The organism is Shimia haliotis, assembly GCF_900114415.1.
Taxonomy (GTDB): Bacteria; Pseudomonadota; Alphaproteobacteria; order Rhodobacterales; family Rhodobacteraceae; genus Shimia; species Shimia haliotis.
Window position 1 is genome coordinate 511392 of record NZ_FOSZ01000002.1, and the last position, 57671, is coordinate 569062.

At 58.7% G+C, this 57671-nt stretch carries 49 protein-coding genes and 2 riboswitches (2 of these 51 cut by a window edge); of the genes, 12 read left to right on the plus strand and 37 right to left on the minus strand.

Going from position 1 to position 57671, the window contains the following annotated elements; all coding sequences use genetic code 11:
- Both BM069_RS07900 and BM069_RS07905 read left to right on the plus strand, forming a co-directional pair.
- On the plus strand, positions 1–143 hold the 3' end of the coding sequence (locus BM069_RS07900; protein WP_093322579.1) for an ABC transporter ATP-binding protein. 544 nt of this gene lie to the left of the window's left edge; 143 of the gene's 687 nt are visible here — the last part of the coding sequence; its start codon lies off the left edge, out of view; the stop codon is at positions 141–143.
- A complete protein-coding gene (locus BM069_RS07905; RefSeq protein ID WP_093322581.1) occupies positions 140–2665 on the plus strand; it encodes an ABC transporter permease in 2526 nt (841 codons plus the stop codon). The genes BM069_RS07900 and BM069_RS07905 overlap by 4 nt, the downstream gene beginning before the upstream one ends.
- A 130-nt stretch (positions 2666–2795) precedes the next feature.
- On the opposite strand, the gene gcvP is transcribed toward BM069_RS07905, so the two are convergent.
- From gcvP to BM069_RS07925, 4 genes are all read right to left on the minus strand, one after another.
- On the minus strand, positions 2796–5645 hold the full coding sequence (gcvP, locus tag BM069_RS07910; RefSeq protein WP_093322584.1) for an aminomethyl-transferring glycine dehydrogenase: 2850 nt from the start codon (positions 5643–5645) through the stop codon (positions 2796–2798).
- A gap of 215 nt (positions 5646–5860) precedes the next feature.
- Positions 5861–6220 carry a glycine cleavage system protein GcvH gene (gene gcvH / locus BM069_RS07915; protein ID WP_093322587.1) on the minus strand — a complete coding sequence of 120 codons (360 nt, stop codon included), beginning with the start codon at positions 6218–6220 and terminating at the stop codon, positions 5861–5863.
- A gap of 18 nt (positions 6221–6238) precedes the next feature.
- On the minus strand, positions 6239–7363 hold the full coding sequence (gene gcvT, locus BM069_RS07920; RefSeq protein WP_093322589.1) for a glycine cleavage system aminomethyltransferase GcvT: 1125 nt from the start codon (positions 7361–7363) through the stop codon (positions 6239–6241).
- Positions 7364–7456: 93 nt separating this feature from the next.
- Positions 7457–7538, minus strand: a riboswitch (glycine riboswitch).
- A riboswitch (glycine riboswitch) is annotated at positions 7539–7626 on the minus strand.
- 64 nt (positions 7627–7690) lie between these two features.
- Positions 7691–8137, minus strand: coding sequence for an RrF2 family transcriptional regulator (locus BM069_RS07925; RefSeq protein WP_093322591.1), 447 nt, complete (start codon positions 8135–8137; stop codon positions 7691–7693).
- A 64-nt stretch (positions 8138–8201) separates the two neighbouring features.
- On the opposite strand from BM069_RS07925, the gene BM069_RS07930 reads away from it, so the two are divergent.
- Entirely contained in the window at positions 8202–8801 is a 600-nt protein-coding gene (locus tag BM069_RS07930) for a gamma-glutamylcyclotransferase family protein (RefSeq protein WP_244503565.1), read from the plus strand.
- Between the two features lie 32 nt (positions 8802–8833).
- Here BM069_RS07930 and BM069_RS07935 read toward each other — a convergent pair whose 3' ends face one another.
- Complete coding sequence (locus BM069_RS07935) at positions 8834–9259, minus strand: DUF1801 domain-containing protein (RefSeq protein ID WP_093322594.1); 426 nt, start codon at positions 9257–9259, stop codon at positions 8834–8836.
- 109 nt (positions 9260–9368) lie between these two features.
- Between BM069_RS07935 and BM069_RS07940 the strand changes: the two genes are divergently transcribed.
- Positions 9369–10301, plus strand: a complete 933-nt coding sequence (locus BM069_RS07940) for an MBL fold metallo-hydrolase (protein ID WP_093322596.1) — start codon at positions 9369–9371, stop codon at positions 10299–10301.
- Positions 10302–10332: 31 nt separating this feature from the next.
- On the opposite strand, the gene BM069_RS07945 is transcribed toward BM069_RS07940, so the two are convergent.
- Both BM069_RS07945 and BM069_RS07950 read right to left on the minus strand, forming a co-directional pair.
- On the minus strand, positions 10333–11727 hold the full coding sequence (locus BM069_RS07945) for a magnesium transporter (protein WP_093322599.1): 1395 nt from the start codon (positions 11725–11727) through the stop codon (positions 10333–10335).
- Between the two features lie 145 nt (positions 11728–11872).
- Positions 11873–13531 (minus strand): NAD+ synthase, encoded by a 1659-nt coding sequence (locus BM069_RS07950; RefSeq protein WP_093322602.1) that lies wholly within the window; start codon positions 13529–13531, stop codon positions 11873–11875.
- A 211-nt stretch (positions 13532–13742) separates the two neighbouring features.
- On the opposite strand from BM069_RS07950, the gene BM069_RS07955 reads away from it, so the two are divergent.
- Positions 13743–15134, plus strand: coding sequence for an MORN repeat-containing protein (locus BM069_RS07955; RefSeq protein ID WP_093322604.1), 1392 nt, complete (start codon positions 13743–13745; stop codon positions 15132–15134).
- 147 nt (positions 15135–15281) lie between these two features.
- Positions 15282–15869, plus strand: coding sequence for an NAD(P)H-dependent oxidoreductase (locus tag BM069_RS07960; RefSeq protein WP_093322607.1), 588 nt, complete (start codon positions 15282–15284; stop codon positions 15867–15869).
- Here the strand turns inward: BM069_RS07960 and BM069_RS07965 are convergent.
- Positions 15846–16505 (minus strand): SDR family oxidoreductase, encoded by a 660-nt coding sequence (locus tag BM069_RS07965; protein ID WP_093322609.1) that lies wholly within the window; start codon positions 16503–16505, stop codon positions 15846–15848. The two genes, BM069_RS07960 and BM069_RS07965, sit on opposite strands and share 24 nt — an antisense overlap.
- 359 nt (positions 16506–16864) lie before the next feature.
- On the opposite strand from BM069_RS07965, the gene BM069_RS07970 reads away from it, so the two are divergent.
- From BM069_RS07970 to BM069_RS07980, 3 genes are all read left to right on the plus strand, one after another.
- Positions 16865–18442 carry a 2-isopropylmalate synthase gene (locus tag BM069_RS07970; protein ID WP_093322612.1) on the plus strand — a complete coding sequence of 526 codons (1578 nt, stop codon included), beginning with the start codon at positions 16865–16867 and terminating at the stop codon, positions 18440–18442.
- A 124-nt stretch (positions 18443–18566) separates the two neighbouring features.
- A complete protein-coding gene (locus BM069_RS07975; protein ID WP_093322615.1) occupies positions 18567–19118 on the plus strand; it encodes a sigma-70 family RNA polymerase sigma factor in 552 nt (183 codons plus the stop codon).
- Between the two features lie 76 nt (positions 19119–19194).
- A complete protein-coding gene (locus tag BM069_RS07980; RefSeq protein WP_093322619.1) occupies positions 19195–19905 on the plus strand; it encodes a glutathione S-transferase family protein in 711 nt (236 codons plus the stop codon).
- Positions 19906–19908: 3 nt separating this feature from the next.
- Here the strand turns inward: BM069_RS07980 and BM069_RS07985 are convergent, their stop codons facing one another.
- From BM069_RS07985 to BM069_RS08035, 11 genes are all read right to left on the minus strand, one after another.
- A complete protein-coding gene (locus BM069_RS07985; RefSeq protein WP_093322622.1) occupies positions 19909–20622 on the minus strand; it encodes a ZIP family metal transporter in 714 nt (237 codons plus the stop codon).
- A 163-nt stretch (positions 20623–20785) separates the two neighbouring features.
- Positions 20786–22717: a beta-galactosidase gene (locus BM069_RS07990; RefSeq protein ID WP_093322624.1), complete on the minus strand. Its 1932-nt coding sequence runs from the start codon at positions 22715–22717 to the stop codon at positions 20786–20788.
- Entirely contained in the window at positions 22714–23571 is an 858-nt protein-coding gene (locus BM069_RS07995; RefSeq protein ID WP_093322627.1) for an SMP-30/gluconolactonase/LRE family protein, read from the minus strand. Before BM069_RS07995 ends, BM069_RS07990 begins: the two co-directional genes overlap by 4 nt.
- Positions 23568–24173 carry a 2-dehydro-3-deoxy-6-phosphogalactonate aldolase gene (locus BM069_RS08000; protein WP_093322629.1) on the minus strand — a complete coding sequence of 202 codons (606 nt, stop codon included), beginning with the start codon at positions 24171–24173 and terminating at the stop codon, positions 23568–23570. The genes BM069_RS07995 and BM069_RS08000 overlap by 4 nt, the downstream gene beginning before the upstream one ends.
- 4 nt (positions 24174–24177) lie before the next feature.
- Entirely contained in the window at positions 24178–25068 is an 891-nt protein-coding gene (locus tag BM069_RS08005) for a 2-dehydro-3-deoxygalactonokinase (protein ID WP_093322631.1), read from the minus strand.
- A 3-nt stretch (positions 25069–25071) separates the two neighbouring features.
- Positions 25072–25833, minus strand: coding sequence for an SDR family NAD(P)-dependent oxidoreductase (locus BM069_RS08010; protein ID WP_093322634.1), 762 nt, complete (start codon positions 25831–25833; stop codon positions 25072–25074).
- Entirely contained in the window at positions 25833–27542 is a 1710-nt protein-coding gene (locus BM069_RS08015; protein ID WP_093322636.1) for an IlvD/Edd family dehydratase, read from the minus strand. Before BM069_RS08015 ends, BM069_RS08010 begins: the two co-directional genes overlap by 1 nt.
- Positions 27539–29593, minus strand: a complete 2055-nt coding sequence (locus BM069_RS08020; RefSeq protein WP_093322639.1) for an alpha-galactosidase — start codon at positions 29591–29593, stop codon at positions 27539–27541. The genes BM069_RS08015 and BM069_RS08020 overlap by 4 nt, the downstream gene beginning before the upstream one ends.
- A gap of 8 nt (positions 29594–29601) precedes the next feature.
- The gene (locus BM069_RS08025; RefSeq protein WP_093322641.1) at positions 29602–30450 is read right to left on the minus strand and encodes a carbohydrate ABC transporter permease; all 849 of its coding nucleotides are present in this window, start codon (positions 30448–30450) and stop codon (positions 29602–29604) included.
- Position 30451: 1 nt separating this feature from the next.
- Positions 30452–31378, minus strand: coding sequence for a carbohydrate ABC transporter permease (locus tag BM069_RS08030; RefSeq protein WP_093322644.1), 927 nt, complete (start codon positions 31376–31378; stop codon positions 30452–30454).
- 94 nt (positions 31379–31472) lie between these two features.
- The gene (locus tag BM069_RS08035) at positions 31473–32729 is read right to left on the minus strand and encodes an ABC transporter substrate-binding protein (protein ID WP_093322647.1); all 1257 of its coding nucleotides are present in this window, start codon (positions 32727–32729) and stop codon (positions 31473–31475) included.
- Between the two features lie 147 nt (positions 32730–32876).
- Between BM069_RS08035 and BM069_RS08040 the strand changes: the two genes are divergently transcribed.
- Together BM069_RS08040 and BM069_RS08045 are read left to right on the plus strand one after the other, a co-directional pair.
- Positions 32877–33668: an IclR family transcriptional regulator gene (locus BM069_RS08040; RefSeq protein WP_093322651.1), complete on the plus strand. Its 792-nt coding sequence runs from the start codon at positions 32877–32879 to the stop codon at positions 33666–33668.
- The gene (locus tag BM069_RS08045; protein ID WP_093322653.1) at positions 33665–34723 is read left to right on the plus strand and encodes an ABC transporter ATP-binding protein; all 1059 of its coding nucleotides are present in this window, start codon (positions 33665–33667) and stop codon (positions 34721–34723) included. The genes BM069_RS08040 and BM069_RS08045 overlap by 4 nt, the downstream gene beginning before the upstream one ends.
- A 149-nt stretch (positions 34724–34872) precedes the next feature.
- Here BM069_RS08045 and BM069_RS08050 read toward each other — a convergent pair whose 3' ends face one another.
- From BM069_RS08050 to BM069_RS08060, 3 genes are all read right to left on the minus strand, one after another.
- Positions 34873–36141: a hypothetical protein gene (locus BM069_RS08050; RefSeq protein WP_093322656.1), complete on the minus strand. Its 1269-nt coding sequence runs from the start codon at positions 36139–36141 to the stop codon at positions 34873–34875.
- Positions 36142–36272: 131 nt separating this feature from the next.
- Positions 36273–38717, minus strand: coding sequence for a GcvT family protein (locus BM069_RS08055; RefSeq protein ID WP_093322660.1), 2445 nt, complete (start codon positions 38715–38717; stop codon positions 36273–36275).
- Between the two features lie 146 nt (positions 38718–38863).
- Positions 38864–40384, minus strand: a complete 1521-nt coding sequence (locus BM069_RS08060; RefSeq protein ID WP_093322663.1) for a trimethylamine methyltransferase family protein — start codon at positions 40382–40384, stop codon at positions 38864–38866.
- 92 nt (positions 40385–40476) lie between these two features.
- On the opposite strand from BM069_RS08060, the gene BM069_RS08065 reads away from it, so the two are divergent.
- Entirely contained in the window at positions 40477–41406 is a 930-nt protein-coding gene (locus BM069_RS08065; RefSeq protein ID WP_093322665.1) for a LysR substrate-binding domain-containing protein, read from the plus strand.
- Between the two features lie 123 nt (positions 41407–41529).
- Here BM069_RS08065 and BM069_RS08070 read toward each other — a convergent pair whose 3' ends face one another.
- The 15 genes from BM069_RS08070 to BM069_RS08140 all read right to left on the minus strand — a co-directional run.
- Positions 41530–43242 carry an ABC transporter ATP-binding protein gene (locus BM069_RS08070; protein ID WP_093322668.1) on the minus strand — a complete coding sequence of 571 codons (1713 nt, stop codon included), beginning with the start codon at positions 43240–43242 and terminating at the stop codon, positions 41530–41532.
- Positions 43239–44186 (minus strand): ABC transporter permease, encoded by a 948-nt coding sequence (locus BM069_RS08075; RefSeq protein WP_093322670.1) that lies wholly within the window; start codon positions 44184–44186, stop codon positions 43239–43241. The genes BM069_RS08070 and BM069_RS08075 overlap by 4 nt, the downstream gene beginning before the upstream one ends.
- Positions 44186–45166, minus strand: a complete 981-nt coding sequence (locus tag BM069_RS08080; RefSeq protein WP_093322673.1) for an ABC transporter permease — start codon at positions 45164–45166, stop codon at positions 44186–44188. The genes BM069_RS08075 and BM069_RS08080 overlap by 1 nt, the downstream gene beginning before the upstream one ends.
- 109 nt (positions 45167–45275) lie before the next feature.
- Positions 45276–46841 (minus strand): ABC transporter substrate-binding protein, encoded by a 1566-nt coding sequence (locus tag BM069_RS08085; RefSeq protein WP_093322676.1) that lies wholly within the window; start codon positions 46839–46841, stop codon positions 45276–45278.
- Between the two features lie 160 nt (positions 46842–47001).
- The gene (locus BM069_RS08090) at positions 47002–48537 is read right to left on the minus strand and encodes an ABC transporter substrate-binding protein (RefSeq protein WP_093322679.1); all 1536 of its coding nucleotides are present in this window, start codon (positions 48535–48537) and stop codon (positions 47002–47004) included.
- A gap of 228 nt (positions 48538–48765) precedes the next feature.
- Entirely contained in the window at positions 48766–49320 is a 555-nt protein-coding gene (gene comE, locus BM069_RS08095) for a sulfopyruvate decarboxylase subunit beta (protein ID WP_093322681.1), read from the minus strand.
- Positions 49317–49823 carry a sulfopyruvate decarboxylase subunit alpha gene (gene comD, locus BM069_RS08100; protein WP_093322683.1) on the minus strand — a complete coding sequence of 169 codons (507 nt, stop codon included), beginning with the start codon at positions 49821–49823 and terminating at the stop codon, positions 49317–49319. Before comD ends, comE begins: the two co-directional genes overlap by 4 nt.
- 19 nt (positions 49824–49842) lie before the next feature.
- Positions 49843–50760 (minus strand): hydroxyacid dehydrogenase, encoded by a 918-nt coding sequence (locus BM069_RS08105; RefSeq protein WP_093322685.1) that lies wholly within the window; start codon positions 50758–50760, stop codon positions 49843–49845.
- Positions 50761–50790: 30 nt separating this feature from the next.
- Positions 50791–52239, minus strand: coding sequence for an NAD-dependent succinate-semialdehyde dehydrogenase (locus BM069_RS08110; RefSeq protein WP_093322688.1), 1449 nt, complete (start codon positions 52237–52239; stop codon positions 50791–50793).
- Positions 52236–53234 carry an aldose epimerase family protein gene (locus BM069_RS08115; RefSeq protein ID WP_093322691.1) on the minus strand — a complete coding sequence of 333 codons (999 nt, stop codon included), beginning with the start codon at positions 53232–53234 and terminating at the stop codon, positions 52236–52238. The genes BM069_RS08110 and BM069_RS08115 overlap by 4 nt, the downstream gene beginning before the upstream one ends.
- A complete protein-coding gene (locus BM069_RS08120; protein WP_093322693.1) occupies positions 53231–54316 on the minus strand; it encodes a Gfo/Idh/MocA family protein in 1086 nt (361 codons plus the stop codon). Before BM069_RS08120 ends, BM069_RS08115 begins: the two co-directional genes overlap by 4 nt.
- Before the next feature lies 1 nt (position 54317).
- Positions 54318–55700: an L-fucose/L-arabinose isomerase family protein gene (locus tag BM069_RS08125; RefSeq protein ID WP_093322867.1), complete on the minus strand. Its 1383-nt coding sequence runs from the start codon at positions 55698–55700 to the stop codon at positions 54318–54320.
- Between the two features lie 10 nt (positions 55701–55710).
- Positions 55711–56739: a tagatose 1,6-diphosphate aldolase gene (locus tag BM069_RS08130; RefSeq protein WP_093322696.1), complete on the minus strand. Its 1029-nt coding sequence runs from the start codon at positions 56737–56739 to the stop codon at positions 55711–55713.
- Positions 56736–57623, minus strand: coding sequence for a PfkB family carbohydrate kinase (locus BM069_RS08135; RefSeq protein WP_093322699.1), 888 nt, complete (start codon positions 57621–57623; stop codon positions 56736–56738). The genes BM069_RS08130 and BM069_RS08135 overlap by 4 nt, the downstream gene beginning before the upstream one ends.
- Positions 57620–57671: the final stretch of a cytochrome-c peroxidase gene (locus BM069_RS08140; protein WP_093322702.1), read on the minus strand. The gene runs 1235 nt beyond the window's last position; only the last 52 of its 1287 coding nucleotides appear in the window; its start codon lies off the right edge, out of view; its stop codon occupies positions 57620–57622. Before BM069_RS08140 ends, BM069_RS08135 begins: the two co-directional genes overlap by 4 nt.

Consider the following 57671-nt stretch of genomic DNA (forward strand, 5'->3'; position numbering starts at 1 on the left):
TGGATCTGCTGTTTGATCTGCACGCCAAACGCGGCACAACGCTGGTGCTTGTCACCCACTCAGGCGAACTTGCCAGCCGTTGCAACCGCACCGTGCGCTTGCGCGACGGGCTGATCGCGCCACAGGCCGAGGCCGCTCAATGAGCCTCGCCACCGCCGCCCGCCTTGCCCGCCGTGAAATCCGTGGCGGGCTGCGCGGTTTCACCGTATTTCTTGCCTGTCTCGCGCTGGGCGTTGCCACAATCGCCGCCATCGGTTCCGTGCGCGCCGCCATCGAAACCGGTCTCGCCAACGAAGGCGCGGCCATCCTCGGCGGCGACGCCGAAATGAGCTTCACCTACCGCCGCGCCTCTGATGCAGAACTGGCGTGGATGGCTTCGAACGCCACACGAGCATCGGAAATCATCGACTTCCGCTCAATGGCCGTGGTCCCGCGCGGCGACGACGCAGAGCGCGCCCTGACGCAGGTCAAAGCCGTCGACACCGCCTACCCCCTGATCGGCTCTGTTGCGCTTGATCCCGACATTTCCCTTGCCGATGCCCTTGGAGGCCAAAACGGCTTGCCCGGCGCGGTGATGGGAGGCCTGCTGGTGGATCGCCTCGGCCTTTCTATTGGCGACACCTTCAAACTTGGCGCACAGGAATTTGTGCTGTCTGCACGCCTGTTGCGCGAACCTGACAGTTCCGGTGGCTTTGGACTCGCGCCCCGAACCATCGTCACCATCGACGGGCTGGCTGACTCCGGCCTGATCGCACCAGGCACACTTTTTGAAAGCCGCTACCGCCTGTCCCTGCCCGAAAACACCGACCTCGCTACGATCTCCAAAGATGCAGTCGACAATTTCGAAACGTCGGGCCTGCGCTGGCGCGACAGCCGCAACGGCGCCCCGGGTCTCAGCCAGTTTGTAGATCGTTTCGGCGCGTTCCTGATCCTCGTCGGGCTTGCCGGGCTGGCCGTTGGCGGCGTCGGCGTCTCCACCGCCATCCGCGCCTTCCTTGCCCGCAAGACCGAAACCATCGCCACCCTGCGCAGCCTCGGCGCCACCCGCAACACGATCTTCGCGACCTACTTCCTGCAAATCGGCGTGGTCGCCCTTGTCGGCATCGCCCTCGGCCTTCTGATCGGCGCCCTCGCCCCGATCCTGCTCGCCCCGCTGATCCTTTCGGTCCTTCCCTTTCCCGCAGACTTTACGATCTATCCGCTTCCCCTGCTTGAAGCCGCGCTCTACGGCGCGCTCACCGCTGCCATTTTCACCCTTTGGCCGCTGGCCCGCCTTGAGGATGTCCGCCCCACGTCCCTCTTCCGCGACGCCATGGAAGCCCGCGCGCCCCTGCCAGCACCACGATACCTTTTTGCGGTGGTAACACTCTTTGCCGCCCTGCTGATTGCGGCCTCTCTGCTCTCCGGCTCCACCCGCCTGACCCTCTGGTTCGCCGCCGGAGTGGTCGCCGCCATGGTTTTCCTCAGCCTCGCCGCCACCGCCCTGCGCGCACTCGTGCGCGTCCTCGCCCAGCACCTGCGCACGCAACCGGCGCTGGCGTGGGCCCTCGCCGCCATCGGCCGCGCCCGCGAAGCCGCCACACCTGTTGTTCTGTCCCTTGGCCTTGGCCTCTCGGTTCTGGCAACAGTTGGACAGGTTGACGGCAACCTTAGAAACGCCATCGCCCGCGACCTGCCGGATGTGGCCCCCTCCTTCTTCTTCGTCGACATCCAGCGCGACCAGATGCCTGACTTCTCTGCCCGTCTTGCCGCCAACAGCGAAGTCACCAAAGTCGAGAGCGCCCCCATGCTCCGCGGTGTGATCACCCGCATCAACGACAAGCCCGCGCGCGACGTCGCTGGTGATCACTGGGTTATCGAAGGCGATCGCGGCGTCACCTACTCCGCCGCCATTCCGGAAAACACCAAGATCACCGCCGGCACCTGGTGGTCTGAGGATTACACCGGAGACCCACAAATCAGCTTTGCTGCCGAAGAAGCCGAAGAAATGGGCGTGGCCTTGGGCGACACCATGACCGTCAACGTGCTAGGTCGCGACATCACCGCCACCGTCACCAGCTTCCGCGAAGTGGATTTCTCCACCGCAGGCATGGGTTTCATCATCGCCATGAACCCATCAGCCCTCGCCGGCGCACCGCATAGCTTCATCGCCACGGTTTATGCGTCCGCCCAATCCGAAGCAGGCATCCTCAAGGAACTCTCCACCGCCTTTCCCAACATCACCGCAATCCATATCCGCGAGGCGGTGGGCCGCGTTTCCGACCTCGTGGCGCAACTCGCCAATGCCACCACCTACGGCGCGGCCGCGATCTTGCTCACGGGCCTCTTGGTGATCATCGGCGCCGCCGCCGCAGGTCAACAAGGCCGCACCTATGAGGCCGCCGTCCTGAAGACCCTCGGCGCCACCCGCGCGCAAATCTTGCGCAGCTTTGCGCTACGTGCCGCCCTGCTCGGCGCGGCAGCAGGCATCGTGGCGCTCGCGGTAGGCCTCACGGGCGGTTGGGCCGTGATGACTTTCGTCATGGAAAGCGAATTCGAAGTGATCTGGCCCAACGCGTTTCTGGTTGTGACCACCGGCCTTGCCGCCAACCTGATTGCCGGTCTGATATTCTCTCTGCCGTCGCTGGCAACCCGCCCCGCCCGCATCCTGCGCGCGCGCGACTGAACAAGTTCTACCCGCGCTTTCGCGCTTGAACATGGCACCCACACGAAAAAGCCGGGCGCAAACCCGGCTTCTTCCTATTGCAAAAATACCTTGGGGTAGCGACAGCTTGCTGTCGCAGGGGCAACGCCCCTTATTCCGCGGCCTCGACATAATCATCCATCGGAGGGCAGATGCAGACCAAATTACGGTCGCCATAGGCATTGTCCACGCGCCCGACAGGTGGCCAGTATTTGTCCACTTTGAACGAGCCTGGGGGGAAACATCCCTGCTCACGCGTGTAGGGGCGATCCCACTCTTTGACCAAATCCTGCATGGTGTGCGGTGCGTTCTTCAGCGGGTTATTCTCCGCGTCCATTTCGCCCTCTTCAACCGCGCGAATTTCCTCACGGATCGCCAGCATCGCGTCAACAAACCGATCCAATTCCGCTTTGTTCTCGCTCTCTGTAGGCTCAATCATCAGCGTACCAGCCACCGGCCAACTCATTGTTGGCGCATGGAACCCGCAATCCATCAGGCGTTTGGCGATGTCATCCACCGTAATGCCCGCGCTTTCGGCAAAGGGCCGAGTGTCGATGATGCACTCATGCGCAACCCGGCCTGAGGGTCCTTTATAAAGCACGTCAAACGCGCCTTCGAGCCGCTTGGCGATATAGTTGGCGTTCAAAATCGCCACCCGCGTCGCCTGCGTCAGGCCTTCACCGCCCATCAGAAGCACATAGGCCCAGCTGATCGGCAACAGGCTTGGCGATCCAAACGGCGCCGCCGAAACAGGCCCTTCCTGACCGCCGGTTTCCGGATGCCCGGGCAGATGCGGCACCAAATGCGCTTTCACACCGATCGGCCCCATACCGGGGCCACCGCCGCCGTGCGGAATGCAGAAGGTCTTGTGCAGGTTCAGGTGGCTCACGTCACCACCCACATCACCCGGACGCGCCAGTCCAACCATCGCATTGAGGTTGGCCCCGTCGATATAAACCTGTCCGCCGTGCTCATGAGTGATTGCACAAACATCGTGCACCGTGTCCTCAAACACCCCATGTGTGGACGGATAGGTGATCATGCAGCCCGCGAGGTTCTTGCTGTGCTTCTCTGCCTTGGCACGGAAATCGTCCAGATCAATGTCGCCGTTCTCCGCCGACTTCACCGGAACCACTTTCCAGCCAACCATCTGGGCTGACGCGGGATTGGTACCATGCGCGCTCATCGGGATCAGACAGATGTTGCGATGCCCTTCGCCTCGGCCACGGTGATAGGCCGCAATCGTCAGAAGACCCGCATATTCACCCTGCGCACCCGAGTTCGGCTGCATGGAAATCGCGTCATAGCCCGTGATCTGACAGAGCTTGTCGTTCAGATCCGTGATCAGCTCCTCATAGCCCAGCGCCTGATCTTTTGGCGCAAACGGATGCATCAGCGAGAACTCGCGCCAGCTCACAGGCATCATCTCGACGGCGGCATTGAGTTTCATCGTGCAGGAGCCCAGCGGGATCATCGCACGATCCAGCGCCAGATCACGATCCGCCAGACGCCGCATGTAGCGCATCATCTCTGTTTCGGCACGGTTCATATGGAAAATCGGATGATCCAGATACCCGCTCTCGCGCGCAATCGCATCTGGGATTTTGTATTCGGGATCAAACTCATCGTCCTTGCGATCAATACCGAAAGCCCGCCAGACACGTTCGATTGTGGCCGGACGACAGGTTTCATCCAACGAGATGCCCACTTTGGTCTTACCCACACGGCGCAGGTTGACGCCTTCCTGAACAGCCGCCTGCAAAACGCCGCGCTGAAGCAAGCCGACGTCCACAGTGATCGTGTCAAAATACACATCGGGCTCAACCGTAAAGCCCGCCTCTTCAAGCCCTTTGGCCAACCGCACGGTCTTGCGGTGAATCCGCTGCGCAATCGCCTTCAGGCCCTTTGGCCCGTGGAACACGCCATACATCGACGCCATCACCGCCAACAGCGCCTGCGCGGTGCAGACGTTGGAATTCGCCTTCTCGCGACGAATGTGCTGCTCGCGGGTTTGCAGCGACAAGCGGTAGGCACGGTCGCCATGGCTGTCGATCGACACACCAATGATCCGTCCCGGCATCGCGCGTTTATAAGCATCTTTGCTCGCCATATAGGCCGCGTGCGGGCCGCCATAGCCAACCGGCACACCAAAGCGCTGCGTGCTGCCCACAGCAATATCCGCTCCCATCGCGCCCGGCTCCTTCAGCAAGGTCAGCGCCAAGGGATCCGCCACCACAACACCAATCGCTTTGGTGGCGTGCAACGCTGAGATTTCAGCGGTGAAATCGCGCACATGACCATAGGTGCCGGGATACTGGAAAATCGCGCCAAAGACCTTGTCGGCCTCCAGATCGTCAGGATTGCCCACGATCACTTCGATGTCCAAAGGCGCTGCCCGGGTCTGCATCACCGCAATGTTTTGCGGGTGGCAGTTTTCATCGACAAAAAACGCCTTGGCCTTGGATTTACTGACGCGCTGCGCCATGGTCATCGCCTCGGCACAGGCTGTGGATTCATCCAGCAGAGATGCGTTGGCGATATCCAACCCGGTCAGGTCGCTCATCATGGTCTGGAAGTTCAAAAGCGCCTCAAGACGACCCTGAGAAATCTCCGGCTGATACGGGGTATAGGCCGTGTACCACGCCGGATTTTCCAGAATATTGCGCTGGATCGCTGGCGGTGTGACGGTGCCGTAATACCCCTGCCCGATCAGGCTGGTCAGCACTTTGTTCTTGGCCGCGGTCTCGCGCATGTGGCGCATCAACTCGCGCTCAGAGAAGGGGCGACCAAAATCAAGCGGTTCTTTCTGGCGGATGCGTTCAGGCACCGTATCGTCAATCAGCGCGTCAAGGCTCGCAACGCCCAGCGTGTCGAGCATTTCCGCCATTTCGTCTGGCGAAGGGCCGATGTGACGGCGGTTGGCAAAATCGTATGGCAGGTAGTCGGTTGGCGTGAAGGGCATAGAAAATCTCCTCAGCGGTCTGCGGCAACAGGCACAGAAATGTCGGTTCATGGCTCGATTGGATGCAGAGGACTGCGCCCGAGCCTAGGAGGGGGCGTATGCGCCCTCCTTTGGTGAGGGTCGGGCGAAGTCCGGCCTTCAGGCCGAACCAAACCCATCTCAAAATCAGTCAGGAAGTATAGGCCGAGCCGCCGCCCGAGCGCATCAATCGACGCTTACCCAATGAAATCCTTGTATTCGTTTTCGTCCATATAGTCGTCCATCTGACTCAGATCGGACGGCTTGATCTTAAAGAACCATGCGCCTTCCATCGGATCATCGTTCACCTTACCCGGCTCATCCACAAGCGGACCGTTGACCTCGGCAATTTCCCCATCCAGCGGCGCCAGAATGTCAGAGGCGGCTTTCACGGACTCGATCACACAGACCTCTTCGTCCTTTGTGACTTCGGTGCCTTCTTCCGGCAGTTCCACAAAAACCACATCACCCAACTGTTCGCTGGCGTGCTCGGTGATGCCAACCACCACGAGGTCACCTTCGACACGCAGCCATTCGTGCTCTTCGGTAAATTTCATTGCTTGCTCTCCTGTTGCTCAACGTTTGAAATTGGCAGGCACCAGAGGCATCTTCGCCACTGTCACGGGCATACGTTTGCCCCGCACCTCACCAAAAAGTTCCGTGCCGACCGCAGCTTGCGCCGCGCCGACGTATCCCATGGCCACCGGCCCCTCAAAGGTCGGACCAAAACCACCGGATGTCACTTCACCGATCGCCTCGCCGCCTTCAGCAGAGGCAAAAATTGGTGTGCCCGCCCGCATCGGCGCACGGCCCTGCGGCACAAGCCCAACGCGTTTGCGCGCCACGCCTTCGGCCAAATCTCCAAAAATCCGGTCGGCACCGGGGAACCCCCCTGCACGATCCCCATCCGCTCGCCGCACTTTCTGGATCGCCCAGATCAGTCCGGCCTCAATGGGCGACGTGGTCGCGTCGATGTCATTGCCATACAAGCACAGCCCTGCCTCAAGGCGCAGACTGTCGCGCGCGCCAAGGCCGATGGGCTCAACTTCGTCCATGTCCAACAATGCCTTGGTCACGGCCTCGGCCTGCGTCGCGGGGATGGAAATCTCATATCCGTCCTCACCTGTGTAGCCCGACCGGCTCACCCAGCACTCCGCGCCAGCCAACTCAATCGTGGCCACGTCCATAAAGGTCATCTCCGCGACGGCGTCATTCATGCGCGCCAAAGCTGTTTCGGCCGCCGGCCCCTGCAACGCAATCAGTGCACGGTCAGTGATGACCTCGACACTGACAGCAGGCTCCAAGGCAGATTTCATCCGTGCAATATCGGCGTCCTTGCAGGCCGCATTGACGACGACAAACAAATGATCGCCGCGATTGGCAAACATCAGATCATCCTCGATCCCACCGCCTTCGTTGGTGAAAAGCCCATATCGCTGGCGGCCTTCGCCCAGCCCGAGCACATCCATCGGCACCAAGGTTTCAAACGCGCGCGCCACAGCGTCGTAGCTGTCCCCGCGCAGAATCACCTGCCCCATGTGGCTCACATCAAAAAGACCGGCCTGCGCGCGGCAATGCAGATGCTCTTTCATCACACCCAGCGCATATTGCACTGGCATGTCATATCCCGCGAACGGCACCATTTTGGCGCCCAGCGCGACGTGCAGATCATAAAGCGGTGTGCGGTTCAGCTCACCCATGGACAGCGCCCCTATCATTTCCGGCATTGTCTATGGCAGCCCACAGAACACTCCGGCATCCTCGCTCCGCACGAGGCTCCTCCCCATGCGCGTGATGCCCCCTCTGTCCTTCAGCCTGAGATCGTTATCCCTTCGGCGGACGCCCATTCTGACGCCTCTCTCCAGAGTGTGTTTTGACAGTAAATCGGTCCCTGAGGCCTGAGAGTTTCCGGGGCGGTTGCTCCTTCGGCACCGGAAACATCCGGTTCTCCCGATTCACCTATGGCGAAGAACGTAGAGTGCTGCCGCTCATCTGACAAGCTGAAATTATCGCGCCTTCACGGATGGTTATGCCGTTTGGCACTTCGGTGTCAAAAGCGCGGTCAGAGCATCGTTGCCGCAAACCAACGTGTCCAGACTGACCCGATCAAGCCTCTGATAAAACACCTCAACAGCTTCCGTAAGCGCACCGCGCAGCCGGCAAGCCTCCACCAGCGGGCAGGAATTGTCGACGTCTGCAAAACACTCAGCCAAGGGCACCGGCGCTTCCATGGCGCGAAAAATACTGCCGATTTCGATTTGATCCGCCGACCGCGCCAACTCAAGCCCGCCGTTACGACCGCGCTGGGTTTTGACGACGCCCATCTGCGCCAATTGGTTGATCACCTGAGCAAGGTGGTTTTCCGACGCGTTGCACCGTTTTGCAATCTCATGCTTGGTCACAAGCCGCCCATGATTGACGGCGCAGAACATCAGCACCCTGATCGCGATATTTGTCCGTTTTGTAATGCGCACGACGGTTGACCACCTAAAAAATTGTTGACGTCTTTTGCCCTTTGGCCGCCGCCTTGGCATTGACATGGATCAACGCAATGCGCGACATGCACGCATGAGCGCGCCCTATTTTTTCGGCTATGGCAGCCTGGTAAACACAAAAACCCACGCATACAGCAACGCCCAACCGGCCCGCCTCGCCGGCTACAAGCGCGTCTGGGTCGCCACCGATTTGCGCCCCTTCGCATTTCTTTCGGCCGAACCGGACGCCGCCACATCCATCCAAGGTCTCATCGCTCACGTGCCAAACGACGACTGGGCCGCACTGGATCAACGGGAATTTGCCTACGCCCGCTTGCCCGCCACCTCGGCTGTCACGCATCCCCTGCCCGACCCTCTATCCATTGCGGTCTATTCTGTCGCGCCCGAACGGCGCGCGTCCCGCTCCGAGCCGCCCAAAATCCTGCTCAGTTATCTGGACGTCGTGATCCAGGGCTATCGCAGCGTGTTTGGAGAAACCGGTGTTGCCGACTTCTTTGCCACCACCCACAAGTGGGGCCCGGTCCTCAATGATCGCGCGTCACCGGCCTATCCGCGCCACCAGCGCCTCAGCGCGCAGGACACGGCGCTTGTTGATCAATTCCTCGCAGCGCAAAACATACCGGTCGTACCCTACGCGCCGTAACGCTTGCAGGGCCACGCACTTGAGCCCCGCAATCAGGCCCGAACGGGCCAGATCGCATTTAGATCCTGTACCCCCGTGACAATCAACTCTTCCAAAACGCTGATGTTCACATCGGACAACTTGTTGATATACAGACAACTCTTTCCTGCCTTGTGCTTGCCTAACCGCGCCAGCAAACTCCCGTAGCTCTGATATCCGGGGAGGATGTAAATCGACAGATTGACCTTGCGCGGGCTGAATCCACAGGCTAGAAAATCGCCCTCCCGTCCGCTGTCATAGCGGTAGTGATACTGCCCGAACCCAACAATCGACGGCCCCCACATAACCGGCGAAAAGCCGGTGCATTTTCGAAAAATCTCCAAGAGAGCAAAGCCGTCTTCACGCCGCCGGTCATGCGTGATCTGCGCCAGAAAATCCTCTGGTCGCACATCTGTCGGAACTGTCTTGTTGGCGTTCATTTCGTCACCTCAAATCAATTTATCGCGATTTTCGATCCAATCCTAAAAAATCGCCGTATACTTCGTGATATATCAAATATCGATTTTATTAGAACGCAGGAGAGGACCCATGCTTAAGACCCCCGCTATTTCCCGCCGCCATTTGCTCGCCGGTGCAGCTGCACTGCCTGTTGCCGCTGCCACAGGCACTCAAGCGACCGCCGCCGCCGACATGATGGGCGTTGCGCAGACCCGTTTCAACCGTATGAAACTCGGCAGCTTTGAGGTGACGACACTTCTCGTCGGAACCCGCACCGTCGAAGGGCCGCAAAATATCTTTGGCATGAATGTTTCGGCTGACGAGTTCGCCTCCGCCTCTGCGGCCAACCGGCTCCCAACCGACGCTGCACAATTTTTCTTTACGCCGACCGTCGTGAACACAGGATCGGAGTTGATCCTGTTTGACACCGGTCTCAGCCCCGAAGCAATCTCTTCCGCGCTTCAGGCTGCAGGATATTCCACCGATCAAGTCGACACCGTTGTGATCACCCACATGCACGGCGACCACGTTGGCGGCACGGCTGGAGAAAACGGCGTCACCTTTGCCAACGCCAAACATGTCACGGGCGCGGCCGAGATGAATTTCTGGGCTGGCACCGACAAAAACAAAGCCTTTGAGGGCAAAATCCGCCCGCACATGGACCGTTTCGACATGATCGACGACGGCGCCTCCGTGGCTTCCGGTGTGACCGCGATGGCAGCCTTCGGCCATACTCCGGGCCACATGGGCTATCTGCTTGAAAGCGACGGCCAACAGATGCTGCTTGGGGCAGATTTCACCAACCACTACGTGTGGTCTCTGGCCTATCCCGATTGGGAAGTGAAATTCGACATGGACAAATCCGCCGCAGCGGCCACCCGCCGCAAGGTGCTTGGCATGCTCGCCGCCGACAATGTGCCCTTTGTGGGATACCACATGCCCTTCCCCGCAGTTGGCTATGTCGAAACCCACGGCGACGGCTTCCACTACAGCCCCGCCAGCTACCAATTCATGATGGGCTAACCCCTCTCCGGCCCATCAACCGGTCAGCGCCCTACAAATAAAGGGCGCTGGCCACCAAAAAGAAGATCAACACACCAAAGACATCATTGGTTGTGGTGATAAAAATGCCCGTCGCCACCGCAGGGTCCAACCCCAACGCGCGCAACAAGAACGGGATCAATGCCCCCAAAGTGCCAGCAATTGTCGTCACCAATGTCAGCGCCAGAAACGCGGTCAGCGCCAACATATGCGGCTCCGACAACGGCAGAGCCAAACTCAAAATCATCACCAAAATCGCCGTGATGGCACCGATGCTCAGACCATTTGCGACCGCGCCCAGACATTCCCGCATCATCCGCGCGCCGAAATCACCGCGCCAATTTGTGCCCGAGGTCAGGGTTTGCACAGACACCGTGGACGCCTGAATACCTGCATTGCCCGCCGTGGCCATCACCACCGGAATAAAACTCGCCAGCACCGCCGCCTGAGCTAGGGCCTCCTCGTAAGAGCCAATCACAACTGCTGCAAAACTTGCGCCGCACAAACCGCCGACCAACCATGGCAGTCGCCGCTTCAGGATTGTCAGCGGCCCATCAAACTGGGTTGTTGCGGGTGAAACCGAGCCCATCACCAGCATGTCTTCCTCGACTTCGTCACGCAAAATATCGCCCAGTTCGCGCGGGGAAATGCCCCCGACCAGTTTGCCCAACGCATCCACGACCCCAATCGCATGGACCCCTTTTTCGCGCGCCAACTTCAAGACATCCTCGCGGTCAGTGTCCGCACTCACGATTTCCAGATCCGCATTTACCATCTCGGACAACGACACGTCGTCAGGTGCTTGCAAAACATCTCGAAACCGCAGAAACCCCAAGGGCTTACGCGCCTCGTCCACGACAAACATCATGTCGATTTTGCCAATCTCTTGGCTGCGTGCGCGGATGTCCTGTGTCAACTGACCCACGGTCCAATTCACTGGCGCCATCAAAACACCCAGCCGCATCACCGTGGCCGCGCTATCATCCCGCGCTTGCAATACAGTCGCGATGCGCTCTGCATCCGGCAAACCGGCGAACACCTTGGCGGCAAAGGCCCGCGGCAACTCCAAAAGAGTGTCCACCGCCTCATCCACGTCCATCATGCCAATAATGTTTGAGAACGTCGCTTCGCTTTGAGGACTGTAAAGAACCGCGTGCAGATCACTATCGAGTTCGCTCAGAACCTTCAGGCCAAGGCTGTCAGGCAACCAGTCAAACACCAACCGCGCCCGCGCAGGCCGCAATTGCAACAGACAGGCCAAAGTGTCCGCGGGCGCCCAATCCGCCGTCGCGGCCAGAACCGCGGCGCGATCTCCTGCCATGACCAACTCGTCAATCCGACGCAGCGTTGCTTTGTTGGCAACCCGTCCCGCCTCTTCGCGCTCATCCTGCCAGATAAAGGTGCCCATATCGCGCTCCGCCGTGTCCGCGCGGGTATTTCTTGCCCTGCGCTCTGGTGCCTAAATTGCCAAGTCCCGCCATGAACTGCACGGAAATTGCCGTTTCGTCCTGTCACGATCTGCCGCTATAGCCGACTGCGCGGCACCAGCCCCCTCAGCTTTCGTCGCGGAAGCGGTTCACAATCGGATAACGGCGGTCCATCCAGAAAGCCTTTTTGCTCAACCGCGCACCGGGTGCCGACTGGAAACGTTTGTATTCACTGATATAAACCAGATGCTCGACCCGCTTGACTGTGTCGCGATCAAAACCGGCAGCGACACACTCCGCCACCGATTTCTCCTGATCCACCAGCATCAAAAGAATAGCATCCAGCACATCATAAGGCGGCAGGCTGTCCTCGTCCTTCTGGTCTGGACGAAGCTCCGCAGACGGCGGCTTGTCGATGATATTGACCGGAATGACCTCTCCCTCCGGTCCCGCCATCCAATCCCGATGGACCGCATTGCGCCAGCGCGAAGTCTCAAACACGCGGGTTTTGTACATGTCCTTGATCGGATTATATCCGCCCGCCATGTCGCCATAAATCGTGGCATAGCCCACCGCGACCTCGGATTTGTTGCCCGTGGTCAGAAGCATCTCGCCAAACTTGTTAGAGAGCGCCATAAGCAACAGCCCCCGCAGGCGGCTCTGGATGTTCTCTTCCGTCAGCCCGGGCTCGGTGCCTTCAAACAACGGCGCCAGCGTGTTGGTGATCGCCTGTCGCCCTTCGGCAATTGGCACAAAATCATATCGTACACCCAACCGCTCCGCGATGTCCTTCGCGTCGCCCAAGGACTCCTCGGAGGTATACTCGGACGGCAACATCACACAGCGCACATTGTCGGCGCCTAGCGCATCCACTGCAATCGTCGCGACCAACGCACTGTCGATGCCGCCCGACAGACCCAAAAGAACCTTCTTGAAGCCGGTTTTGCCCATATAGTCGCGCAACGCTTCGACACAGACGCGGTAGTCCTGCTCCTCGCCCGCCGGCAAAAGAGCTTTCGGCCCGTCCTTACAACGCCACCCCGCGGGGGTGCGCTCAAATTCCACGTGGGCAACAACCTCGTCAAACACAGGCAACTGCATCGCCAGCTCCCCACCGGGATTCAGCACAAAAGAACCGCCGTCAAAAACCTGATCGTCCTGACCGCCCACCATATTGAGGTACACAAGCGGCAATTCGGTTTCGATCACGCGGGCGACCATATGGTTCATGCGTCGGTCAAACTTGTCGCGGTAATAGGGGCTGCCATTGGGCACCACGAGGATTTCCGCGCCGGTCTCCTCCAGCGTTTCCGCCACATCCTCAAACCACGCATCCTCGCAAATCGGGCTGCCCACGCGCACGCCGTTCACGTCATATGGTCCACCCATAGGACCATGATCAAACAGGCGCTCTTCATCAAAAACCGTGTAATTCGGCAGGTGGTGCTTCAGCTGGCGATGCACAATCTTGCCGCCCTTCAACACGAAATAGGCGTTGTATAGCTTGCCGCCCTCGACCCAAGGTCCGCCTACCGTCACCACAGGCCCATCAGCGCAATCCACCGCCAACTGTTCGATCTCGTCCAGTGCTGCCGCCTGCAAAGCAGGCTTCATGATCAGGTCTTGCGCATTGTAGCCAACGATAAACATCTCCGGAAAGGCCACCATATCCGAGCCAGCCGCCTTGGCCTCCGCCCAAACGCTGCGCACCTTGTCGGCGTTACCGCGCAGATCCCCCATCACCGGATTGGCCTGCGCCATGGTCAAGCGGAACGTGTCTGACATCGCCCTGCCTCCTGCTGAATTTCGTCGGCCAAAGATGTAGCAGACCCAGCGCCAAGGAAAAGCGCATTCACATGCCCAACCCTACCCAAAGGCCAAAACACGGCCTGCCCGCAAAATGCGTTGCCCCACGCAACCCATTGATCTAAAATTCGAACCAAAGCCGATGAACGGCCACGAATACCCCTCTCGCGGGCAATATGGGACAAAATTTATGAGCAGAACTCAGGCACTTACTCTAGCCATCCTGCTGGCGGCCGCTCCGGCCTTCGCACAGGACAGCCAGGTTCTGACAAAACAATACGACGACGGCGGCGTGTACGAAGGCACCTTCAAGGGCGGCCTGCAACACGGCACGGGCACATATCGTCTACCAAACGGCTATGAATACACCGGCGCTTGGGTCGACGGCGAGATCGTTGGCAAAGGCATGGCCCGCTTCCCCAACGGGTCTGTGTACGAAGGTGACTTCGCGAAAGGCAAACCACACGGCGCAGGCAAAATCACGTTCACCGACGGCGGCACCTACGAAGGCGTCTGGGCGGAAGGCAAAATCACCGGACAGGGCGTCGCGATTTATGCCAACGGAGTGCGCTACGAAGGCGATTTCATGAACGCCGTACATCACGGGCACGGCACAATGCTGTCGCCAAACGGCTACCAGTACGAAGGCGGCTGGGTTGATGGCGTCAAAGAAGGTCTGGGCAAAATCACCTATCCCGATGGCACCATCTATGACGGGCAGATCGCCGCGGGCGAACGCGAGGGCACCGGATCGCTGACCATGCCTGATGGTCTTGTCTACGAAGGCACATGGGTTGCCGGTCAGATCGACGGCAACGGCACTCTGACCCAACCCAACGGCGACGTCTATGTGGGCGAACTCGTCGGAGGTCAGAGACAGGGCCAAGGCCACGTCACCTATGCCAACGGCGACACCTACGCCGGCACGTTTGAAACCGACCAACGTCACGGACAAGGCACCTTCAACGGCGCGGACGGCTACACCTATGTCGGCAGCTGGGTGAACGGCCGCATCGAGGGCGAAGGTCAGGTCACATACCCTGACGGCTCTGTTTATGTGGGCGCGTTCCGCAACAACCTTGCCGACGGTCTGGGCAAGATCACATACCCTGACGGCTCAACCTACGACGGCGGCTGGAAAGCCGGTGTAATCGAAGGCGCCGGCAAGGCCACCTATGCCAATGGTCTGGTCTATGAAGGCGAATTCAAATCCGCCAAAAACCACGGTCAAGGCACGATCACCTATGCGGACGGCTACCGCTACGAAGGCGGTTGGCAGGACGGTCAGCGCCACGGCATGGGCATCGCCACCTACGCCGACGGCACCGTCTACAAAGGCAACTTCGTGAACGGTCAGCGCGAAGGCATCGGAGAAATCCTGATGCCGGACGGCTTCAAGTACGCAGGTGACTGGAAAGGCGGAGAAATCGACGGCATCGGCGTCGCGACCTACGCCAATGGCGACATCTACGAGGGCACTTTCAAGGCCGGCAAACGCCAAGGCGAAGGCACCATGAAATACGCCAGCGGGGAAGAAGCGACAGGCAACTGGGAAAACGGCTCACTCGCAACCGACGGCTGACGCGGATCGAATTACGACATTGGGCAAAATTGGACTTTCAAGTCGAAATTTTGCCCACCTCCCTGAATATCAACAACTATTCTCGCTTGCCCTCACCCTAACTTGAGGCCCTAAACCTATCCGGCACCCACAACTCCGGAGCCGCGAATGCACGTCCTCACTGTTCTTGACCACCCCAACCCCAAGTCCTTCAGCGCTGCCGCTGCCGGCGCCTTCATGCGCGGCGCAACCGACGCGGGCCACACGACAGAACTTGCCGACTTGAATACCGAGAGTTTCTCCCCCCTTTGGTCCATGGCGGACATCGGTGACGACACCCCGCCTGACGTTGCCCGCGAACAGGACCGCATCGCCCGCGCCGATGCCATCTGTCTGGTATTCCCGCTCTTCTGGTGGGGCATGCCGTCGATGACAAAGGGCTGGGTCGACCGCACCTTTCGCTGGGGCTGGGCCCATGACCAGCTCGACAATCCGGAGCAATCCCTGCTGCGACCTCGCACCGGCGTCCTGCTTGTTCCTGCTGGCGCCCGCTCCGATGAAATCCAAACCGAAGGCTACCTTGACGCGCTCGAAACCGCATGGACCAAAGGCACCTTTGGTTTCTTCGGCTTCTCACCCCGCAAACTCGAACTGCTCTATGGCTCCACCGGCTCAGACGCCCGCCGCGCTGCGCTGCTGGAGCAAGCCTTCCAATGCGGCCTCACCCTGCCTTCACCAGACAACCCGCGCGCCTGAGTAATCATAAAACCCACCCGTCTGCTCGGGTTCCAAGCCATCGAGCACGTCCAATAACTTTGCCGCACTCTCCTGCGCCGTCAGTTTCTCCCGCCCCGCAAAACCTGCGGTAAACGATGTCTCCACGGTGCCCGGGTGCAACGCCACACAGACCGCCCGCTTGTGCGTCCGCGCCAACTCAATCGCGCCGGTATGCACAATCTGGTTCAGCGCCGCCTTGCTCGCCCGATACGAATACCAGCCCCCTGCCCGATTGTCTCCAATCGACCCCACCCGCGCCGACAGCGCAGCAAACACGCCCCGCCCAGATCGCGCCAACAACCGCGGCGCATGGCGCAAAACCAAGGCCGGCCCAATTGCGTTCACGGCGAATTGCCCCGCCAACTCCTCCGCCGAAACCTCCCGCAACGCCTTTTCCGGCCGCACCCGCGTGCTGACCAACGCCCCCGTCGCCACAAAAATCAGATTAAACACCCCCTCAAGCGCCGCGATCTGCGCCTCCGCCACATCCGGTCGCGTGACGTCAAACCCGTCCCGCCCCCGAGAAAGCCCGACAACCTCAGCCCCCCGTGCGCGCAACTCCGCCGCCACCGCCGCACCAATCCCGCCACTCTCCCCAACCACCAACGCCCGCATCTCATCCTCCTAACACTCTCAAACCATACGACCCCGCGCCCCTCTCCGGATGACACATGTCTTTTTTGGTCGCCAAATACCTCTGGGGAGCGGCGGCTTGCTGACGCCGCGGCAGAGCCCCAAAACCTCCGCCAAAATTTCCACTTTTCATTTGACCTTCGGCATGTATAAATCCGCCCCATGACACGTCCGGCCCATATCGCACCTATTTCCGCGCGCTCCAGCGCCGCGATTTCGGCTGGCCTCCTGCGTCTTCTAGCCCGCCTCTGAGCGTGCCGTTTTGGCGCGACCGCTCAGAGGATGCCGCTTCGCGCCCCAAAACAGCCCGAAATTCAAGAAGACCCTGAAAAGAGATCCACATGACCGATACAGCCCAACAAGACCGCGTTGTCATTTTTGACACGACCCTCCGCGACGGCGAGCAAAGCCCCGGCGCCACCATGACTCATGACGAAAAGCTGGAAATCGCCAGCATGCTCGATGACATGGGTGTCGACATCATCGAGGCCGGATTTCCAATTGCCTCCGAGGGCGATTTCAACGCGGTGTCCGAAATTGCCAAAAACTCGGTGAATTCCCGCATCTGCGGCCTCGCGCGGGCCAACATCACCGACATCGACCGCTGCTGGGAGGCTGTCAAACACGCCGGCAAACCCCGCATTCACACCTTTATCGGCACATCCCCCCTGCACCGCGCCATCCCGAACCTCACGATGGACGAGATGGCCGACAAGATCCACGAAACCGTGACCCACGCCCGCAATCTCTGCGACAACGTGCAATGGTCGCCGATGGACGCCACCCGCACCGAATGGGATTACCTCTGCCGCGTGATCGAGATCGCCATCAAGGCCGGCGCCAGCACGATCAACATCCCCGACACCGTCGGCTACACCGCCCCGATGGAAAGCGCCGAACTGATCAAAAAGCTGATCGAAACGGTGCCTGGCGCGGATGAGGTGATCTTTGCCACCCACTGCCACAACGACCTTGGCATGGCGACCGCCAACTCTCTGGCCGCCGTCGCTGGCGGCGCACGTCAGATCGAATGCACCATCAACGGTCTGGGCGAACGCGCTGGCAACACCGCGCTCGAAGAGGTCGTCATGGCGCTGAAGGTGCGTAACGACATCATGCCGTGGACCACGGGCATCGACACCAAAAAGCTGATGAACATCTCCCGCCGTGTCGCCACCGTGTCGGGCTTTCCAGTGCAGTTCAACAAGGCCATCGTCGGCAAGAACGCCTTTGCGCATGAGTCCGGTATCCACCAAGACGGCATGCTCAAGAACAAAGAAACCTTCGAGATCATGCGCCCCGAGGACGTAGGCCTCGCAGGCACCTCCCTGCCGCTTGGCAAACACTCCGGCCGCGCCGCCCTGCGCGACAAGCTCGAACAGCTCGGCTTTGAAGTGGGCGACAACCAACTCAAGGACATCTTTGTGCGCTTCAAAGAGCTGGCGGACCGCAAAAAAGAGGTCTTTGACGACGACATCATCGCGCTCGTGCGCGCTGGCGGCGGCGAAGATGAAGACGATCATCTACAGCTTGTCAGCATGAAAGTGACCTGCGGCACCGGCGGCCCTGCCGAGGCGACGGTTGAGATGGAAATCGACGGCAAAGACGTCTCCGCCACCTGCGAAGGCGACGGTCCTGTGGATGCCACTTTCAAAGCGATCCGCGAGAACTTCCCCAACGCCGCGCATCTGGAGCTCTATCAGGTGAGCGCCGTGACCGAAGGCACCGATGCGCAGGCCACCGTCTCTGTGCGCCTTGAAGAAGACGGCATCATCGCCACCGGCCAGTCCGCCAACACCGATACGGTGGTGGCCTCGGCCAAAGCCTACATCCACGCGCTCAACCGCCTGCTCGTGCGCCGCGGCAAAGTGGGCGAAGGCGCGGATGCCAAAGAGATTTCCTACAAAGATCTCGCCTGATCAAAAACCTATGCAATCTGACCGAAGCCGCCCCTTGGGGCGGCTTTTTTCGTAGTGCAAGCCTGTGCAAAGAACTAAATGCAGCTCTTGATTCCGCGCCATTCACCCCCCACTCCTATTCCCTATGAGCCAAACACCTGATCTCACCGCCGTTTGGTCCGCCTACCGCGACCGTCTGAAGGCCTTCCTGCACGCCCGCGTATCGAACCACGCGGACGTCGACGACCTCTTGCAAGACATCTCGATCAAGGTCTTCACCGGCCTGCCCGACCTCGCAGATCACACCAAACTGCAACCCTGGCTCTTTCAAACCGCCAACCGCGCCATCATCGACCACTACCGTCGCCAAGGCCGCGCCGCGCCCAATCCTGACGACCTCTGGTATGCCGATGACGACCCCATCCTGCGCCACCAGCTTGAGGCCTGCGTCGCCCCTTTCATCAAGGCCCTGCCGCAAGACACCGCCGCCCTCCTGACCGAGATCGACCTCAACGGCACACCGCAGCGTGCCTACGCAGAGGCCCACGACATCCCCTATTCCACCCTGAAATCCCGCGTCACCAAGGCCCGTTCCGACCTGCGCGACCTATTTGACAGTTGCTGCAAATTCACCATCGACGCCCGTGGGGGTCTTTCAGAAATAGAAAGAAAATCAAACGGTTGCGGACCTTGTTGAAATTTCTTTAAAAAATCCGTCGTCTTTTCCGCACGTCCTTCGTCTTACCCAGTGAAAGACACCAAAGGACACTCCAATGATCAAAATCGTCAGTTTCACCATCTGTCCCTTCGTGCAGCGCGTCACAGCCCTGCTGGAAGCCAAACAGATGCCCTACGACATCGAATTCATCTCGCTCGCGGACAAGCCGCAATGGTTCCTCGACCTCTCCCCAACCGGTCAGGTGCCCATGTTGGTCACAGAGGCCGGCACAGCGCTGTTTGAAAGCGATGCCATCGTCGAATACATCGACGACATCTCCGTCCCGCTGGAACCCGACCTCACGCCAGAGCAACGCGCCATCAACCGCGCGTGGTCCTATCAGGCTTCCAAACACTACCTCGTGCAGTGTGGCACCATGTCCTCCAAAGATCCCGCCACCTTCACCGAACGCGGCAAGAAACTCACCGCCGCCTTTGCACGCGCGGAGAAACGGCTTGGCGACGGCCCCTTTTTCAACGGCAATACCCTCGGCAACGTCGACATCGCATGGCTTGTGTTGCTGCACCGCGCTCACATCGTTCAGGCCCACTCCGGCCACGACATGCTCGCCGATTTCCCCAAGGTGAAAGCATGGCAGCAGACGCTGATGGACACCGGCATCCCGCAAAAATCAGTTGCCGCCGAGTTCTCCAAGAAATTCCACGCCTTCTACCTCAGCGACACCACATGGCTTGGCCGCGGCGCCAACCACAACGAGGCCTCCTGCCAGCCCGCCAAATCTTCCGGTAGCGGATGCTGCGGCTAGGCCTCAGCCGATCACCATGTCGCCCGCAAGGCCCAAGGCAAAACCTGCCACGGCTCCCAAAGCGGGCGACCATGTGCCGTCCTCATGCGCTTCCGGCGCAATGTCTTGAAAGACCAGATAAAGAACCCCGCCCGCGGCAAAGATCATGATCCCGCCCAAAATGGCCGGCGCTTGAGACAGAAAATGGAACCCCAGCGCCGCGCAGAGTGGCCCTAGCCCCGCGAGCCCGACAAAAATCACAAGAACAAGCCACGCCGGCGTTTGCCCCTTGGCCCAGATATCCCGAAATGCGCCGAACCCTTCCGGCAAGTTCTGCAAGAACATCATCGCCGCCAACAATTTCGCCGTAGCGGCTTCTGTCACCAACAACGCCCCAAGCGCCATGGCTTCCGGCAGAAAATCCAGCAACATAGCCAACAACAACGCGCCACTTCCGCCCGCCTTTGCCAGCTTTTTGTCCACCAGATAAAACGTCACCCCGCCCCCAAGCAGCAACGAGACCGCCATTGCGGCCGGCAGGTTTTCCGCGCCCTTGGGCACCAGAACCAGAGCCACAGCCGACAACAACGCACCGCCGCCAAAGGCTGTTACCCCTTTGACAAACCGCGTTTCGACGCGCCTGTCGTGAATATGTTCCATCCGCGCAAGCAAACCGCCCAAAGGCATCGCCAATCCGGCAAACAGCGCCAACATCAAAGCATAGGTCAAGTCATCCATGCCGCGAACCTAATGACCTCCGCGCAGCAATGCGAGCCTGCTGATGCCGAAGCCTCACAAAAACAGCGGATTTCGCCCGATCCCTCGGCAATCACTCGCTGAACAGCAAAAGAGGGCTCCTTCAACCAGAGCACCCTTCCCAAATGTGGTCTCGCGCTCGGGATCAGCCCCCGTCGCTCTCGGCGACAAGCTGACCGTCTTTGCGCACCACAACGCCACAGGCCGCGACCTGCTGCCCGTCATGCGTGATCGCTTGACCGTCGTAGTTGATCAGAAACTCCAGATCGCCAAGCATCCGCCGCCGCAATCCCTCCGACATCGGCTGCACCTTCAGGGCTGCGGCCTCAGCCACGATGCCCACAATCCGGTCAAACAATGCCTCATCCGGGAACCCGCTCAGATACCAGCGCTTTCCCTCAGCCATCAGAACCGGCGCACCGTTTTCCAGCGAAAGCAACGTCTTGGCTGATCCTGACAACCTTTCGCACCAATGATCCACCACGCCGCCCCCCGCAACGGGCATCCCTGCATGCGGCGGCAGGCTCTCGATCAACTCGACCCGAACATCCAGCCCCGGAACACCCGGCCGACCGCCGTCCGGAATACGGAACTCCGTGGTGATCGCGCCGGTGCGCGGGCCAAGAACACCAACGGCCCCGGCCGCGTCAATCGCCTCCACCAAAGACGGCTCAAGCGTCGCGAGCCCGGGCGCAAACACGGCCTTGTACCCTGTGAAATCGCGGCAATCGCTGTTCACGATATCCACCGACAGCCCCGCGCGGCGCAAAGCGCGATAGGTTGCAAAAACCAGACGGAAATAGTCAAAACCCGCACCCTGCGGCTGCGTGTGCCACGCCCAATCCGACGCGTAGTCAAACACAATCGCCACAGGCGCCTGCGCAGTTTCTGCATCGGCAAAGGTCTTGACGATTTCGGCCACCTGCCGCGCCTCCGCCATGCCCGGCGCCTCACGACCATCGGCCGTTTGCAGACCTGCGTGCATCATCTCTTGCCCCATCGGCGCCTGCCGCCACCGGAAATAGCTCACCACCTCCGCTCCATGGGCAAAGGCCTCAAGCGACCACAGCGCCACCATTCCCGGTAACGGCGCCGGATTAAACGGTGCCCAATTCACCGGTCCGGGCTGCTGTTCCATGATCCACCAGCGTCCCTTGCCCACGGCCCGATAAAGGTCATGGTGAAACGCCTGCATGTCAGGATCACCCTGCCGCAGGAACCGCGCCTTGTGCGCGTCTGTCGCCTCCAGACGGTCTGACAAAAAGCCGATGGGATAGCTGTCCCAACTCGCGATATCGAGGTCTTCTCCCATCGCGAAATGGTCAAATTCCAGAATACGCCCCATATAGTTATGGATCAGAGGCGCATCCGTATGTGCGCGCAGAATGTCCACTTGGTCCTTGTTGAACTGCACGACCTGATCGCTTGAGAACCGCCGGAACGCCAGCACATGGCTCGGGTTCGGTTCCGTCACCGTCAGATTGGGCAAGTCGACATCTTCAAACGAGAAATACTCCATCGACCAAAAGACATTGCCCCACGCCTCGTTCAGCGCCTCGATGGTGCCAAAGCGTTCACGACACCACATCTGAAACGCCACCCGCGCGGGCTCGGAATAGCTCAAGACCGTGTCATGACATCCATATTCATTGTCCGTTTGCCACGCCACAACATGCGGGTTCGCGCCATAGCGCTGTGCCACAATCTGCGTGATCCGCTTGCTTTCTTCGCGGTATCCCGCATGGCTGAAACAGTAATGCCGACGAGACCCGAACTTGCGCGGATTGCCATTTTCATCCACCGCCAACATGTCGGGGTGTTTGTCGATCATCCATCGCGGCGGCGTCGCGGTTGGTGTGCCCAAAATGACCTTCAGCCCAGCCGCCCCAAGCACCTCGATCGCCCGATCCAACCAGTCCAGCGTCACCGTGCCCGGCACCGCTTCCATCCGGCTCCAGGCAAACTCGCCAATCCGCACCCACGTGATGCCAGCCGCCACCATGTCGGCGGCGTCCTTGGCCCACATCTCTTCAGGCCAATGTTCGGGGTAATAACACACCCCAAGCTCTTTGCTCATAGGATCACCATATGCTCGGCCTGCCCCTTGGCAACCGCGTCTTCTGCAAAAACCATCCCGTTTTCCGGTTCTTTCTCAAGCACGTCCGCCGACAGCCCCTCGGCCGCCGTGGTGCAGAACAACGTTGTCAGGTCCGTGCCACCAAAGGCCGGGCACGACGTGTGCCGCCCGCCGAAGTCCACGGCCCGCGCAAACTGCCCGTTCTCATCATAGGCCGCCACGCGGCTCGCGCCCCATTGCGCAATCCAAATGGCGCCATCCGCATCCACAACCGCCCCGTCAGGGTTCAATCCCTCCGCTTTGGTGTCGACATGCACAAAGGCCTCACCTTCCGGCCAGCCATCTTCGCCCAGCGCCCAGCGCATCACCTGACCGGTCAGCGTGTCCGCATAGTGCGCCCACTTACCATCCGGCGAAAAACAGATCGCGTTGGTGATCGTCACGTTTGGCACAAGCTTGCGCAGCTCGCCGCGATAATATCGATAGATCGCGCCCGCGCCCGCTTCGGCTTGCTTTCCCATCGTGCCGATCCAGAACCCACCATAAGGATCCGCACGCCCATCATTGGAGCGTGTCACCGGATTGTCGGCCTCCAGAGACACCAGATACTCTTGCTCGTCTGTGCTCAGGGTGAACTTCCAGAGCGCAGTCTCACTGGCAAGGATCAGCGTATCTTCATCCACCCAGCCAGCCGCCGACACATGCTCATCAAATTCCCATTCGCGGGCCTCGCCGTTCTCTTGGCTCAACATCTTTTTGCCAATGATATCAAACCAGAAAAGCTGTTGCCGCACAGGATGCCACAACGGCCCCTCGCCCAGTTCACACACACGGCTGTCAAACACTCGGCTCATGGCAGCACCTTGTCATAGGCCGCAACGATGGCGTCCGCCTTGGCGCGGACATCTGCCGCGCTCATGCCGGGTTTATAGATCGCCGAGCCGATGCCAAATCCGTCTGCGCTGGCATCCACCCACTGGTCAAAATTCTCAGGGCCCGCACCGCCCACGGCAAAGACTTGTGTGCCTTTGGGCAGAACCGCCCGCATCGCCTTCATTCCGCCCGGACCGGCCATATTGCCCGGGAAAAGCTTGAGCCCTGTGGCGCCCGCTTTCAGAGCCGCAAAGGCCTCGGTTGGCGTAAATATCCCGGGCCAGCTTTCCATGCCAAGCTCAGCGGTGCGCGCGATCACTTCGGGGTCGCAGTTGGGCGACACAATCAGCTTACCACCGACCGCATGCACGGCCTCAACGTCGGCCACACTCAGAACTGTTCCGGCTCCGATCAGCGCCTCGGCGCCGTGCGCCTCAACCAATTTCCGAATACTTTCCACCGCATCCGGTGAATTTAGCGGCACTTCGATCTTGGTGACGCCCGCGTCCAGAATTTCGCGCGCAATCGGTAAGATGTCGTCAGGGGTCACGCCCCGCAAAATGGCAATAATCGCCCGATCCATAGTGTTACCCCAAAAGGTTGCGCGCGGCCGCAAGCCCCGCAATCGTCATTTCCTGACAGTTGGCCACAGACACAAAACCGCCCTGCGTTTTCAGAGCCTTGGCGTAAATCTCCGACAATTTCGCATCGCCGATCACCGCGATATTCTGGCCCAGCCAATAGGGTCGCGCCGCCGCCAATTCCGCACCAAGTAAAAGGCCCGACAGACGCGCACGGCCAGCCGCAGCAGGTGTCGCGTTCAACAGGTCATTGGCACGAATACCAAACAACTCCGCACCGATGCTTTCCGGCCGCGACAACGTTGTGCTCAGCCCGTCCTCAAACGCCGCCTCGTCCCAACCTTCGCCAACCGAATGCTGCAACACCGATGCCTTGGACAAAAGTGCAAACATCTCACCCGTCATAAATGTGCGGAAACTCACCACCTCGTCGGCGCTCACATGCACCCATTTGGTGTGTGTTCCGGGCAGACAGATCACCCCGTCCCAGTTGGGATTTTTCGCCAAAAAGCCAGCAACCTGCGTTTCTTCACCGCGCATCACATCGGCCGGTTTTTCCTGCTTCAGCCCCGGCACGATGAACACGCGCACCCGCGCATCCGTGCCTCCGACCAAAACAGCATTGCCCGCCAAGGGCGCGCTCGGCACGGCGCTATAAGGCGCCTCCGCCCAACCCTGCCGCGCGCCCACCATGCCACAGGCCACGACATCGGTGACGCCCTCACCCAACCAGTCACCAATCAAAGCCATCAATGCCGGACCGAACTCCGGTTTCTCAAGCCGCGACATGCCGTGATCCGACGTCGCCTCTGCCAACACGGTCTCCCCGCGCATGGCAAAGGCCCGCAGGTTCGACGTGCCCCAATCAACCGCAATCCATTCCGCCCTAATCGCCATTGCTTACCCCGACACCACGACGCCGCCGTCAACGGCCATTGTCTGTCCTGTCATCATCCGGCTTGCTGTGCTTGCCAGATACAAAGTCGGATCAATCATATCCTCAGGCTTCAGATGTTCCTTCAGACACATCCGCTCCATATGCGCGTCCAAATCCGCTGGCTTGGCCCACATATCAAGCTGCTTCTGCGTCAGAACCCAACCCGGCGCCAGCGCATTCACGCGAATGCCGCGCGGCCCCAGTTCCCGCGCCAGCGAGCGCGTCATGCCGGTGATGCCCGCATTGGCGGTGGTGTAGATCGGATATCCCGCGTTGCCCATCATATAGCTGATCGAGCTGAAGTTGATCATCGCGCCGCCGACCTCCATATGCCGCGCCGCTTCTTGGCAGGCAAAGAAGTAAGCCTTCAGGTTCACCTCCTGCATCCAGTCATAGAACTCTTCGTCCACCTCATCGAGCGAATGGCGCTTGTCGTTGGCCGCGTTGTTCACCAACACATCCAGCCCGCCATGTTCGCCGACCGCCTGCTGGATGGTTTCGCGCAACCGCGCCACGTCGGAGATGTCGCCCTGCATGAACAAAGGCGTTGCGCCGTGTTTGCTCTCCATCTCCGCGATGAAATCATCCGCCGCCGAGCGTCCAATGATCGCCACCTTCGCGCCCTGCGTCATGAACCCGTCGGTCAATGCTGCACCAATGCCGCTCGCCCCGCCTGTGATGTAAACAGACTTGCCTTTGAGATCAGGAAAAATCGTTCCGGTCATCAGTGGCTCTCCCTTGTAACTGGCCGCGTGTCCTTGCCGACGAGGAAATCCAGATCGGCGCCTTTGTCGGCCTGCAAAACGTGATCGATATACATGGATGCATATCCACGCGTGTAATGTTTGGGGGGCTCCTCCCACTCCGCGCGCCGCGCCGCAAGCTCTTCTTCGCTCACCAGCAATTCCAGCACGCCGCCCTTGGCAGAGACCTTGATCCGGTCACCCGTTTGCACCAGCGCAATCGGCCCGCCCGCCGTAGCCTCAGGCGCCACATGCAGGATCACTGTGCCAAAAGCCGTGCCCGACATGCGCGCATCAGAAACCCGCACAATATCGCGCACGCCTTGCTTCACCAGCTTGGCAGGAACAGGCATATCACCCACCTCAGGCATCCCCGGATAGCCTTTTGGGCCACAGTGTTTCAGCACCAGAATGGAGTTTTCATCCACCGGCAGATCATCGCGATCAATGTTGGCTTTCAACTCTTCGATGCTCTCAAACACATAGGCCTCGCCCTCGTGCTCAAGCAAATGATCGGACGCCGCAGAAGGTTTCACAATTGCACCCCGTGGCGCAAGATTGCCCTTCAAAACCCGCAAGCCAGCGGCAGGTTTGCGCGGCGCGTCAAAGGCGAAAATCACGTCACGGTTATAGGTCTCCGCATCCTCGTAGTAATGCGCAATATCCTTGCCCATCACTGTGGGCGCATCCCGCAGCAAATGGCTCACTTCCTTCAAAACCGCAGGCACCCCGCCCGCGTAGCAAAAGTCCTCCATCAGGTATTTGCCCGACGGCATACAGTTCACCAAAAGCGGAATGTCAGACCCGATTTCAAAATCGCTAAGGTCCAGATCAATCCCCACGCGCCCCGCCAACGCCAGCAGGTGCATCACCGAATTGGTCGACCCGCCCAGTGCCGCATTCGCAACAATCGCGTTCTCGAAATTCTCACGTTTCAGCACATCCGACAGCCTCAGGTCCTCATCGACCATCTCGACAATCCGCTTGCCGGTCATATGCGCCAGCGCCATGCGCCGCGCATCCACCGCAGGCAGCGAGCCGTTCATCGGCAAGGACAACCCCATGGCTTCAACCAGCGAGGACATGGTCGAGGCCGTGCCCATCGTCATGCACACGCCTTTGGACCGGCTCATGCCGCTTTCTGTGGCCATGAAGTCCTTGAGCGTCATATCGCCCGCCTTCACGTCCATCGCAAACTTGCGCACATCGGTGCCAGAGCCCAGATCGCGCCCCTTCCACTTGCCCGACAACATCGGACCAGAAGAGACGACAATGGTCGGCAAATCCACCGACGCCGCACCCATCAACTGCCCGGGCGTGGTCTTGTCACAGCCGCCGAGCAGGACAACCCCGTCCATGCCATAGGCGCGGATCGACTCTTCGACATCCATCGACAACAGGTTGCGGAACAACATCGCGGTCGGCTTCATCTGGGTCTCGCCGAGGCTCATCACCGGAAATTCCACCGGAAACCCGCCCGCATCCCAAACACCACGTTTCACACCCTCGGCCAGCTCCCGCAGGCCCGAGTTGCACGGCGTCAGTTCGCTCCACGTATTGCAGATGCCAATCACCGGCCGCCCGTCAAACGCATGATCCGGATAGCCTTGGTTCTTCATCCAGCTGCGCCGGATAAAGCCGTCCTTGTCCATCATGCCATACCAGCTCTCAGACCGGCGCTTCTTCGTCATAACTTCTTTCCTTCAACGACCCACATGCGATCCGGAAAGGACCACGGCAGGATCAAACCCTGTTGCATCAACTGCTGCCCAGACAGGACCACCGGCCCCTCTTTCAGCGGTATCGAAATCCGGCTCAGATGGCTGGCCTCATCACGGTTGACCAGCTCCACCTCATAAAGTGCGTCCGCCTCCAGCCCCGTCAGGCGCAGCGGACGCGGCATGTTCTGCACGCCACTCGCGGCCTTGCCGGCAAACATCACAAATTGCGCGCCATCTTCGGCCAATTGCATCTCGGCAATCACGCTGGGATCAGCGCCGTCAAGCCGCAGAATATCCGCCCGCATCCGCCATTCACGGTTGCCTTTCCACCACGCGGTCACGCGGCCCAAAACCTCGGCTTCCTCATCCGTCAACTCACGCGGGTCCATCTCGAACCCCATGTGCCGCTGCGCCGCGACCCAAGCGCGGAACCGGATGTCATGCATGCGTCCCGACGTATGACAATGACGCGGTCCCACATGGCTACCGGTGATCGCCGCTGGCAAAAACAGCGCCGCATCGTGCTGAATGCGCAACCGCTCCAGCGCGTCGTTGCTGTCGCTCAGCCAAACCCGCTGCGTGTGCTGCAAAATGCCTGCATCAATCCGCCCGCCGCCCGAAGCACAACTCTCGATCTCCACTTGCGGAAAATCCGCCCGCAGCCGCACCATAAGCGCGTAAATCCCGTCGCCCTGCGCCGCATCGGCCACCGGCAACAGTCGGTTGTGATCCCATTTGATGTAATCAATGTCATGTGTCGTCAGCACCGCCGCGATCTTGTCGTAAAGATAGTCGCGAACCGCAGGGTTGCCGACATCCAGCACCCGCTGCTGCCGCCCTTCCACCTGATCCGTTCGGCCCAAAATCCACTCCGGATGCGCACGCGCCAGATCGCTGTCCATATTGACCATCTCCGGCTCAAACCAAAGGCCAAACACCATGCCCAGCGACTTCACATGATCAATCAAAGGCGTCAGCCCATCAGGCCACTTCCTCGGATCAATGTCCCAATCGCCCAGTGAGGACGTGTCATCGTCGCGCTTGCCGAACCAACCATCGTCCAGCACGAACCGCTCCGCACCCAGTGCTGCCGCCCGACCCGCAATCGCCGCCAAGGCCGCTAAATCATGGTCGAAGTAAATCGCTTCCCAGCAATTGTAATGCACCGGCCGCGGCCGTTCCGGATGCGGCCATGTCACCAGCTCATCCCGCAGATGCCGCTGAAACGCCACGGCGCATCCGTTCAGCCCAGTCTCGGAAACCGCCAGATAGACTTTGCCCGTCTCAAATGACGTGCCCGCCGCCCGCGTTCCAGTAGCATGACCAAACTGCACCAACCGCCGCCCATCGGGCTGCTCCTCGGCATACATCACATGCCCGCCGGACCAGCCATAATGCATGGCATAAACCGCGCCCCGTGTATTGGTCGCGCCGGTTTCTGGAAAATACGCAATCGGCGGTGTCTCATGACCGGACCGCCCACCCCGAGCCTCGCGCATATGGGTGCCAGACCGCCAAGGCGCGCTCTCCACTTGAAACTCGCCAATCCAGCGGCCTGAAAAATCGAGGATTTCTTCGGCAAACTGCGGCGCAGGCATAGCAGGTGCTGCCAGATGATGTAGCGTGATCTCCGCATCCGACGTCAAGGACGTCGACGCCGCAATCACAGCGCCCTCAGTCGTAAACCGGAACGTCAGCGTCAGCCCCAGCGCCTCATCACGGCAAACGAACTCGGACCCATCGCCCGACACCAACGCAAACCTCGGATAGATCGCCCCGCCATCGCGATAGGCCTTGATCCCCGGCTGCCCCTGATAGCTATCGCCTTCCTCAGGGCACAACGACAACTCAGGCAGCGCATCAATCATCCCGCCCGTCACATCGCGCTTGGCCGCCGCAAAAACTGCGTTCAAATCTTGCCCCTCAGGCAAAGACGGTCCCCAGTAAACAGCCACAGGAATGCGCCCGCTTGAGGCCAAAACAAGCGTCTGACCCGGCGCATCAATGCGCCAGGTTTGCATCTTTGGTGTCACTTCACGGCCCCCAGTGTGAGGCCTGCAATGAAATGTTTCTGCATCAGGAAGAACATCGCCACCGGCGGCAGCGCCGCCACGATCGAGCCCGCACTCATCATGTGATAGGCCGCGCGGAACTGCGCGTTAAAGCTGGTGATACCCGCCGTCACTGGCTGGCTGTCCGGCCCCTGCGTCAGAACAATCGCCCAGAAATAGTCGTTCCAGATGAAAGTAAAAATCAGCACGGACAACGCCGCCAGTGCGGGCTTCATCAACGGCAGCACAACATACCAGAAGATCCTGATTTCGCTCACACCTTCCACACGCGCGGCCTCGATCAATTCATAAGGCAACGCGCGGATAAAGTTGCGCATAAACAGGGTACAAAACCCCGTCTGGAACGCGATGTGAAACAGCACCAGACCGGCCTTGGTGTCATAAAGCCCGAGGCTCAAGGTCAGGTCGCGCACCGGCACCATCAGAATCTGGAACGGCACAAAGTTACCGGCCACAAACAGGAAAAAGATCCAGATGTTAGAGCGAAATTTGTAAACGCCCAGCGCAAAACCCGTCATCGACGACAGCGCCACCGCCCCGATCACCGTCGGAATGGTGATCATGAAGGAGTTCAACAGATACTGCGGCATGTCGGAGTTGAAAAACACCTGACCGTAGTTGGTGAACCCTTCAAAACTGCTCGGCACACCCCAGTAATTACCAGCGGTAAAATCTGCATCCGGCTTGATCGAGAACAGCGCCACCGCCAGCAACGGTGCCAGCCAAAAGAGCAGAGCCACAGGCAATAGAGACTTGTATGCAAACTGCGCCCCTGCGGATTGTTTTTCTATCGGTTTGGGAAACATCTCAGTGCCCCTTCTCTTCGCGATACATCGACCACAGGAAGTAGGCGATAAAGCACATCATGATCATAAACAGCACCACGGCGATGGCAGCGCCATAGCCCATGCGGAAGCCGTATTCTGACAGCGCCACTTCGAACATGTAGTAGGCCAATACCCGAGAGCTGCCGAACGGCCCGCCCTCGGTCATGATCGACACCAAATCAAACGAGCGCAGCGCGCCGATGATCGTGACAACAAAGGCAATGAACGTCGCTGGGCGCAGTTGCGGCAAAATGATATGCCAAAGCATACGCACACCTTTCGCGCCATCCAGACGCCCGGCTTCAATCTGTTCGGGGTCCACAGCGTTCAAACCGGTGAGATAGAGGATCATGCAGTAGGCCGTCTGCGGCCACAGACCTGCAATGATAATGCCATAGGTCACAAGGTTTTCGTCACCCAGAACGTTAACAGGGCCAAGGTTCACCCAGTCCAGCATCGTGTTCAGCAATCCGAAAGACGGGTTGTAAAACCAGCTAAATACAAGACCGACCACCACTTGTGAAATCACAAAGGGGAAGAAAAACAGCGACTTGTAGATGCGAATACCGCGCACCGTCTGGTTCAGGAAAAGTGCGATGAAAAGGCCGGCGGGGATCGCCAGCAAATACATAAACAGCCAGATCACGTTGTTTTTGAGCGAGATAAAGAACGCGTCGCGATCGACGTATTCCCAATAGAGCTGCTCATAGTTGCTAAAGCCCACATATTCCGCTTTGCCCAGTCCGTCCCACTCATAAAGCGACAGGTTGAACGACTGGAAGATGGGAATGATCACGTAAACAGCAAAGAAAAGAATACCCGGCGCCAGAAAAAGCCACGGCGCTATTTTTTGCTGGTTTTTGTGGAACCAACTTTCGGTTTCTGGAATGTCGGAAGCAACAGTCATGAAATCTGCCTGCGGTTAGAGGGAGACAAGGCGGGTTTCCCCGCCTTGTCAAAATCAAGACAGGTCGGCGCCCCTCAGGCCGCCGACACAAATCTTACTTGTAGATACGACCGCGAGCGCGCTCGAGCTTGGACAGGATTTTGTCCAGCTGGTCCGGCTTGACCATGAATTCCTGGAAGCCTTCCATGGACACTTTCGCCATTTCTGCCGGTGCATCGCGATCCCAGAACTGGGCAACACCGCCGGTGGAGTTGGTCGAGAGCATCTTGAAGCCCTGCTGCAGGAATTTGTCGTCATCAACCGAAGAACCCGCGTTCACAGGCAGTTGGCCCAGGTTCTTGCCGTTGTTGATGATGGTCTGCTCTTCTGCCGAAGTTGCAAAGCGCAGGAACTCACGTGCTGCTTCTTTGTTCTTCGCGTTCGCAGGAATGTGGAAAGTATCGGTAGGTGCATCTTCCGACAGAGCCACATCAGGGTTGATCTTCACGAACTGATAGAAGTCCAGCTGATCATCGGTCAGGCCTGCTTCACGCAGCGGTGCCACAGCAAAGTTACCCATCAGGTACGCCGCTGCTTCGCCTTTAACCATGAACGGCAGCGCTTCCTGCCAGCTGTAGGTCTGGTGGTCAGCAATGAAGCCGCCCATGTCGATCAGCTCTTTCCAGTTCATGAAAGTCTGCTTCACGCGGTCGTCTTCCCAAGACACTTTGCCCGCAGCCAGATCCATGTGGAAATCAAAGCCGTTGGTGCGCATGTTCAGATAGTCAAACCAGCCGCCAGCGGTCCACAGGTACTTGGTGCCGATGGTGTAGCAAGCGCGGCCGGAAGCAACGATCTTGCCGCAGTTGGCTTTCTCTTCTTCCCAGGTGGTCGGCTCAGACAGACCCAGCTCGGCGAAGATGTCTTTGCGGTAGTAAACGCCCCACTGGTAGTAGGTATAGGCAACGCCCCACTGCTTGTCGTCGATGGTCAGCGCACCTTTGGTGGATGCCAGACCTTCAGCCATCGCCGGCTCTGCATAGAGGTCGGAGACGTCTTCAAACAGGCCCGCTTCTACATAGGGACGCATGCGGTTCGCAGCGTACCAAGTGGCAACATCTGGCGCGTCAGCGGTCAGGAAGTTGCGGATCTGTGTTTTATACGCTTCGCGATCGATCACCGTGGTTTCGATGTTCAGACCGGGGTGCTTCTCACCAAAGCGACCGATCATCGCTTCCATGGTGGCGCGCGGCGCCGGGTTCGACGTGTCCAAGAAGATGGTCAGGTCGCCGGTCAGCTCTGCGGATGCCGGAACGGCAAAAGCCGATGCAACCGCTGCTGCGGCTGCTGTGGTTTTCATTTTGGAAAGCATTGTGTCCTCCCTGTGCTCCAAAATTATGCAAGTTTTAGTTTCATTATTTGAAACCACGTTTTACATATTGAAATCTACACATAGACTCGGCTAGCTTGTCAACAGATTCTTAAGCGCGAGCTTGGGGAGTGGAGGAGAGAGACACCCATGTCAGGGGACGGAACAGTCGGCAAAGCACTGGACGTGCTGGATCAGGTCGCCGCGTACGAACGCCCCGTGCGTTTTGGCGAGCTGCAAGACAACAGCGCCTACCCAAAGGCGACGCTCTATCGGTTTCTGCAAACCCTGACCAATCAGGGCATGCTGGCCTATGATGCGGACCGCCAGACCTATACGCTTGGCATGCGCCTTGTGCGCTTGGCCCACGCCGCGTGGACGACATCTTCCCTCGCTCCGATCGCCCGCCCCTATCTTGACGCGCTCAGCGCCGAAACCGGCGAAACCGTACACCTCGCGCAGCTCGACAGCTCGCAGGTGCTTTATGTCGACAAACGCAACGCCCGCCAGCCGGTCGAAATGTATTCGCAGGCCGGCAAGGTCGGCCCCGCCTATTGCACCGGCGTCGGCAAGGCGATGATGGCCTTCTTGGATGACGCGGACCTCGACCGCGCGATCCAGCAACAGAGCTTCCATCGCTTCACACCAACGACATTGGCAACAGAGGCGGACCTGCGCGCTGAACTCGCCAATATCCGCGCCCGTGGCTACGGCTTTGATCGCGAAGAACACGAACCCGGCATTGCCTGTGTGGCGGTGCCGATCCTCACCGAGAACGGCCGCATGTTGGGTGCGCTCTCGGTCACCGGCCCCACGAGCCGGACATCTCTAGACCAACTCGAAGACTGGGCCCCGCGCGTGATCGACACCGCGACCCGCATCGGTCGCGAAGCACAAGCTTGGCGGTTCCCGGAAACACGACAGGAAAAGGTAACGACATGACAGGTGTAACGCTGCAAGGGGCCATAAAACGCTATGGCGAAACCCAGGTCATCCACGGCATCGACCTCGAAATCGAAGACGGCGAATTTTGCGTCTTTGTCGGCCCTTCGGGCTGCGGCAAGTCCACGCTCTTGCGCATGATCGCGGGCCTTGAGGAAACCACCGAAGGCCAGATCAACATCGGCCAGCGCGACGTGACCCATGTGGACCCCGCCAAACGCGGTGTGGCCATGGTATTTCAAACCTACGCGCTTTACCCGCATATGACGGTGGCGGAAAACATGGGCTTTGGCCTGCGCATGAACGGCCACCCCAAGGCCGAGATCGACGAAAAGGTCGCGACGGCCAGCGCAATTCTGAAGCTCGATCAATACCTTGCGCGCAAACCCAAAGCCCTTTCCGGCGGCCAACGCCAGCGCGTTGCCATTGGCCGCGCCATCGTGCGCGGCCCCGAGGTATTCCTGTTTGACGAACCGCTCTCCAACCTTGACGCAGAACTGCGTGTCGAGATGCGCGTGGAAATCTCCCGCCTGCATCAGGAAATCGGCGCCACTATGATCTATGTGACCCACGATCAGGTCGAAGCCATGACCATGGCCGACAAAATCGTGGTGCTGCGCGATGGCCGCATCGAACAGGTCGGCGCGCCGCTCGACCTTTACCGTGACCCCGACAACCGCTTCGTCGCGGGCTTCATCGGCTCCCCGTCGATGAACTTCCTCGAGTGCGACGTTGTCGATGGCAAACTGGTGCATCCCGCTTTTGGCGCGCCTCAAGACTCGCCGGTCGCCCTGCGCGAAGGCATGAGCAAAGTCACAGTCGGTATGCGTCCCGAGCATATCGAGCTCGATCACGCAGCGGACGAGCTGACCATCAACCTGACCGAAGCTCTGGGCGGCGTCAGCTATTGCTATCTGACCACCGCTGATGGCACCCAACTGATCGTCGAAGAACGCGGTGACAACCGCAGCCCCGAAGGCGAAACGGTCGGACTTGTGGTGCCGACGGAGCGGCTTTATCTGTTTGACACCGAAACCGGCCTGCGCCTGCGCTGATCCAGTTTTCCGGCGCCCGTCCCTCCAAAGGATCTTGGTTCACGATCACCCCATGATCACCATGACCAAAGACGGACACCGATCGACAGAAGTGGAAAAAGGCCCGCCAACTGGCGGGCCTTTTTGTGTGGGTGCAAGGAAACTTCTTCCTAGTAACTGATCGTCACTTGTCCCGTCAGAGTGCCGTCAAACGTAATGTCCGGGTTCATATTGCGATGATCATAGTCCCAATCCGGACTGCCATCCTCTCCGAGACTGCCACTCGCCGCCCCCAGATCAATCTCGCTCACCACCCGCAGCCCAAGGTGTGTGTTGTCCTCCGGAGAGTCATACCAGTCTCGCAGTTCCGCATCCGAAATGGTCGCGCCCGGCGGTCCAAGGATGAGAAAATACGTGTCCGCCCTATAAAGGCTCTCGGATTGCCCGACGTCTTCGCGCTCATGCACAAGGTACGCCGACGCCTCCGACGGGTCCGGCAAAACCACAGTAAGGCTGTCGTCCTCATCTCGGAAGTCAATCGCCCCTGCTTCGCCAAAGGCTTCGGAGATACCCTCCGGCGCTTCATAGGCAGGTAAATGCACGGAGATCACATCTGCCCCGTCATCCTCGGCCGTGCCATTCCCCGTGGCGAGCGCCGATGTCACATTCTGATGTGCGCCGACGGTGATCGTGTCGTCCCCATCGCCCGCATCAATCGTAATCTCTCCGGTCTGGTTGGGGTTCACGAGGATGATGTCGTCGCCGTCCGTTCCGGCAAATGTGCCGCCCGCGGCGACCTCGGTTTCGCCGTCGCCATCCGTTTCATTGAAATGGTGCACCCGCACCGTGTCATCATTCAGAAAATCCGGATCATCCGTCATCGCCACAGACCGAAGCTCGCCGTCGTCTTCTATGACCTCAAAGAACGAGATCGGCGCATCTGAAACAATGTCCGGCGCCTCAATGCGCGAATCCCACAGGGTCACCGGACCAGTGCCATCCGCCCAAGGCTCAGGGTTATGCCCTTCCTCCCCAAGGTCCCAGGACGCCAGTTCCTGAAGCCCAAACATCTCTTCAAGGTCGCCAACAAAAAAGGCGTCATCCGGCAAGTCATCCGTATTTTCAGGAAAATCGAAACCTTCGGGCATCAGATACAGCGTCAAAGTGTAGTCGTTTGCCGTGCCATGCCCCGAGCCGCTGCCGACGTAGTAGTCCGAGGACGTCCGCAATGCGATGAGAGATCCGGTTTCATCATCCCCGAGTTCTACACTGACCGTCCCGTCTTCATTTTCAGTCACCGTTGCGCCGAGGTCTTCCTCATCAGGCGCATCCGGTTCGTCCGGCTCATCAGGCGTGTCCGGCACGTCCGTTTCATCATCCAAGATATCCCAAACCACCGCGCCTGCGAGCAGTCCCAATGCAACCAATGCCGCAATCATCACTACACCCGTTTAATAATCGCTAATAAATAGAATCAAATTACTCTGAATCTACTATATCGGAACTGAGGTGCAACTTAGGCGAAAGAAGGCAGATATTGGATCGCCTGCCGTCTTTCCTGTTTTTGTGATCAGGCCCGCATATTCGCCCCGTTGGCGTCATAAACCGGCACGCCCTGCACTTCGGCGCGCTTCATCTCGCCAAGGATCTCGACGTCAAACTCAGTACCCGCGCCCGCGTACTCCGCCGCGACATAGGCCATCGCCATCGACTTACCTACGTGATGCGCGTAACCGCCCGAGGTGATATAACCGACGGCCTCACCGTCCACCATCACCGCCTCATCCAGCGTGACATCGATCTCGGTGTCGATCACCAGCGTCACCAGCTTGCGCGCTACGCCCTGATCGCGCGCAGCTTCGGTGGCCGCCTTGCCGACAAAGTCTTTCTTCCAGTTGATGAACACATCCATGCCCGCCTCGACCGCGTTGAAATCCGGCCGGAACTCCAGCCCCCACGCGCCCCAGCCTTTCTCAAGCCGCAAGCTCATCAACGCGCGGTTGCCATACCAGCGATAGCCAAGATCCGCGCCGGCCTCCTCGATCGCCTCGGCCAGTCGGATCAAATACTGCGGACGACAGTAAATCTCATAACCCAATTCACCGGAAAAGCTGATCCGGTTCAAAACCACCGGCACATCCCCGACAAAGGTCTGCCGGCAATCGCGGAACGCCATGCCCTCCGCCGACACGTCCTCCCGCGTGATCCGGCTCAGCAACGTGCGGCTCTTTGGGCCAGACAATGCAATCCCGTGCCAGCTCTCGGTCTCGTTGGCATGGGTCACGCCCTCGGGCAAGGTTTTGGCAAAGAACCGTGAATGCGCGTCCTGCATCGCGCCCGAGCCAAACAGCATGAAATGCTCCTCGCCCAGACAGGCCACCGTCAAATCCCCGTAAAGCCGCCCCTTCTCGGTCAGCATCGGCGTCAGCGTCATCCGCCCGGGCTTGGGAATGAATCCCGCCATGGTCTTATTCAGCCACGCGCGCGCGCCAGACCCCTTGATTACGTGTTTGGCAAAATTCGCCACCTCGATGCCGCCCACGCCTTCGCGTACCGCCGCACATTCAGCAGCCACATACTCATGACTGCGGTTGCGCTCAAATGTCGGCTCTTCGTGCGCATCCTCCGGCCCATCTGCGAACCACAACACATGCTCAAGCCCAAAGGCCTGCCCCATGCGCCCACCCTTGGCGACCAACCGGTCATAAAGCGCGGTCGTCTGCTGTTTGCGCCCCTTGGGCAGGGTCTCGTTGGGGAAGGTCATCACAAACCGACGCTCATAGTTCTCGGTCGATTTCACCGTACCCCAATCCGGCGTCGCCCATTTGCCGAACCGCGCCACATCCATCGCCCAAACGTCAATCGACGGCTCCCCGTCAATCATCCATTCCGCCATCGTAAGGCCCACGCCGCCGCCCTGACAGAAACCTGCCATCACGCCGACTGCGCACCAATAATTCGTCATGCCCGGCACCGGACCGATCATCGGATTGCCATCTGGCCCGAACGTAAACGGCCCGTTGATCGCGTCCTTGATACCCGCATTCGCCAGCGCCGGAATACGTTCAAAGCCCAACTCCAGCCGGTCCGCGATGTGATCCAGATTCGGCTGCAACAACTCATGCCCGAAATCCCAAGGCGTGCCGCCAACCTTCCATGGCACCCCAACAGGCTCATAGGTGCCCAATAGCATCCCCTCGCGCTCTTGCCGGAAATAGATATTGGCCTCGTAATCAATGCCACACGGCAGGCGCGAGCCAAAGTTGGCAATCTCGTCGATTTTCTCGGTGATCAGGTAATGGTGCTCCATCGGTTGCACCGGCAGGTTCAGCCCGCCCATATGCCCGACTTCCCGCGCCCACAGGCCACCACAGTTCACCACATGCTCCGCATTGATCACACCCTTCGGCGTGGTCACATCCCACGTGCCATCGGCACGCTGCTCGGTCTTGGTGGCCGGCGTGTGGGTGAAATACTGCGCCCCGAATGTACGTGCCGCCTTGGCAAAGGCATAGGTTGTGCCCGATGGGTCCAGATCCCCGTCCTGATCATCCCACAGGGCCGCATAATAATGCTTCGGATCAATCAGCGGATGCCGCTCTGCCAATTCCTTGGGGCTGATCCATTCCTGATGCAGCCCCATATACCGCGCCTTGGACCGTTCCCGTTTCAGGTAATCGTGCCACGTCTTGTTGGACGCCAGATAGAACCCGCCGGTCATATGAAGCCCTACGGAATGACCCGACAATTCTTCGATCTCCTTATAAAGACCGATGGTATAACTCTGGAGGCGCGAGATGTTCGGATCAGAGCTGATCGTGTGGATCTGTCCGGCTGCGTGCCAACTGCTGCCAGAGGTCAACTCGTCCCGCTCCAGCAAAACCGCATCCTTCCAGCCGAACTTGGCAAGATGAAACAGGATCGAGCAGCCCACAACGCCGCCCCCGATAATGACCACTTTAGCATGGCTTGGCAGCGCCTTGTTTTGCGCGCCTTCTTTGACAACCTCAGGCATGACACGCCTCCCCATTCTTTACCTTTTGTTCACGTATTTTTTCGCGAAGCCCAATATCGCACCGACGCAATACCGACGTTTTACCGACGCAATACCGACATCCCTTTGTGGCCCCGTCAGCATAGGCCCCATCAATGCAATCTCTGCTAGTACCACGCATCCGGCAGCTCCTCTTTGCGACGCGCCACATAGGCCTCAAGCGCCTCCCGCTTGGCCACATCCATCGCCGGTGCCTCGTACTGCTCCAGCATGGTTTTCCACTTGGCGTGTGCCCGTGCTCGCATATCGAGAGATCCGCCCTCTTCCCAGCTTTCCACGTTTTCGCTGTCGCTCAGTGCCGGCTCATAAAAAGCCGTCTGATAATTGCGCATGGTATGCCCACATCCAAGGAAATGCCCCGCCGGTTCCACCTCCTCATAGGCGTCCCGCGCCATCGCCTCGTCCGATACGTCCAGCCCCTGCACCAACACCTTCTGATAACCGCCCAGCCTGTCGGCATCCATGATCAGCTTCTCAAATCCGGTACACAGCCCGCCTTCCAACCAACCCGCTGAATGCAAAACAAAATTCGCACCCGCAAGCATAGTCGAATGCATGCTGTCCGCGCTTTCATAAGCCGCCTGCGCATCCTCGATTTTGCTTGCGGTCAACGACCCGCCACATCGCAACGGCAACCCAACGCGCCGCGCCAATTGACCAATCGCATAATTTGATATGACCGGCTCAGGCATACCAAAGGTCGGCGCACCGGATTTCAGCGACATCGAGGATAGGAAATTGCCCAACACAAAGGGCGCTCCCGGCCTGACTAACTGGGCAAAGGCACAGACCATCATCGCCTCTGCCATCGCCTGAGCGACGCTGGCGGCGGTGCTAACCGGCCCCATTGCACCAGACAGGATAAAGGGCACCACCACGATGCCCTGCCCACGCCCGCAATAAACCTGAATGGCTTGCGTCACCACCTTATCCACCAACAGCGGCGAATTGGTGTTGACGTTGCCCATGATGACGCAATTTTCCTCCATGAAATCAGCGCCATGCAGGATCTCAGCCATATCGACACTATCCTGCGCGCGTTCCATTTCGGTGATCGCGCCAAGGTGCGGCTTGTCGCTCAACGTCATATGCGCCAGCACCATATCCAGATGCCGTTTGCTGACCGGAATGTCGGTTGGCTCGGCGATCACCAGCCCCGTGTGATGCAGGTTCGGATGCATATAGGCCAGCTTCACCAGCTTTTCAAAATCGGCAAACTCGGCATAACGGCGACCGCCTTCCAGATCGCGCACAAACGGCGCGCCGTAGATCGGGGCAAAGACCTGATTGTTGCCGCCGATTGTGACCGATCTGGCGGGGTTGCGGGCGTGCTGCACAAATTCGCTTGGGGCCTTGGCACATTGGGCGCGTACCCATTGCGCATCCGCTTTGATAAGGTCGCCAAATTCGCCCGACGGGGTAAATCCTGCAGCCTTCCAAATCTCCAGCGCCACCGGATCATCGCGAAAGGCGACGCCGATGTTTTCCAGCATCCAGTCAACCTGTGCTTCCATCTTTGCCAGTTGATCTTCATCCATAGGATCAAAGAACGGCAGAACCCGCTTGATGTACGGTGCGGCAGGCACCGAAGTGCGGGCCTCTGAGGAGCGGCGCGAACGTCGGGCCATGAGATCACCTTTTGTTAGTGTCACACATTGATACTGACTGTTCTAACGAACGTGATCCTTGAAAATTTTTATGATTTGAGTAGACACAGCCTATGGCAAGCATTTGGACGCAAATCAATTCGCCGCGGAATCTTGTGATATTCGCAGCCGCCGCCAAGCACGGCAGCTTCACCCGCGCGGCAACAGAACTGAACATGCAACAGCCCTCCGTGAGCGCAGCGATCAAGCAATTGGAAGACGCGCTCAACGTTTCCCTCTTTGTCCGAAGTCACCGCAAAGTGGAGCTAACGACCGCCGGAAACCGTTTGTTTTCAGATGTTTCCAGATCTTTGGACGACATTGAACGCTCAATTGAATCCGTTCGACAAATGGGGCGCGAGGATCACGTGACCCTCAACAGCTCGTCGGCATTTTCCCACTACTGGATGGTGCCCCGCCTCCAAAAGCTGCACGACAAACACCCTGATATCGACCTGCGCCTGCAAACCTCGGATCGGGAACCAAATCTCGACATGGAAAACATCAGCCTTGGCATACGTCTGGGCAATGGCAAGTGGCCAGGCTGCCACGCCGCCAAAATCGCCGACGAAGTCATCTTCCCCGTTGCATCGCCACAGGTTATGGCAAGCGCCCGAAATCTGCGCTCAATTCCCAACCTAATGAACGAACGCCTCATTCATCTTGAAGAACCCGTCCGCGAACGGCCCACATGGTCTGATTGGTTTGCCCACCACGGCATTGAAGATCGACACGTGATCGCCGGCCTCCGATTGAACGACTATGCCCTTGTTTTGCAGGCTGCGATGTCCGGAGAAGGCTTCGCATTTGGCTGGGAGCACGTGGTTCGCGACCTGATCCGGCGAAACCTTCTGGCCGGACGACCGGAATGGAGTTGGCGCACCGGCAAGTCCTTTTATCTGGTATGGTCGACCAGCAAACCGCTGGCGCAACATGCGGCTTTGGTTCGCGACTGGATCATTTCGGTATCCGATTTTCCCTTGCAGCCTAAAGAGCCGCAGTAGGCTCAGCGCCCCCCCGCTTGGAGCAAAGTCAAACATTGTGCGGGACCGGCACAAGGGTCACGGGCAAGCCCACCGACGGCGCCCCACACAAATAAAAGCCGCCCCGAAGGGCGGCGTTTTGTCTTATACAATCTCGTCCTTGAGACCCTCTGTCGAAAGCCCTTCGAGCTTCGGCATGAGACTGAGCAGTTCACGCGTATAGTCGGTCTGGGGATTGGCGAACAACTCTTCGGTGTCCGCTACCTCCACCATCTGCCCTTGGCGCATCACACCCACGCGATCGCACATCTGCCGAACCACCGGAAGGTCATGGCTGATGAACAGCATCGTCAGGCCCAAATGCTCCTGCAAGTCTTTGAGGATATTGAGAATTTGAGCTTGAATCGACACATCCAGGGCGGATGTCGGTTCGTCGCAAATCAGGAACCTCGGCTGTGTTGCAAGGGCGCGCGCGATCGAAATGCGCTGACGCTGACCGCCTGAAAACTCATGCGGATATTTGCGACCTGCGTCCGAGCCAAGCCCCACACGCTCCAGCAGCTCGTCCACCCGATGCTGAATGGCTGCGCCCTCCAGAAGTTTGTGGTGCTTCACCGGCTCCGCGATGATTTCGTCTACCCGCATGCGCGGGTTCAGGCTTGAATAGGGATCCTGAAAAATCATCTGGATCTGGCGGCGATAGCCTTCGAGATCCTTGTGCGAATGCAGTGCGGTCACATCGGTTTCGTCAAACGTGATTTTGCCGCCATTGGTCTCGTACAGAGTCGCAATCATGCGCGCCACAGTGGATTTACCAGATCCACTTTCCCCAACGATGCCAAAGACTTCGCCATCCTTGATGTCAAAGCTGACTTCGTTCACCGCCGTGAAGAACTTCCGGCGCGAGGGAATGATATGGCCCTTGGTCAGGAAGGTCTTGGACAGCTTGTCGACCTTAAGCAAGGTGCCGGATTTGGACGGCTCCGGTTTGTGCCAGTTGCGCGCCAGATCGTCGATGTGGAACTCAATCTGACGGCCGCCATAGCTGAGTTGTGGGAAACGATGTACCTTCAAGGTAGGACGTGGCACCGCCGCGATCAGCGACTTGGTGTATTCGTGCTGCGGATCGCCCATGACCTGATCGGTCGTGCCGCTTTCAACCACTTCACCCTGATACATCACCGTCACCTTATCGGTGGTGTCGGCAATCACGCCCATGTCGTGGGTGATCAGGATCACACCGGTTTGCCGCTCCCGCGCCAACTCTTTGATTAGGTCCAGAATCTGCGCTTGAATCGACACATCCAGCGCGGTGGTCGGCTCATCCGCGATGATCACATCCGGCTCTGAACAGAGCGCAAGAGCGATCACAACACGCTGCCGCATACCGCCAGAGAACTGGTGCGGATACATGTCGATCCGGTCATCAGGATGCGGGATACCCACACGATCCAACAACTCAATCGCCCGCTGACGGCTGTCTTTATCAGTTAGTTTCAGGTGGAACTGGATGGTTTCCACCAACTGCTGACCAACAGTCAAAAGCGGATTTAGCGAGGTCAACGGGTCTTGGAAGATCATAGAAATCTTCGCCCCACGCAGGCTACGCATGCCTTCTGCATCGCGCCCGCTGATCTTTTCGCCTTTGAACGACACCGTGCCTCCAGCGATGTGACCGGGTCGCTCAAGCAACCCCATCACCGCCGCACCAATGGTCGATTTACCGGCCCCGGATTCCCCCACAAGACCGTGGATTTCACCGGGTTCAACTGTCAGGTCCGCATCGTTGACGGCCACAAAAACCTTGTGACGGGTCGGGAAATGGACGGACAGGTCTTCAATCGTAAGAAGGGTCATTTCTGCAACCTCGGGTTCAATGCGTCACGCAGCCAATCTCCCAGCAGGTTCACCGACAAAGCCAGCGCCAACAGGGTGATCGACGGGAAGAGGATGATCCACCACTCGCCGGAGAACAGGAAGTCCTGTCCGATCCGGATCAGAGTACCCAGCGACGGCTGGGTCGGCGGTGCGCCCACGCCAAGAAACGACAGCGTCGCCTCGGCAATGATTGCCAACGCAAGAGAGATCGTCGCAATCACCAGAACGGGAGACAGAACGTTGGGCAATATATGACGGAGCATAATGATGCCTTTGCCACGGCCGATCATTCGGGCGGCCTGAACATACTCCTTGTCCTTTTCCACCAGCGTAGCCCCCCTGACAACACGCGCGAACTGCACCCAGTCCGAGAGGCCAATTGCGATGATCAACACCCAGATCGCCATAGTGTCCTGATGTTCGATTGGGGTGATACCTTTGGCCACGCCAAAAATCAGCATCGCCACAAGGATCGCGGGAAACGTCAATTGCACATCGGCAGCGCGCATGATGATGGTCTCGGTCCACCCGCCAACATAGCCGGCGATGAGGCCTAGCGTAATGCCCAACACCATCGCAAAGGCCACAGCGGCAAAGCCCACAAAGAGCGAAATCCGCATCCCATACAGAATGGTGGAGAAAACATCGCGCCCCTGATCATCCGTGCCAAGCCAAAAAACGTCACCCGTGAAGTCGTTTGGTGCCATTGGCGCGGTGTAGCCATTCATCAGGTCCAGCGAAGCCGGATCAAACGGATCATAAGGCGCGATCAGTGGAGCAAAGATTGCCCCCAGCACCAAAAGCGCTACGACAAAGAACGACACCATTGCCACGGGCGAATGCCGGAAGTTGTACATAAAGTCGCTGTCCCAGGCCTTGGCCAGACGCGACGGCGTTGCGGGTTGAGTTGCTTGATCAGACATCACTTCGCCCCCTTCTGTTCAGTCCGTAGACGCGGGTCGATGGCAAAATACAGGAGATCAACAATCAGGTTGATGCCCACGAACATCACCGAGATCAGCATCAGATACGCCGCCATAACCGGGATATCGACAAACTGAATCGCGTTGATAAAAAGAAGGCCTACTCCAGGCCACTGGAATACGGTCTCGGTGATAATCGCAAAGGCGATGATCGACCCAAGCTGCAAACCCGTGACCGTGATCACCGGAACAAGTGTGTTCTTAAGCGCGTGGTGGAAGTTCACAGACTTTTCCTTGAGCCCACGTGCACGGGCAAAGCGGATATAGTCCTGCCGCAGCACCTCAAGCATCTCGGAACGCACCAGGCGCATGATCAGGGTCATCTGATATAGCCCCAGCGTGATCGAAGGCAAGATCAGCGCCTTGAGCCCTGAGCTTGTCAAAAGCCCCGTACTCCACCAGCCGAAGTGAACAACGTCCCCCCTCCCGAACGAGGGCAGCCATCCAAGCACAACGGCAAACAGATATATGAGCAAGATACCTATGAGGAAGGTCGGCAACGACACCCCTATGAGCGATGCTGACATGATGAAATTCGCCAGGAAGCCATCCTTGCGGATCGCAGTGAACACACCCAGCCCAATCCCGATACTAATCGCTAGAAACCCGCTTACGGCGGCCAATTCCAACGTCGCCGGAGCCCGTTCGAGCAGGATGTCACCGACCGGTCGACCCTGACGATAACTCACACCAAAGTTGCCTTCGGCGGCTCCGGATAGGAATTTCATGTATTGCACTGGAAACGGCTGATCCAAGCCGAGTTCGGTACGCAGGCGCGCTATGTCTGCATCGGTGCGTTCCTGACCCAACATATTGTCGATCGGATCGCCCACGAAGCGGAACATACTGAAGGCCACGAGCCCCACAATCAGCAAGACCAAGGCCGATTGGAACACCCTGCGAATGACAAAAGTCAGCATTTTCTTGTCCCTTGTTTTATAGGCGGTCACCCATTGTCGCTTTGCGAAAAAAGGTCAACCGCCCCCGTACATAAACTGCACGAAAATTCAGCAAATTCCCTCTAGAAGTTTACTGAACCGTCACCCAGCGAAGGATGAAGAAGTTGTCAGGCCGTTGAGTAAGCTCGATGTTTTTACCGGTGCCCCAAACCAATGGCTGCACATACATCGGCACATAGGCGGTCTCGTCCTGCATAATTTTTGCAGCCTCATCCAACATCGCCTGACGTTTTGCCGGGTCAATTTCGGATTGGATCATCGGCAGCAACTCATCGATTCGAGCGTTCGAATAACCCGCAAAGTTCCAGCTGCCCAACTTCTTTTCTTTGTTCGGTGTGGACGCAAGGAACCGGATCGGATGTTCCGCATCAAAGGTGCCGGGCGACCAGCCGAGCAAATACATGTCGTAGTTGTCTTCACGCAGTTCGGGCCAGTAGTTCTGCACTGGCATCGCTTCTAGCTGGGCATTCATGCCAACTTGGGACAGCATTGACGTCACCGCCTGACAGACAGCTTCGTCATTCAGATAACGGTTGTTCGGGCACTTCAAGCCAAAGCTGAAGCCATCCGGATATCCTGCCTCTGCCAGCAGTGCTTTCGCTTTCTCCGGATCAAACTCGGGGCGCGCCGAATTGGCATCAGAATAGCCTCGCATAGCCGGACTGACCAGCTGGCTAGCCGGTTCTGCATTGCCGCGCATGGTCACTTTCAAGATTGCCGGCACGTTGACTGCATGAGCAACCGCCGCACGCACACGCGCATCCAGAAACGGGTTTGGTTTGCCAGCGTCGTCGCCGTACTTCAGGACATCCGCTTCCTGCGCCATGCCCAGCATGATCACACGCGCTTCGATTCCGCGGATAACCTTCACGTCACCAGAATCTGCCAGTCGCTCCGCATCCTGAATAGGCACGGGATTGATCATATTCACATTGCCTGACAGAAGCGCAGCCACCGCAGTCGCAGGGTTCTGCACTGGGGTGAACTCGGCGCGGGTAATGTTGTGCTCAACCTCTCCCCACCAGCCGTCATTCGGCATCAACTCCGTCCGCAGTCCTGGCTCTCGCTCCGTGACTTTGAAGGCACCTGTGCCGTTTGCATTAAGCGTAGCGTAGTTGCCGTTTTCCTTGTCAGGCAACGCCGCATTGTTGGTCTCGGCCCACCCCTTGTCCATGATCATCCAGTTGGCGATGCTATCCGGAAAAATCGGGTTGGGCGCGTTGGTCAGGATATCAACCGTGTAGGCATCCACGACCTTTACGTCAGAAACAGGCGCAAACCAGCTGCGAGTGTCGGATACCTCATCGGACGCTCGCTGATAGGAGAAAAGAACATCCTCCGCGTCAAAGGTGCTGCCATCCTGAAAGGTCACACCTTCACGCAAATGAAACCGCCAACCTTCGCCGTTGCCAATCGGCTCCCAGCGTGTTGCAAGCGCCGGCTCGATGGACATGTCCTTGCCGCGTCGCACCAACCCTTCATAGACATTGTTGAGGAACCCCAGCACAGAAGCGGTGTTCACCGCATGCGGGTCCAATGTTTGCGGATCGGTTGTACCCGCCCACTTAAATTCATTGGCAAAGGCCGGCCCTGCAAGGCTCAGGCCGACCGCCACAATCCCAATCGCACGTTTCATAATAACTCCCTTGTTTGGTGGTTCTTGCAGCACGACACTCCCGCGGCGAATATGCAAGGCTGAAGCAACACTTCCCGAGCTTCAGAGGCGTCAAACGCCTAACAAAGAAGCCCCGCGCCGACGGTGCGGACGGGGCTTCTCAAAATCATAGCATAAACGCTTACTTCATCTTGAAGTATTTGAAGTGCGCAGTGTCATCCGGTGCAACGATGGTGTCGACGTTGGACGCCATACCCCAGTTCAGCACCTGGTGGTGGATCGGAATATAGAGTTGCTGATCCTGCACCACAGTCCAGATTTCGTTGATCATCTGGTTGCGTTTGGCCAAATCGGTTTCCGATGCCAACGCTTCGATCTTCACATCCAAATCCGTATCCGAGAACCGGGTGGCGTTCCAGGAACCGTACTTCTCGCCCTTGGTGTGGGTGAGGAAGTTGAAGATGTACTCGGAGTCATAAGTCGGGACACCCCAGCCAAGCATGTAGAAATCTGTTTCAAGATTGCTAAGCAGCGGGAAGTGCTGTGCTTTTGGCTTGGCGTCAAGGTTCACCTTCACACCAATTTTCGCGAGCATACCCACAGCCGCCTGACAGATTTTTTCATCGTTGATGTAACGATCGTTCGGGCAGTTCAGAGTGATCGCAAAACCGTCAGCATAGCCAGCTTCCGTCATAAGCGCCTTGGCACCATCCACGTCCGTTTTGGAGGAGCTGTCCATCGCTTCGTTCCAACCGTTCACAAACGGCGGAGCAATCATACCCGCAGGCGCGGACTGACCACGCATAACAACCTTTTTGATCGCGTCGCGATCGATCGCCATGGACATCGCTTTGCGAACACGCACATCCGACATCGGGTTGATCCCGTCAACGTCGTCGCCGGCGATGTCTTCTGCGGCCTGGTTCAGACCAAAGAAGATAACGCGGTTTTGCGGCGCGGTGCGCACTTCAAGACCGTCGGTTCCATCAACACGACCGATGTCTTGCACAGGCACGTCCTGAATGAAGTCAACTTCGCCAGACAGCATTGCAGCAACGCGGGTCGCGGCGTTTTGAATCGGGGTAAATACGATTTCGGTGACTTCCAGCGGAAACTCACCATTGCCCCAATAGTTTTCGTTGGCAGCCAAGACGGTTTTCACATCAGGCTCGCGGCTGACCAGCTTGTAAGCGCCGGTGCCGTTTGCGTTCTTGGCGGCAAAGGTGTCTTCACCACCTTCGTAGTCTTGAACCTTCACAGCGTTGTTCGCCTCGGCCCAACCTTTGTCCATCATGAACATGTTGGTCAGGTTGTTGGGCATAATCGGGTTCGGACCGTTGGTTTCGATCTCGATGGTGTATTTGTCGGTTGCGCGAACCTCTTTCACCGATGCCAGCAGTTCTTTGTAGTCGGAATCTTCTGTCATCGCGCGATTAAGCGAGAACAGCACATCTTCGCTGTCAAACTCGGCGCCGTCGTGGAAAGTTACGCCTTCACGCAGCTTGAAAACCCAGATGTTCGGGTTGTCGGCAGACGGGCCCCATTCGGTTGCCAGCGCCGGCACCATAGCACCAGTCATGTCGCGCATAACCAGCGGTTCCATGATTTGGTGGGCCAGAGCGGAGGTCGGGCCCTCGTTCTGTGCGTGCGGGTCCATTGTCAGAGCGTCACCGGCACGCGCCCAGCGCAATGTATCGGCTTGCGCCATAAGAGGCATGGCCACAAGTGCAGCTGTTGCCAGAAGTGTCGATTTAAATGTCACGAAAAGTACTCCCCTACTTATTTGTGATTGTGGCGGGATGATCCATTCCCAAAACAGCTTTGACAAGACCATTGTGAACAATTGTTCAGGACTTCCCTGTCTTTCCCCTATATCTAATTGGTTCCAAACAAAAAAAGGTGAGCGCCCAAGCCCTCACCCTTTCTGTTTTCGGTTCATCAATGGTTATTTCCGCACTTCTTCCATAAACCTTTCGCGGATCACGATCGGATTGGTTTTGATGACAGGCACCTTAACGTTACCACTTTCACACTTGGCTACGATGATCGTCATCTGGTCAGAAGCAATCGCATCCGTGACCGCTTGCGCCGTATCTTCGGCCGACACAGTCAACACACATTCCGCACCGCAAGCTCGAGCCACCGCAGCCAGATCCGTGTTCATTCCGGCATAGGTCGGCTGATCGCCGGTGGAGCCATAAGACCCATTGTCGATGATCAAAAGTGTATAATTGCTTTGAGGATTGTTCCCGATAGTCGCCAGCGTGCCAAGATTGGTCAGTACAGATCCGTCGCCATCAATGGCGATCACAGGCTTGGCTTGCGCGGCCGCCAAACCCAACCCGATCGAACTTGCCAAGCCCATTGTCCCCAACATGTAGAAATTGGAGGGCTGGTCGTCCATTGCGTGCAATTCCTGACTTGGAGCGCCGATGTTGCACACCACCAGATGTTCACTGATCACCGGTTTCAGGGTTTGGAAAACATCGTTGCGGATCATGCCGAAGCCCTCCAGAAAGTTGCATCACACAGGATCGCCACGGGCTTGCTCGCCATCTGGCAGTATTCCAGAATACCGGGAAGCTCGGCTGAATCTTCCGGCTTGTGGAAGTGGTAAGTCGGAATATGCATCTGATTCAGGATTGCCTTTGTGTGCAGCGCCATTTCCACCTGACAGGCCACCGGTTCTCCGACTTCTCCTCGATACGAAATCAGCATGGGAAGCGGAATCTGATAAAACTGGATAAGCGTGGCAAGTGTGTTTACCACAACGCCAAGCGCTGTGTTTTGCATGACAATACAGGGCTTCATTCCACCCATAAAAGCGCCGGCACACAGCCCCATACCCTCGTCTTCTTTATTGGACGGCATATGCATAATCTCAGGTGTTTCCTCTAACACCTCGATCACCCCTGCCAATTGTTTGCACGGAACAGAGGTGATGTAGTCGATCCCCGCCGATTTCAGATCCTCAACAATCTGGTGGTCCATTGTGGTTGCCATATCTCTTCCGGTTTCCTCCCTATGAAAGCCGGTCCAGCACCAGATCCGCGATCATGGCGCTTACCCGCACGTTGCTGTCCTGCGTCACACCGGCAATGTGTGGCGTCAGAACCAAGTTCTTGATACCTTTGAATTTCTCAGCAGCCTCTTTGGTCAACGGCTCGGTCTCAAACACATCCAAAGCCGCCCCTGCGACCTGACCCGACGCCATGGCCGCAACCAGCGCCTCCTCATCTACGACGCCGCCCCGCGCCGCATTGATCAAAACCGCGCCTGCCTTCATCTGCGCAATGCTCTCGACGTTGATCATGTGGCGCGTCTCATCGGTTAGCGGCACATGCAGGCTGACCACATCCGCCCGCGCCAGAACATCAGAAATCTCGCCCCGCTCGGCATGCCCCCACGCCAGATGATCCGCTGGCAAAAACGGATCATAAGCAATCAAGTTCATGCCCATCGCCCGCGCCAGCCGTCCGGTTTCTTGCGCATTCGCGCCAAACCCCAAAAGGCCCAACATCCGCCCGCCAATCTCACGGCCCGACGATTGCGTCCGCGGCCAATCCCCGTTCATCATCGCATGTTTGGCCTGATAGGCATCCCGCAGCAGGATCGCCGCATTGGTTACCACATATTCCGCCACTGAGAGCGTGTTTGCTCCCAGCGCCGGCATCACCTCGACACCACGCGCCTTGCAGGCATCCACGTCGATGTTGTCCAATCCAACACCCAAACGCCCCACGTATTTCAGGTCTGGCGATGCCGCGAGCAACGCCGCTGTGACCTGCGTTCGGTTCCGCACAATCAACGCCTGAACGCCAGCCATCTTTGCCGGAATATCCCCCTGCGCATCCGCCAATTCCGGTGCGTAGTTTGTGGCGTGGGCGACCTTCAGCCGCCCAACTGCCTCGTCGTCCATAAACTCGGTGATCAAAATCATCGGGTTCCTCCTCCCCTTGATTTGATCGCCTCAGAGTCCGGCGACGCAGAAGTATTTGGTCTCCATGTAATCATCGAGACCTTGGCTTCCGCCTTCCTTGCCCATGCCGCTTTCCTTGACGCCACCAAAGGGCGCTTCGACTGTGGTAATGAGGCCGGTATTGATGCCAACCATGCCGTAGTCCAGCCCTTCATTCAGGCGGAAGGCGCGTGCGATGTCTCGGGTATAGGCATAGGCCGCCAGCCCAAATTCCGTATCATTGGCCATCTCGATCACGTCCTCTTCAGCCTCAAATTTGAAGACTGCCGCCAACGGGCCAAAGATTTCTTCCTTGGCAAACATCATGTCCTGCGTCGCGCCGGTGATCACGGTTGGCTCAAAGAAGCTGCCGCCGTTGGCATGACGCTTGCCGCCCTGCACCACGTCACCGCCTTTTGCGGCAGCATCTGCGATGAATTCCTCAACCTTGGCCACAGCGCCGTCATCAATTAGCGGCCCCTGCTGAACGCCATCCTCAGCGCCATTGCCCAGCTTCAGCGCCGCCACAGCCTCTTTCAGCTTCGCCACAAACGTGTCGTGAATGCCCGCCTGCACATAGAAGCGGTTGGTGCAGACACAAGTTTGTCCCATGTTGCGGAACTTCGCGATCATCGCGCCTTCAATAGCCGCATCCACATCCGCGTCGTCAAATACGATGAATGGCGCATTGCCGCCCAGCTCCATCGATACTTTCTTGACCGTATCTGCCGACTGACGGATCAGGGTTTTTCCGACTTCCGTGGAACCGGTGAACGTCACCTTGCGCACGTCAGGACTTTCCATGATCGCACCGCCAATGCCACGCGCCGAACCGGTCAGAATGTTCACCACACCGTCGGGATAACCTACGTCCTGACACAGTTTGCCCCAAACGAGCCCGCTATAAGGCGTCGAGGTTGCAGGCTTTGCGACAACGGTACAACCCGCCGCCAGCGCCGGTGCCAGCTTGCGCGCCAACATGGACGACGGGAAGTTCCAGGGCGTGATCGCCCCAACAACTCCGACCGGATGGCGGGTGGTCATCAGGCGACGGTCATTGCCCGGCGCCGGAATGATCTCGCCTTTCGCACGACGGATTTCCTCGGCAAACCACTTCACGTAAGCCGCGCCAATCGCGATCTCGCCTCGCGCCTCAAAGATCGGCTTCCCTTGCTCCGCCGTCAGCATCTGCGCAAGATCTTCCTGATTGTCCATCAGCGCATCATGCAGCTTGTGAAGGAGGCCGACGCGCTCTGAGAGGCTGGTGCGCCCAAATGTCTTGAAAGCTTCCGACGCCGCTGCAATGGCGCGTTCGGTTTCATCTCCCCCCGCGTTTGGAACCGTGCCAAGCACATCGCCAGTGGCGGGGTTCGTCACCTCAATGGCTGTTCCGCTGTCAGCCTTGATCCACTGGCCACCGATCAGGTTGGCCTCCATCATTAAACCGTTGAAGTTGCTCATGTCTCACCCTCTGAAAAGACGAATTGCGTGTGTTGAGTGTATGTCTCGCCCGGCCGCAAAACAGCCTGCGGGAAATTCTCGTGGTGATGGGCGTCAGGCCACACCTGTGGCTCCATCGCCAGTCCGGCATAGGCGCCCATTGGCTTGCCGTCCAGACCAGGAAGCTCAATTGCAATTTTTGCGCCGTCATATACCTGCAAACCCGGCTCTGTGGTGCGGCACAGCATCGACAGGCCCGACGTGGGACTGTGCAGTCTGGCCACAGTTCGGATTGCCTCTCGGGAGTCGCTGATACAGAAGTTGTGATCGACGTCATGCGACTGCGCCACCGCTGTCGAGGTGCGGAAATCAAACGGCGTCCCCGCCACATCCGTCGTTTCACCAGTCGGGATCAACTCCGCATCAACCGGCGTGTACCGATCTGCATCAACTTTTAGCGAATGCTTGGACACTGTCGGGCTGTCGTCCAGCTTGAAATAGCTGTGATGCGCCAATGAGCAGATAGTCGTTTTGTCGGTTTCTGCGCTCATGCGAATGTCGAAAACACCGCCCTCATGCAGCGAGAACCCAACCCGCGCCGTCAGTTCACCGGGGAACCCCATGTGCCCATCCGGCAAAACGATCTTCAGCGTCACACTATTGGCCGTATGATCCTCGACATCCCACAAGCGCTTGCCCGTGCTGTCCGCCCCGCCGTGCAGCGTGTGCTTGCCGATGAAGTTGCGATCCAGCTGATAGGTTTCGCCGTCAAGCTCCAGATGCCCGTCGCGGATGCGATTGGCAAACCGCCCGGCAGTGGCACCAAAATACGGCGATCGGGTCAGATAGGGGGCAAACTCACCAAAGCCCAAAACCAACGGCGCGGCATGGCCCGCCAGCCGCAAATCCTGCAACACCGCACCATAAGTCAGCACATGCGCCGTCAATTCGCCGCCTTCCAGCCGCACGCGCTGAACGGCGGTGCCGTCCGGCATTTGTCCCCAGTCTTCTATCATAGTGTGATCGCTTGGCCCGAACGGGCACTCTCCTCGGCTGCTTCCCCGACACGCACCGACCAAAGCCCGTCTTCAAGACTCACCTCGGGCGTCCCCTTACCGGCGCGCACAAGATCACGGAACCGCTCATGTTGGAAGAAGGTCGACCCGTGGTGGTCCCCCGCTGCCAGCACCTTCTCGTCAACGTCCACTTCCTCGACGGTCACCTCTTTGCTGCCGCGATGGGAAATCTCCACCTCAGAATGACGCTCTTTCTTGTCCACAGTGAACCGCGCAGGCCCCGGCACTTTGGCCTCTACCCGCGCCTTTTCACCTGTGACCGCTATGGTTTCTTGCCAATAGGAGCCTTCCGCAAACATGCACAGGTCCAACATCCCGCGCGCTCCGTTGGCAAAATCCACGGTCACATAAGCATTGTCCAAAATGTCCGGCGTCTGCCCTTCATAGGCCTCATCCAGATGGTTCACATCCACACCCGCAGAGGCATAAACCCGCACAGGATCGCTTTCCAAAGTCAGCCGCATCAAATCCCAGAAGTGGCAACACTTCTCCACCAACGTCCCGCCCGTGCGCACGTTGAATCGGTTCCAGTCGCCGACCTTCTCCAGAAACGGAAACCGGTGCTCGCGGATCGCCATCATGCGCGGCGTGCCCACGGTGCCGGCCTTCAACTCAGCCAGAAGACGCTGCACAGGCGGCATATAGCGGTATTCCATCGCCACCCAAACCGGTGCACTGCGCCCCTCGGCCTTGGCCAGCACTTCGGAGCAATGTGCAGAGGTGGTACAAAGAGGCTTTTCCACTAGAACCGGCAGCGGCGTTTCCAGCACATCCAGCAAGATCTCGTGGTGCGTGTCGTTGGGCGCAGCGATCAGCAACGCATCGACCAGACCGGACCCCAGCATATCTTTGTAGTCGCCAAACGCCTTGGCCGTGCCGCCCGATGTTTCCACCGACAGCTGCCGCATGCCTTCGTCCGGATCGCTTACAGCTGTCACTTCACACCCCTCAAGCAAATTGAGGTTGCGGATGTGCTCCTGCCCCATCATGCCAGAGCCGATCAGGCCATATCTTATCGTCATTTTATATCTCCAGAAGCGGCAGACCCATGGCCCCAGCCGCACCCTGCAATGCCACACGGTGATCACCGTAAACCAGCGCCATGTGATGTTCTAAGCCGCTTGCAATAATGTCGTCCAGAACCTCGTCGGCACCGCGCTCAAACCGCAGCACACCGGACGTGCCGGTAAAGCTCATCGGGCGTTTCAGCATCTCCGCATAGCTCAACACCATGTGGGGGCGACCATGCGCTTGGGAAATCCGCATCAAGGTGACGCCGCCTGCTTTTAGAGGGAATTGATAAAGCAAAGGTTGCCTACGATTGGTATGTATGGTCGCCTCGGCCTGCACCTCGGGATCAATCATCGACAACGGTGCCTGCCCGCAATGCCAAACCACGCCGGTGTTGTCCTCGACGTCCATATCCACCAGATCGGTCAGGAAAACAGGCGCATCCGCCGCCGCCGCCAGAACCATCTGCGTCAGTGCGCCGTAAATGTCGGCCTCACAGGCACAAGGCACCCGCGCCTCGCCCATCATCGACGCCGGTCCACAAACAGCCCCGCCATATTCGGTGAAGGTCTCTGGCCAACAACGAATGGCAAAGGCGCTATAGCCGCCCTGCTCCTTCAGCGTGTCCAAACCGACCTTCAGGCGCAGCGAGCGATCCAACTCTTCAGGATCAACCGCGTCCAGCCCCGTCAGCTCCGCATCCGCCTGCTTGCGCAAATCTGCCGCCGCTTCCGCCGGGGCCGCCCGCGCCAGATCAAACAGATCATCCAGCTGCAACTCATCCACCTCGACACCGGACAGCCCGCGCAGCGCGGCTTTGTCATAGGCACAGGTGTCAAACCCCACCGGATGTTCGCCAATCCGCGCAATCCGCTGTCCGTTCACAGCACGTGCAATCCGTTCACCGTCCAAAGTCGCCTCAGGCACAGCCCCCAAAACGAGCTTGCCAGACATCCGCTCTCCCGCCAGCAACGCCGCGAGATCGCCCGCCACGTCACCCGCCGGATCGGCATACAACCAACCAAAAGCGCGGTTGTTCAAGCCAAGCGCATGGCTCGCCAGATTGAGACCGCAGAAAGAGTTCAGCCGCAGCCGATCCCCCAAACGCGGCTCGGGAATGGACCAGATCGACAAAGGCTGATCAAACGCCGCGCCAATCGCCACTGTCATCGACGCATCGGTAAACGTCACCTGCAAGATCATCACCTGATCCACATCCGCCGCCTTCAGCGTTGCAATCCCGTCCCGCGTCGCCGCCTCATCAAACAACAGCTCCCGCGGCCCGACAACCTCATGCCCCGACGCATCAAGCGCCGCCAGCATCGCCGTCAGGTTTTCCTCGGCAAAAGGCACGTCAAACGTCGGACGCCCCAATGGCAAAATGCCCAGTTTCATCGCCATTCCCTCAGATATCCGCGTAGTCGGCACGGAACGCCGCACCATCCGCAATCAACCGCGCACCACCTTCGCCATAGCAAGCATGCTGTGCCCAATTCGCCGCCTTTGCATCCGCCAAAGCACTGATATCTTTCATATAGTCCACGGCATCGCCTTCAAGCCCCGCGCGGATCGCGTCCCAATCCGGATAGGCGTTGAACGCATCCAGCCAGATCGCCCGCCCGGCAAGGAAGCCCGAAGCCCCCGCCTTGAACGCATGATCCAGCACATTGCGGAACTCCGCCTTGCCGGCACCCGCCGACAGCATCACCCAAGGACGGCCCGCCAGACGGCCCATCTCGTCAAACACCGCCTGCACTTCCGCAGAACCATCCGCATCCGCCGCATTCACAGGGCTTTCCAGCTTAAAGACGTCGACGCCATACTCCGGCTTGGCAAACTCCTCGACCGAGGCCAGCACGTCGTCGGCCTTCTTGCCCTTCATCTCCACGTATTCCTTGGTCTGATGCGCATCCGCCGCCAACGGGTAAACCAGCAGCTCAAACAGGAACGGAATGTCGTATTTCGCGCAGTCCTCACCAATCTGCTTCACGTAATCCTTCTGCGCCTGATTAACCTCATCGCTCGCATCCGGCCGATACCACGCCAGCACCTTCACCGCGTCGCCGCCCATACGTTTGATCTTGCCCACCGACCAATTGTCGATGCTCGCAGACAGCCGACCACCCGGTGTTTCGGTGAACAGGCTGTCTTCCAAGGTGACCACCAGCCCCTTGTGCGGGATCAACGTGTCAAAGCTGTAGGGAATGGCATAATGCGGATCGAGCAGCATCGCAGTCGAATGCGCCTGAAGGCTTTCCACCAGCATGCCCTTGAACTTCGCCACCTGATCCCACGGTGCCTGATCCACGCCCAGATGTTTGGCAATCGGGCCTTTGATCGGCGGACGCTGGTCCACCGCAGTCATCTTGTAAATGCCGTTCTCATCCGCCATGCGGCGCATACCGCTCAGCTTACCAGGGGTGAGAGTGATCATCGCGTCGTCTCCTTCAGGAAGTCCTCAAGCGCGGCGCGGCTCGGTGCTCCGGCCCGCCCGCCTTTTGTCAAACATTTCAATGCCGCCGCGCCGTTGGCATGGCGAATTGCTTCTTCCGCGTCGTGGCCCTCGGCCAGCATCAACGCAAAAATTCCGTGCCAGACGTCACCCGCGCCCAGCGTGTCAATCGGGGTGATCCTGTGCGCCGGCACATGGCGCACGGCGTCGCCATCCGTGTACCAAACGCCATCCGCGCCATCGGTCACACAGGCCCAGCACTCATGCGCCGCGGCAATCGCCAACAACGCGTCTTCAATATCCATATCGGGATGCACATCGCGCACCCCCTGCATCGACAGCGCCACATGACTCGCCGCGCGCATCAAGGCCGGATCAATCGGCGCTTCGCCATCCAAAACACCAGGAATGCCGCGCGCCTTGGCCAGGCTTAAAGCCGCCAATCCCGCATCCACGCGCCGCGTGTCCGTCAGCACAGCGCCGACACCTTCAAGCCCGTCAAACCAATCGGTCGCCAAAACCAACCCAGCCCCGCGAAAATTCACGATCTGGCGCTCCCCTTCGGCATCAATCAAGACCGAGGAATAGGAACTCTTTGCCCCCGCCGTGCGCGTCACGTTGGACACATCGACGCCTTCGCGCGCCAAATCTTCAACGATCATGTCGCCGATGCTGTCGTCCCCCAACCGCGCGCCAAGCACAGCCTCGCCGCCCATCCGCGCAATCGCCACCGCCGCATTGGCCGCACAGCCACCGCCGACAATCGACGCCTCCTCGGTGCCGTATTTTTCCGGCAATCGCGGCAAAGCCTCTAGGTGAAAGACAAAATCCACCACCGCTGCGCCGACGCACAACACCTTGCTCATTTCGGCACCTCCAGCCCGCTGGGCACACTCTCCGGCACGCCCAAGCGC

Coding starts and splice junctions, on each gene's coding strand:
- BM069_RS07905 (WP_093322581.1), top strand. CDS start 140: ATGAGCCTCGCCACCGCCGCCCGCCTTGCCCGCCGTGAAATCCGTGGC.
- gcvP (WP_093322584.1), bottom strand. CDS start 5,645: ATGCCCTTCACGCCAACCGACTACCTGCCATACGATTTTGCCAACCGC.
- gcvH (WP_093322587.1), bottom strand. CDS start 6,220: ATGAAATTTACCGAAGAGCACGAATGGCTGCGTGTCGAAGGTGACCTC.
- gcvT (WP_093322589.1), bottom strand. CDS start 7,363: ATGGGTGAGCTGAACCGCACACCGCTTTATGATCTGCACGTCGCGCTG.
- BM069_RS07930 (WP_244503565.1), top strand. CDS start 8,202: ATGGATCAACGCAATGCGCGACATGCACGCATGAGCGCGCCCTATTTT.
- BM069_RS07935 (WP_093322594.1), bottom strand. CDS start 9,259: ATGAACGCCAACAAGACAGTTCCGACAGATGTGCGACCAGAGGATTTT.
- BM069_RS07940 (WP_093322596.1), top strand. CDS start 9,369: ATGCTTAAGACCCCCGCTATTTCCCGCCGCCATTTGCTCGCCGGTGCA.
- BM069_RS07945 (WP_093322599.1), bottom strand. CDS start 11,727: ATGGGCACCTTTATCTGGCAGGATGAGCGCGAAGAGGCGGGACGGGTT.
- BM069_RS07950 (WP_093322602.1), bottom strand. CDS start 13,531: ATGTCAGACACGTTCCGCTTGACCATGGCGCAGGCCAATCCGGTGATG.
- BM069_RS07955 (WP_093322604.1), top strand. CDS start 13,743: ATGAGCAGAACTCAGGCACTTACTCTAGCCATCCTGCTGGCGGCCGCT.
- BM069_RS07960 (WP_093322607.1), top strand. CDS start 15,282: ATGCACGTCCTCACTGTTCTTGACCACCCCAACCCCAAGTCCTTCAGC.
- BM069_RS07965 (WP_093322609.1), bottom strand. CDS start 16,505: ATGCGGGCGTTGGTGGTTGGGGAGAGTGGCGGGATTGGTGCGGCGGTG.
- BM069_RS07970 (WP_093322612.1), top strand. CDS start 16,865: ATGACCGATACAGCCCAACAAGACCGCGTTGTCATTTTTGACACGACC.
- BM069_RS07975 (WP_093322615.1), top strand. CDS start 18,567: ATGAGCCAAACACCTGATCTCACCGCCGTTTGGTCCGCCTACCGCGAC.
- BM069_RS07980 (WP_093322619.1), top strand. CDS start 19,195: ATGATCAAAATCGTCAGTTTCACCATCTGTCCCTTCGTGCAGCGCGTC.
- BM069_RS07985 (WP_093322622.1), bottom strand. CDS start 20,622: ATGGATGACTTGACCTATGCTTTGATGTTGGCGCTGTTTGCCGGATTG.
- BM069_RS07990 (WP_093322624.1), bottom strand. CDS start 22,717: ATGAGCAAAGAGCTTGGGGTGTGTTATTACCCCGAACATTGGCCTGAA.
- BM069_RS07995 (WP_093322627.1), bottom strand. CDS start 23,571: ATGAGCCGAGTGTTTGACAGCCGTGTGTGTGAACTGGGCGAGGGGCCG.
- BM069_RS08000 (WP_093322629.1), bottom strand. CDS start 24,173: ATGGATCGGGCGATTATTGCCATTTTGCGGGGCGTGACCCCTGACGAC.
- BM069_RS08005 (WP_093322631.1), bottom strand. CDS start 25,068: ATGGCGATTAGGGCGGAATGGATTGCGGTTGATTGGGGCACGTCGAAC.
- BM069_RS08010 (WP_093322634.1), bottom strand. CDS start 25,833: ATGACCGGAACGATTTTTCCTGATCTCAAAGGCAAGTCTGTTTACATC.
- BM069_RS08015 (WP_093322636.1), bottom strand. CDS start 27,542: ATGACGAAGAAGCGCCGGTCTGAGAGCTGGTATGGCATGATGGACAAG.
- BM069_RS08020 (WP_093322639.1), bottom strand. CDS start 29,593: ATGCAAACCTGGCGCATTGATGCGCCGGGTCAGACGCTTGTTTTGGCC.
- BM069_RS08025 (WP_093322641.1), bottom strand. CDS start 30,450: ATGTTTCCCAAACCGATAGAAAAACAATCCGCAGGGGCGCAGTTTGCA.
- BM069_RS08030 (WP_093322644.1), bottom strand. CDS start 31,378: ATGACTGTTGCTTCCGACATTCCAGAAACCGAAAGTTGGTTCCACAAA.
- BM069_RS08035 (WP_093322647.1), bottom strand. CDS start 32,729: ATGCTTTCCAAAATGAAAACCACAGCAGCCGCAGCAGCGGTTGCATCG.
- BM069_RS08040 (WP_093322651.1), top strand. CDS start 32,877: ATGTCAGGGGACGGAACAGTCGGCAAAGCACTGGACGTGCTGGATCAG.
- BM069_RS08045 (WP_093322653.1), top strand. CDS start 33,665: ATGACAGGTGTAACGCTGCAAGGGGCCATAAAACGCTATGGCGAAACC.
- BM069_RS08050 (WP_093322656.1), bottom strand. CDS start 36,141: ATGATTGCGGCATTGGTTGCATTGGGACTGCTCGCAGGCGCGGTGGTT.
- BM069_RS08055 (WP_093322660.1), bottom strand. CDS start 38,717: ATGCCTGAGGTTGTCAAAGAAGGCGCGCAAAACAAGGCGCTGCCAAGC.
- BM069_RS08060 (WP_093322663.1), bottom strand. CDS start 40,384: ATGGCCCGACGTTCGCGCCGCTCCTCAGAGGCCCGCACTTCGGTGCCT.
- BM069_RS08065 (WP_093322665.1), top strand. CDS start 40,477: ATGGCAAGCATTTGGACGCAAATCAATTCGCCGCGGAATCTTGTGATA.
- BM069_RS08070 (WP_093322668.1), bottom strand. CDS start 43,242: ATGACCCTTCTTACGATTGAAGACCTGTCCGTCCATTTCCCGACCCGT.
- BM069_RS08075 (WP_093322670.1), bottom strand. CDS start 44,186: ATGTCTGATCAAGCAACTCAACCCGCAACGCCGTCGCGTCTGGCCAAG.
- BM069_RS08080 (WP_093322673.1), bottom strand. CDS start 45,166: ATGCTGACTTTTGTCATTCGCAGGGTGTTCCAATCGGCCTTGGTCTTG.
- BM069_RS08085 (WP_093322676.1), bottom strand. CDS start 46,841: ATGAAACGTGCGATTGGGATTGTGGCGGTCGGCCTGAGCCTTGCAGGG.
- BM069_RS08090 (WP_093322679.1), bottom strand. CDS start 48,537: ATGCCTCTTATGGCGCAAGCCGATACATTGCGCTGGGCGCGTGCCGGT.
- comE (WP_093322681.1), bottom strand. CDS start 49,320: ATGATCCGCAACGATGTTTTCCAAACCCTGAAACCGGTGATCAGTGAA.
- comD (WP_093322683.1), bottom strand. CDS start 49,823: ATGGCAACCACAATGGACCACCAGATTGTTGAGGATCTGAAATCGGCG.
- BM069_RS08105 (WP_093322685.1), bottom strand. CDS start 50,760: ATGATTTTGATCACCGAGTTTATGGACGACGAGGCAGTTGGGCGGCTG.
- BM069_RS08110 (WP_093322688.1), bottom strand. CDS start 52,239: ATGAGCAACTTCAACGGTTTAATGATGGAGGCCAACCTGATCGGTGGC.
- BM069_RS08115 (WP_093322691.1), bottom strand. CDS start 53,234: ATGATAGAAGACTGGGGACAAATGCCGGACGGCACCGCCGTTCAGCGC.
- BM069_RS08120 (WP_093322693.1), bottom strand. CDS start 54,316: ATGACGATAAGATATGGCCTGATCGGCTCTGGCATGATGGGGCAGGAG.
- BM069_RS08125 (WP_093322867.1), bottom strand. CDS start 55,700: ATGAAACTGGGCATTTTGCCATTGGGGCGTCCGACGTTTGACGTGCCT.
- BM069_RS08130 (WP_093322696.1), bottom strand. CDS start 56,739: ATGATCACTCTCACCCCTGGTAAGCTGAGCGGTATGCGCCGCATGGCG.
- BM069_RS08135 (WP_093322699.1), bottom strand. CDS start 57,623: ATGAGCAAGGTGTTGTGCGTCGGCGCAGCGGTGGTGGATTTTGTCTTT.